This window comes from Pantoea sp. UBA5923, from assembly GCF_002431095.1.
GTDB lineage: Bacteria > Pseudomonadota > Gammaproteobacteria > Enterobacterales > Enterobacteriaceae > Pantoea > Pantoea piersonii.
Genome location: NZ_DJDN01000049.1, coordinates 1 through 43,452, shown reverse-complemented (window position 1 = coordinate 43,452; position 43,452 = coordinate 1). Strand labels below are relative to the sequence as shown.

Here is a 43,452-nt window from a genome sequence, read left to right as displayed (position 1 = left end):
CCGCCAGTGCCTGACAGCCCGCTCTTTTTCTCCTGCGACAGATGCTGTTCGCTGTTGCGCTCCGTGGCGCCCAGGATGTTGAGATCGTTGCCCGCCTGCAGGACGACGTCGTTGGTGCCCGTAACCTGGCTTCCCTGCACGCGCAGGTCGTTGCCCGCCGCGACCGTGACGCTGTCGCCGCTCAGCGCGCTGCCCTGCGCCGTCTGCTGCGAAATCTGATCGCGCGTTTTGAGGGTGCTTTTCGACAGCCAGCCGCTGCTGCCGGTCGCCTTGTAGCGCTCATCCAGATCCTTAGTGTTCTCGCCGTTGAGAAGCGTCACGTCGTGGCCGGCGGTAAGCGCCAGCGCGTCGTCCGCTGAGAGGGTGGCGGCGCTGGCGTTCAGATCGTTGCCCGCCAGCAGGCTAACATCGCCTTTGCCCACCACTTCGCTGCCGACCTGCTGCGTGTTGCCCTGTTTCAGGCTGTTGTCTGCATCCCAGACGATATCGTCGCGGCTTGCGGTAGTGACGGTGTTAAGACTGAGGTCGCGGCCCGCATGGATCACCGTCTGGCTCTCCTCGCCGCTGTTGACCACCTGTGCCGCCGTCAGGTTGATATCGCGCCCGGCCTGCAGGATCAGCCTGCCGTCGTCGCCCTGCACGTACATGCCCGCCACGCTGTCAACGCTGGTGCGCGCAAAGCTGTTATCGCCGTTCTGGCTCTCGACGCTGCGCGTAGTGCTGACGGCGTTGATATCCCGACCGGCGTTTGCCAGTAGCGCGTCGGTGCCCTGGATCGCGCCGCCGATGTTATTAATATCAGTGCGGGCGTTGAGATCCACGCTCGCGCCTTTAATGGTGCCCGCCAGGTTAGTGATGTTGTCGGCGCTCAGCTTCACTACTTCGCGTCCGGCCAGGGTGCCGCTGTTAAACAGCCCGCCGCCCAGGTTCAGGTTGAGGTTGCGGCCCGCAATCAGCGCGCCGCTGCCGTCCACATCGCCCGGCTGCACGCGCGCGTAAACCTGCGGCACCAGTACCGTCTGGCTGGAGCCGTCCGGCAGGCTGACCTGCGCGTTGACCAGCCAGACGATATCCTCGGTCAGCAGCGCCATCTGCTCCGGCGTCAGCGCCACGCCGAGCGTCAGGTTGTACTGCTTGCCAAAGGCGATGCCGTTGTTCATCAGCGCCTTATACTGCTCTTCGTCGTTGCTGTATCCCTCCAGATAGCGCTGGCCCGTCAGGTTGATCACCTGCTCACGGATCAGGCGCTGCTCGTAGAAACCGTCGCCGAGGCGCTTCAGGACGCTATCGCTGTTCTGCGTCAGCGCGTCCTGCATATAGTCGCTGCTCAGCCACTGCTTCTCCTGGGTGAAGCGCGGATCGGTCTCTACCAGATATTTGCCGTCGGGCGACGGGTTGGTCTTAAACAGGCTGTTATCCGGCAGGCGCGTATCCGGCCCGACGATGCGCACCACGCGCGCCGCTTCTCCCTGCTGCGGCGTAACGCTGCTGGCGACTTCGAAGCGCTGGCCCGGCTTGAGCGCTGCGGTGGCAATGCCTGGCAGCGCGCCGGTATCGACCTTCTGCAGGTCAGGCGAAAGCGTGCTGCCCGCCACGGCGGCGCTGACGCTGCCGGTATGGCCGATAACCGCGTTGGTACCCTGCGCGCTCTGCGGCGCAATCGTAACCGGGCTGCCGCTGATGTCGCCGTGATCGACCAATTGGCTCGGCTTCAGCGCAATCGTCTCAATCACATCCGGCGGCGTATAGGCCGAGGTTTTTTTGCCCTGACTGTCACCGCCTTTATGGCGGATGCGGTAGTAGCGGGTGGACTTACCAACGTCGGTCGTGATGCGCTGGCCCGCCACCTCGACGTTATCCAGCTCGCCCGCGTTTATCGTCAGCGTATTGCCCGCCACCATCTGGCTTTTATCGTTGAACACCTTATCGGCGTTCACCGTCATATTGCCGCCCGCGATGATCTTAGCCGGATCGCTTTCGGCAATCTGGGTCTCCTGCACCGTACGGGTGTAGTCATACTGGGTGAAGCGGTCGTGGTTGCTGCCGGTTTTGCCCGGCGTGTTGAGGTTGCGCAGCGAGTCAGCGGAGTTGCGATCGACAAAGACGCCCTCTTCACCCGCTTTCCAGCGCACCGTATCACCCGACTGCTGATACTCAGTGATCGCCTCCGTGGAAACGGTCGCCAGTTCGGTGCTGAAATGATCGTTGACGTTATTGATCTGTCCGGCGGTAAGGAGCATATCGCCCGCCGACTCGATGGTCGCGCTGTGGTTGTTGATGGTATCGGCCTTGCCGGTCGCCAGCCCGTCGGCATCCAGTTCGCCGCCCAGCGCCATATCCCCTGCGCTGTAGATCAGGCCGTGATCGCGGTTGTTCAGCGTCTGGACGCCGATATCGACCCGCTCGCGTCCGGCCAGCGTGGCGGCGGTGCCGTTTTCCGCCAGGTTATTGAAGACCCCAGCCTGCACGCCCACCGTATCGCCGTAGATACGGCCGCTGCCGATATTGGTTAAGGTGCCTGCCTTCAGCAGCGTCTGTTTGCCATCGATCAGGCCGTAGTTGGTTAGCTGGCCGTTCAGCGTCAGCCAGTCCTGCCCGGCGTTGATTTCGCCGCTGGCGGCGTTCAGCAGATTACTGGCGCGCAGATCCAGCTTGCCGCCCGCCAGCAGCTTGCCGCTGTTGGTGACGTCGCCTGGCGTGGTGAAGTTAAAATTACCGTTGGCGATCATCTCGCCGCTGTTGTTCAGGCTCTGCTGGCTGACCAGAGTGATATCGCCGAGGGAAAGCAGCTGACCGTCGCCGCCGATGCGATCGGCACGGATCGCCAGCGATCGGCCCGCTTTGACGACGCCCGCGCTGTTGGTCAGCGTCAGACCGTCGCCCTGAAGCGATAACGCCTCTCCGGCGCTTATCTGCCCGCTGCTGTTGTCGATCGGGCCGGTGCTGTTGATGGTCAGTTGCTTATCGGCCAGCAGCGCGCCGCGCTGGTTAGCCAGGCTGCCGCTGTTGATCTCGATATTCGCCGCTTCGATGCCCTGCTGCGCGCCCTGGGTGTCCTGATTGTTCAGCTGCAGCGCGTTAAGTACGGCGTTCGCGCCGCTGCGGATAAGCCCGGCGGCGTTATCTATCGCGCCCTGCGCGCTCGACAGCAGCAGATCGCCGATGCTCTGGATCTGCCCGCCGCGGTTATCCAGATGCGTGGCATTGAGGCTGGCTGCCTGTTCGCTGACCACGCGCCCGCCATTGCGGTTATCCAGCTCGCCGCTTTGCAGCGTAAGGTCGCCCTTCGCGCCCAGCGTACCGGCCTGATTGTCGAGATCGCCGCTTTGCAGGCGCAGATCGCCCAGGCTGTAGAGCGTGCCGTTTTCGTTGTTGATGTCCTGACCGTTGCTGTCAACAAGCACGCTACCGCCCTGCAGCAGGCCTGCCCGGTTATTGAGTGCGGATTGTGTGGCGAGGCGGAGCTGGTTTTGCGCTACCAGCGTACCAGCCGCATTATTTAACCCGCCTGCATCCAGCTGCAAGGCTTTTCCGCTCAGGGCCAGACCCTGCGCGTTATCCATTTTCTCTGCGGCGATAACCATATCGCCCTGGCTGGTCAGGCCGCCTTTGTCGCCGCTGTTTTGGTTGAGCAGCGCGTTTACCCCAATATCGAGGCGATCGCCGCTCTGGATCAGGCCGCCGTCGCTGTTGTTCAGCGTGCCGCCGCGCAGCGTCAGCGCCTGCTGCGCCGCCACCTGCCCGTCGCGGTTATCCAGCACGCCGAAATCCAGCTGGCCCGTCTCGCCGCTCGCCAGCGTGCCCTGGCCGTTAAGCAGCTCTCCGGCGGTCACGCGCAACGCCTTGCCCGCGCCGATAACGCCGCTCTGGTTATCCAGCAACTGTGTCGCGCTCAGGGTCAGCCCCTGGCCCGCTTTAATCGTCCCGCTCTGGTTGTTGATAGTCTTCGCAGCAGCGGCAAGCCCCGCCTGTGAGGCCAGGGTGCCGTGTTGATTCGCCAGCTCCGCGCCCTGGAAAAGAAGCTCGCCCTGGCTGGCGATAAAGCCCTGCTGGTTGTCGGTCGCGCCTGCGTTAAGGGTAAGCGCGCCCAGGCTGCTGATGCCGCCCTTGCTGCCGCTGTCGCGGTTGCTCAGCGCATAGCCGTGGGTGTCGATGCTGGCATCGCCGCCCGACTGCAGCAGGCCCGCGTCGTTGGTCAGCGCGCCGTCGCTGCTGATCTGCAGGCGCTGCTTGCCCACCAGCGTGCCGCCGCTGTTATTGAGCCCCTGGGTGGTCAGCTGCGTATCGCCGCCGCCCGCCAGCATCCCCTGGCGGTTATCCAGTTCGCCGCTGCGCAGCGTCAGCGCGCCGGAGCTGAGTATGCCGCCGCTGTCGCCGCTCAGCTGGTTGCTCAGGCGCGCGCCGTGTGTATCGAGCAGCAGATCGCCACCCGCCTGCAGCAGTCCGCCGTCGTTATTCAGCGCGCCGCTGTCGCTGCGCAGTGCGCCAGTGGCGGCGATTACGCCGTTCTGGTTATCCAGCGCGTTCTGGCCCAGCGCCAGCGTAAGGTTATTGCCGAGCAGCTTGCCGCCCTGATTCTCCAGCCCGGCGGCATTGAGGGTAAAGTCCTGCTGCGCTTCAAGGCGTCCAGCCTGATTCGCCAGCGCCTGCTGCGTCGTAATGCTGCCGCTGCCCGTCGTCGCCGTCACCTTGCCCTGGCTGTTGTCCAGCCGCTCGGCGTTTAGCGTGACGTTGCGGCTCGCCGCCACTTCGCCCTGGCGGTTATCCACCGCGCCGCTAACCTGCGCCGTCAGGCTGCCCTGCTGCGCAGCAACGAGGGTGCCGGAGCGGTTATTGAGCGCTGCCGCACTGAGATCGATATCGCCGTTGGCCGCCAGCTGGCCACCTTCATTGTCGAGCGCGCCGCGCGTATGCAAACGCATCGCGCCGCTGCCGCTCTGCACTATCTGGCCCTGGCGGTTCGACAGGCTGTCGGCGTCAGCATCGATCTGCTGAGCGGAAGTGGTACCGTTATCAAGGTTAAGCTCGCCGCCGCGCAGGCTGAGCTGGCCGTTCGAGATCAGCCTGCCGCCGCTGCCCTGCAGGCTGCGCGCGTTAACCGCCAGCGTGCCGCTGCCGGCATGGGTAATCTCGCCGGACTGATTATCCAGGGTGTCGGCGCTAAGGGTCAGGTTGCCGCTATTGGTCGCAATACGCCCGCCGCGGTTATTCAGGTCGCCCTGCAGCGTCAGCGAGAGATCGTCGCCGCCGGTTTGCGTAATCTGGCCCTGCTGGCTGGAGAGATCGTGAGCGTGCAGATCGAGCTTATTCGCCGTCAGCGTGCCGCCGTCGTTATCCAGCCGTTTGCCGGTGCTGGCGCTGAGCTGCTGCTGCGCGGCGATAGCGCCGTTGCGCGTAACCAGATCGCTGTCGCGGGCGTCGAGGGTGATATTTTTCCCCTGCGTCCGGTTGCCGCTGAGATCCAGCCCCTGCCCGCGCGCGGCCAGGTCGCCGCCCGCCAGGTTCTGCCCCTGCGCGGTCAGCTTGCCTGAGGTAGCGAGCGTCAGGTCGCCTGAGTCGCCGATCTTGCCGTCGCTCTGCACGCCAGCGGCGAGGATGCTCTCTTTGGTGCTGTTCAGGCTGGCTGCCTGAAGCGCGACGTTATTGCGTGCGGCAACAGAGCCACTGTTCGCTACGTCCGCCGCGCTGGAGAGCGTGGCGTTGCCGCCGGAGAAGATCGCGCCGCTGTTGCTGACGCCCTCGCTGGCGGCAACCTGTAGATCGCCGCTGCTCTGTATGCTGCCGCTGTTCTCAATGCGGCCGTCGGCGCTGATCACGACGGTGCCCGCCTGCGCGCCGATGCTGCCGGCGTTGCGCACACCGACGCCCGCTTCGGTGCCGATCAAACGAATTTTTCCGGCATACATGCCGCCAAGGCTGGAGACATCGAGCGCCATCTGCGGGCGCGAGGCGGGATCGTCGCTCTGTTTCGTTACCTGCTGATGCGCCGCATCCACCTGGTTGCGGCCGGTAGTCACCTTCAGGTCGTTAGCCCAGACGCTGGCGTTGATTTTTACCGAGCGGGCGATAATGTCGGTGTAGTCCTGGCGCGAGCTGTCCATCCCTGCGCCTTCGACCGCCACCTCTCCGCGCTCGACGTTAAAGCCGGTGAGGTTGCCGTTATTCATCTGCGCCTGGCCTGTGGTCAGCGTGGCGCGGTTGGCGTTGATAAAACCGCAGCCGTTGCAGGTGATGCCGGACGGGTTGGCGATCACCACCTCCGCTTTTTGTCCTGCCACCTCCACAAAACCGTTCAGGCGGCTGGGATCGCGCGAGTTGACCTCGTTGAGGATAACTTTAGCTTCGCCTCTTGCGAGCCAGGGGTTGCCGCTCACCATGCCGCCCAGTTCGGTCTGCACGTTTTTATGCGAGTTGTTCAGGATGGCGCCCTGCTGCCCGACATCGAACTGGCTGTAGCTGTTGCGCGAAACGCCGCCTGCGGAGGGGGTCTGGATATTGATCTGCGGCGTGCCGTTGGCGCTGTTGATAATGGTCGGCTGCTGTCCGCCAGGCGCCTGCGCGTCCGCCACGATCGCGGCGCTGGCGGGCTGTATCACGCCCATCGCCAGCCAGAGGCTAAAACTCAGCGCCCCGACTTTGCCGATCAGGCGGCTCAGGATATGGCCCACGCCTGAGGAGCGGGAACTGCCCGCGCGGCCCGAACGGGCAATATCGGCCACCACCATCAGCATGCCGCGCGCTTTGTTGAAAATGATTCGATACAGGTTTCTGTTCATCTAATGTCCTTATCAGATTTGTGGCAGCTCCACGGCGAGCGGATGCTGCTGCTGCCAGCGTTTTGCCGCCGCATGGCTGACGCTGCCGCCATGAAAGTTAAACACGCGCTTGCCACGCTGCTCTCCGCGATGATCCAGCGCCCGCCAGCAGGCGTGAGGAAAGAGGTCGCGGCGCACCAGACGGCTCATCGCCAGCGTATGGCCGAAGGGCGCGATCCAGTCGCAGCACCACATGCGATCGCCGCTGTTCCAGTCTTCAGGCGGAAAATGGATGGCGGGCAGCGTGAGATAGCGCGCTTCCGCCTCCCTGTTCAGCCAGGCCCAGCTAAAGAAAAACACCGGCTGGCCCGCCTCCGCCACCAGAACGTACTGCTGCTGTTTGATAATCGGCAGCAGCAGCGTCGGCAGCGCATGCAGCGGCGCGTCGCGGTGCAGCGGCGAATGCATCCACAGCCAGACGGCGGCACCGAGCACCTCCGCCTCGCTCTCTTCGCCACCGAGGATCAGCGGCGATTTAATCTCATATTGTCCTGCGCGCATGTCGGCCCTCAGTAGCTCCAGTTAAGGTTGAAGCCGAGCGTGACGTTGCTGGTGCGCAGGCCATCCGGTCTGGAGAACGGCGTGCCGATAAACAGGTCATAGCCGGTGTTGAACGCCTGCCCGCGCAGCCCCGCCACGCCGCCCGCCAGATGCTGGCCGGTTAACAGTTCACTGCCAGCGCCGCCGACTTCGCCGTAATCCGCGCCCAGGTAGAACTCCTGCGCGGGCAGCGGCGTGCTCCAGGCGATATCGTTGCGCACATACCAGCCGCGGCTGGCGTTAAGGGTGCGCTCGCCGTCGAAGCCGCGCACCGTCCAGCGGTTGCCGATAGCGAACTGCTCCTGCGGCGTAAGCGGCGTGTTGCTCATCTGGCGCAGATACTGCAGGTTGTAACGAAAGTGCTGATCGCCAAGCGTAAACGGCAGATTGAACTGCGCATTAAGCTGCACGATTTTGCTCAGCGCCGTCGCCTCGCCGAAATACTCCTCCGGCGCAGGCTGCGCGCCAAACCAGCGCGTGCCGCGTTGATAGCTGATGCCCGCATCCAGCGTGGCCTGCTGAATATAGTGGCGATGCTGCAGACCGATACGCCAGGCAGCGGTCTGTCGCCGCTGTACCTGCACCTCGGTGTCGTTGATGTAGTTGCGGCTTTCGCGCGTCAGCACGTCGTAGGTAAAGGAGGTTTTCTGCGTGCCGCTGCGGTGCAGCACGCGGCTGAGCTGGAAATCGAGGCTTTTGCTTTTGCCGCTGTAGCGATAATCCTGATTACGTCCGGCCACCGTCTGGTGATAGTCGTAATCGCTGCCCGTCGCGGAGAACATCCAGTAGCCGAACGGCACCGAATAGTGGCCGGTGAGGTTTTTGCTGCCCTTGCCGCCCTGGCCCTGCAGGTCGTGCGTCGCCGACAGATACAAGAGATCGCTCAGCGCAAAAGGGTTGTCGAGCGAAAGCGTCACGCCGCCCAGATAGCGGCCGGTGCTGCGGGTGCCGGAGTCATCCAGCGAGACGCCGACGCGCCACATCTTTTTCTGCTGCCAGCGCACCTGGATGTCGCTCTCGCCAGGCTGTTCGCCGGGAACCACCGACATATCCGCCTGCACAGTCGGCAGGCGCTGCAGATTTTCCAGCCCCTGTTCGATATCCCGCAAATCAAGCAGGTTGCCCGCATGAGCAGGAAAGGCGCTGTAGAGCCAGAGATAGTGGCCGCTTTCCGGCGTCAGTTTCGCCTCGCGCACGTAGCCCGGCACGATCACCAGACGCAGCACGCCGCTGTTGAGATCCTGCGACGGTGCCAGCACGCGCGTGGTGACATAGCCGTGATCCACCAGCCGGTTTTGCAGCGTGCTCATCAGCAGGTTGATGCCTTTCGCCCCCAGGCAGCGCCCCTGCGCCTGGCTGGCGATGCGGTTAAGCGGCAGCCAGCGGGGCAGCGCCTGCTGCCCCTGCAGCTCGACGCGCGCGATGGTGAAACAGGGACGTTCAGCGGGAAAATTGATGCTGCCGAAGCTGGAAGACGGCGGCGAAAGACGCACATCGGGCGCTTTCGGTTCAATCTGGCGCTCCAGCGCCTGCTGGCGCTGTTGCTGGAGGCGTAGCTGGTCGTTTCCGTCAGGCAGCGCCTCTGCGGCGGTGGCCTGTGCGGTAAAAAACGCGCCGTTCAGCAGAGCAATGGAGAAAAGAATACATTTATGCTGGAAAACCATCAGACAATCCCTGTCACGTAAAGTAATCGTAAATTATGTTAACTCAGGTAAAACTGGCTGCGTATTATCCATAATTTATTGTTAGCGACAACTTTCGTTTGCTGATTTTTTAAGCTGAATGTTTAAGGGATTTTAGGGGTTTTTGTAATAAAAACGGAACGGTGAGCGCGGATACAGAGGAGTTTGCAGAGGAAAAATTTAAGACCATTCTTAACCACAGAAACGGGTTAAAAAATGGAAAAGCGGCGAGTCGCCTCGCCGCCGATGATTTAGCGCACTATGACCGTCAGTAATATCAGCGCAATGGCGATAACAGCCACGCCGATAAACGCCCGGTCGAGCCTTACTCTTCTCATTGCTGCCCTCCTAGAACCACTGACCGAAGCGGCGGATATAGATCCGTTTCATTCCCTGAGCCACCAGGCAGTAGCCGAACAGCGTCGCCACCAGCCAGGGGAAATAGGCAAGCGGCAACGGCGCCAGTCCAACCATCGCGCCGAGCGGCGAGAACGGGATGCCGATGCCGAGCGCCATAATGCCGAACGTGGTTAACAGTACCGGCAGCGCCGCGCGGCTCTGAATAAAGGGGATTTTCTGCGTGCGCAGCATATGCACTACCAGCGTCTGCGACAGCAACCCTTCAACAAACCAGCCGGACTGAAACAGCGACTGCGCGCCCGCATGATTTGCGCCGAAAACGTGCCACATCAGCGCAAAGGTGGTGATATCAAACAGCGACGAGGTTGGCCCCATCCACAGCATAAAGCGCCGGATATTGCTGGCGTCCCATTTGCGCGGCTTGCGCAGGAACTCCGCATCCATCTTGTCCCAGGGCAGCGCCAGCTGGGAGATGTCATACATCAGGTTCTGCAGCAGCAGCTGAATCGACAGCATCGGCAGAAACGGAATAAAGGCGCTGGCGATCAATACGGAAAAGACGTTGCCGTAGTTAGAGCTGGCGGTCATGTTCAGGTACTTGATGATATTGCCGAAGGTTTCGCGCCCTTTCAGCACGCCCTCTTCCAGCACGCGCAGATCTTTCTCCAGCAGGATAATATCGGAGGACTCTTTGGCGATATCCGCCGCGCTGTCAACCGAAATCCCGACGTCGGCGTCGCGCAGCGCCGGGGCGTCGTTAATGCCGTCGCCGAGGAAGCCTACCGTATGGCCGTTCTGCTGAAACAGACGCACCAGTCGCGCTTTCTGCGGCGGCGTCAGCCTGGCGAACAGGCTGCTCCGCTCTGCGGCCTGCGCCAGCTCGCCGTCGCTCATCGCCTCGATTTCATCGCCGGTCAGCATCGCGCTGGCGTCCAGTCCCACCTCCTGGCAGATACGCGCCGTGACCACCGGGTTGTCGCCGGTCAGCACTTTGACCGCCACGCCGTTGTCGCGCAGCGCCTGAATCGCCTGGCCTGCGCTCGCTTTTGGCGGATCGAGGAAAGTCAGCATCCCTTCCAGCGTCAGCTCGCGCTCATCTGCCTGCGCCAGCGGCGGCGCGATGTCGCCTGCGCGCGTTGCCACCAGCAGCACGCGGAAGCCCTGCTGGTTATACTCTTCAGCCAGCGCCTGCAGCATTGCCCGGCGGTCGTCACAGAGCGGGACGCACTCACCGTAAAGGCGAATCGTCGTCGACACGGCAAGCATCTCTTCGACAGCGCCTTTACAGACCAGCAGCGACTCGCCCTGCTGCAGATCTTCCAGCAGCACCGACAGGCGACGCCGCGCGAAATCAAAAGGCAGTTCATCCTGTTTGTGGTAGCGGCTGCGCTGCGTCTCGCTGACCTGCATCGCGCCTGCGCGCATCACCGCGCGATCCATCGGATTTTTGCTTCCCGTCTGGCTGTTGCTGTTCAGCCAGCCAAGCAGCAGCACGCGCGCATCCTCGTCGCCGGCGCAGTTAAGCGCGTGCGACAGCTGGATCTCATCCTGCGTCAGGGTGCCGGTTTTATCGGTGCAGAGCAGATCCATCGCGCCGAGGTTCTGAATCGCGTTCAGGCGCTTAACGATAACTTTGCGCCGCGCCATCGCCATCGCTCCCTTCGCCAGATTAGAGCTGACGATCATCGGCAGCATTTCCGGCGTCAGCCCCACGGCGACGGCCAGCGCGAACAGCGTGGCGTCGGTCCAGTCTCCTTTGCTGAAGCCATTAATAAACAGCACCACCGGTACCATAATCAGCATAAAGCGGATCAGCAGCATGCTGACGCTATTGACGCCGCGATCGAAAGCAGTCTGGGCGCGGCTGCCGACCAGCGACTTCGCCAGCGACCCGAACCAGGTCAGGCTGCCGGTCGCGACGACAACGGCGCACGCGCTGCCGCTGGATACGCTGGCGCCCATCAGGCAGATGTTATCCAGCTCCAGCAGGCTCTTGCCGCTCGCTGGCGCGCTGCTGCTTTTTACCGCCACGTCGGCGCTGAGGTCCACTTTCTCAACCGGCAGCGACTCGCCGGTCAGCACTGCCTGGCTGACGGAAAGATCGCGCGAGCTGATAAGGCGTACATCGGCAGGCACCAGATCGCCCGCGCTGAGCAGAACGATATCGCCGGGCACCAGCTCGCGCATGGCGACCTCCTGCGGCGCGCCGTCGCGCATCGCGGTCGCCGTCGTGCGTACCAGCGACTTCAGCGCCTGCGCGGCGCGGTTGGTGCGAAACTCCTGCCAGAAACGCAGCAAGGCGCTCAGCGTTACCATGGTGCAGATAATAGTGACGCCGGTGAGATCGCCCTTATCGCCCGCGCGCAGCGGCAGCCAGTAGTCGGTGAAAAAACTCACCAGCGCCAGCGCCAGCAGCACGTAGATAAAGGGGTTATGAAACGCCATCAGCAGCTGCAACAGCGCGGGCGGCGCTTTTTCCTGCGCCACTTCGTTTGGGCCGAACTGCGCCAGGCGGCGCTCCGCCTCCTGCTGGCTCAGGCCTGCGGTCTGGCTATGCAAGCTGGCCAGCGTCGCCTCAACGGAGCGGCTCGCTTCCTGCTCGATTAAATATTTTTTTTCGCCGTTTCGCGCAGCGCCGCGGCTATTTTTCGCCAGCGTTTGGCTTTCCAGTTTTAATTCAGACATAGTGAATTCTCCCTGCAACAGGCAAAGCAATCCCGACATGCGAAAATACGCATGCGTAAAAAGTTAAATATTAAAAAGGATGCGTAGCGTGAGGGCCGAATAAGCCGCAGGCGTAAGCGTCTCGCCGCGTATGGATAGCGACGCGGCGAAAAAGCGCAGGCGCAGGGCGCAGCCAGTCAGCTACGCGCAGCGAGGAGGAGGAAACAGAGCGTGCGAAAAAAGCAGCATAGCGATCGCCTCGTAATGAATAATGTTATTCAGGAAGCAATCGTTATTTAACAGGATTGCTGCCCGCCGGGTGGCAAGCAGCATGGAAATTCAGCTTGCCAGTATCAGTGAAAATATCGAATGACTGTCCAAGTGAATTCTCCAGTAGAAAGTTGCCGCCATTATAAGCGCGTCGCGTTAAGGGTAAAGATTAAAATAACCCTAAATAGCCTTTGTTGAGGTTCTGTTTCTCTATACTTAGTTCACGCGGGTTTTCGCCGCTTATAACCATAGCGCAAGCCTTATAACTTTAATGCATAAGGTTAGCCCATAATAGACTATTCTTCCTTTAAGCCCTTCCGTACACTCGCGTTACTACTTTATAAGGCAAGGAATTACCATGAAAAAAACTGTCGCTTCCCTGTTGGCGATGTCGCTGACAGCCGCCTTTGCCGCGCATGCCGTCACGCCGAAAGATACGCTGGTTATCGCTCAGTCTATTGATGACGCCGACAGCTTCGATCCTGCCAAAGGCTTTGAGCTGACCAGCGTACAGGCCTTTACCAATATTTATCAGCGTCTGGTTCAGTCCGATCCGCAAAATCCGACGGATCTGAAACCGACGCTCGCCGCCAGCTGGCAGCCGGGCAGCGACAACCGCAGCCTGACCTTTGAACTGCGCAAAGATGCCCGCTTCGCCAGCGGCAACCCGCTGCGCCCGGAAGATGTCATCTTCTCGCTGGGCCGCGTGGTGAAGCTTAACCTCGATCCCTCTTTTATTCTGACGCAGCTCGGCTGGACCAAAGAGAACGTTGACGGCTTTCTGAAGAAGGTCGACGACAACCACGTTCAGATTAGCTGGACCGCCAACGTCAGCCCAACCTACGTACTGAGCCTGCTGTCAGCGCCGGTCTCCTCTATTGTCGATGAAAAAACCGTGAAGGCGAATGAGAAAAACGGTGACCTGGGCAACGGCTGGCTGGCGACCAACTCGGCGGGCAGCGGCCCCTATCAGATCCGCAAAGTGGTGCTGCACCAGGTTGTGCTGCTGACCGCGAATCCCACTTCGCCTGCGGGCGCGCCGAAGCTGAAAAACGTACTGATTAAAAACGTGCCGGAACCGGCGGCGCGCCGCCTGCTGCTGGAGCAGGGCGATGCGGATATCGCGCGTAACCTCGGCGCCGATCAGATCGCCGCGCTGCAAGGCAAAGCGGGCGTGAAAACCGAAGCGATTCCAATGGCGTCGCTCTACTATATTCAGTTCAACGTCGGCGCCAACGATACCCTGAAAAACCCGGCGCTGTGGGAAGCGGCGCGCTACCTGTTCGACTACAAAGGCATCGCCAGCGAGCTGCTGAAAGGCCAGTTCGACGTGCACCAGACCTTCCTGCCGAAAGGCTTCCTCGGCGCGGTCAACGACACGCCTTACAGCTACGATCCTGAGAAGGCGAAAGCGATTCTGCAGAAAGCGGGCCTGACCAACGTCAGCTTCAATCTCTCTACCAGCAACCAGCCGCCCTATCTCGATATCGCGCAGGCGCTGCAGGGCAGCTTCGCCAAAGGCGGCGTGAAGATCAACGTGCAGCCGGGCCTGAGTTCGGAAGTCTCCACTAGCGTGAAGGCGCATAAGTATCAGGCGACGCTGAACGCCTGGGGCGCGGACTATTTCGATCCCAACACCAACGCCGCCTCTTTCGCCTATAACCCGGAAGATGGCAGCAAAACCATCGCTTACCGTTCAGACTGGCATATCCCTGAGCTGAATAAGCAGGTGCTGGCGGCGACGGCGGAAAGCGATCCGCAGAAGCGCGTGGCGCTCTATGAGGCGATGCAGAAATCGGTGCTGAAAAGCTCGCCGTACGTTATCGGCCTGCAGGCGCGCAACCTGATCGCAATGCGCGACAACCTGAAAGGCTACGTGCAGGGCATCAACCCTGACATGGTTTACTACTCGCAGGTCAGCAAATAATGGCGCAGTCAGCCTCCGATGCCGGGTTCGCCCGGCATATCTGGCCGCGCCTGTCGCGGTTCGTCACCAGCCTGCTGTCGCTGCTGGTGACGCTGCTCGGGCTGCTGGCCTTTACCTTTATGTTGTCCCACCTTTCGCCAGTGGATCCGGTACAGCAGATCGCTGGCGATCACGCCAGTGAAGCGACCTACGCGCAGGTGCGTCACGAGCTGGGGCTGGATCAGCCGGTGCTGGTGCAGTTCTGGCGCTACCTGGAGCACCTGGCCCGCGGCGACCTTGGCCTTTCCCGTCTCACTAATCAGCCGGTAGCGAACGATCTGATGCAGACCTTTCCGGCGACGATTGAGCTGGCGACCTGCGCCATGCTATTCGCCGCCCTGTTCGGTATTAGCCTGGCGCTGCTCGCCGCCTGGAAGCCGGGCAGCCTGCTCGACAATGTGGCGCGCTTTATCTCCCTGCTCGGCTATTCGGTGCCGGTATTCTGGCTCGGCCTGCTCGGGCTGCTGCTGTTTTACGCCGTACTGCACTGGTCGGCCGGGCCTGGACGGCTCGATGACCTCTATGTCTATACGCTGGAGCCAAAAACCGGCTTCGTGCTGATCGACAGCTGGCTCTCCGGCGACCGCGAGATGTTCCGCAACGCTATCGCTCATCTCTGGCTGCCGGTGGTGATCCTCGGCCTGCTGGCGATGGCGGGCATTACCCGTCTGCTGCGCGCCGCGCTGCTGGAAGAGAGCAGCAAAGAGTATGTGACGCTGGCGCGCGCCAAAGGCGCCGGCCGCGGCCGCATTCTGCTGCGCCATATTTTTCCCAACGTGCTGGGCACGCTGGTGACGGTCATCGCCCTCTCCTACGCTACGCTGCTGGAAGGCTCGGTGCTGACCGAGACCGTTTTCGCCTGGCCGGGCGTCGGGCGCTATATGACCAATGCGCTCTTCTCGGCCGATGTACCGGCCATCCTCGGCTCCACGCTGCTGATCGGCGCCTGCTTCATACTGCTTAACGCCCTGGCGGACGCCTTAACCTGGTTAACCGATCCGAGAACCCGATGACGCAACAACTCTCTGAACTCGAAACCGTACGGCCGCGCCGCCGTCGCCGTCGCGTCACCTCGCTGACCATCGGCCTGACGCTGGTGGCGATCCTGGTGCTGACCGCCCTGCTCGCGCCGCTGCTGGCGCCTTTCGATCCCAATATGCAGACGATTTCGGCGCGCCTGCTGCCGCCGTCGGCGCAGCACTGGTTCGGCACCGACGGCTTCGGCCGCGATCTGCTCTCGCGCGTCATTTACGGTGCGCGGCCGACCCTGCTGCTGGTGTCGCTGATTCTGGTGCTGACCATTCCGGTCGGCCTGCTGGTCGGCATTACCGCGGGCTACCTCGGCGGCTGGACGGAGCGCGTGCTGATGCGTATTACCGATATCTTTCTCTCGCTGCCTAATCTGGTTATTGCGCTGGCGCTGGTGGCGATGCTCGGCCCAGGCCTGATGAACGGCGCGCTGGCGCTGGCGCTCACCAGCTGGCCGCCCTTCGCCCGCCAGGCGCGCGCCGAAACGCTGGCGCTGCGCCGCAGCGACTATCTGGCCGCCGCGCGTATGCAGGGCATCACCGGGCTGCGCCTGATGTTCGGCCATATTCTGCCGCTCTGCCTGCCGACCGCCGTGGTGCGCGCCGCGCTCAGCCTCGGCGGCATTATTCTTTCCGCCGCCGGTCTCGGCTTCCTCGGCATGGGCGTACAGCCGCCGACCGCCGAATGGGGCTCGATGGTCGCGGAAGGCAGCAAAGTGATTTTCGACCAGTGGTGGGTTGCCGCCGCGCCGGGCGCGGCGATTCTGTTCGGCAGCCTGGCTTTTAACCTGACAGGCGACGGCCTGCGCGACCGACTGGATACTCGCCATGCCAAATGATCTGTTACTTTACGCCGAATCGCTGAGCATCCGCAGCGACGACGCGCTGCTGGTGGACAACATCAGCTTTCGCATTGGCCGCGAGCGCGTGGCGCTGGTGGGCGAATCGGGCTCCGGCAAGTCGCTGACCGCGCGCGCGCTGATGGGACTACTCTCGCCCGCGCTGCGCCTTCACGCGCAGAAGCTTGAGGTGGCTGGCCACGACGCGCAGCGCCTGAGCGAAAAAGCCTGGAGCGCGCTGCGCGGCGATACGGTGGCGATGGTGATGCAGGACCCGAAATATGCCCTTAACCCGACGCGCACCATCGGCTGGCAGGTGGAGGAACCGCTGCTGCTGCACCGTCGCCTGAGCCGCAGCGAGCGGAAAGAGAAAGTGTGCGAGATGCTCGACGCCGTGGGCCTGCCGCAGCCGCGCCAGCTGATGCAGCGCTATCCACATCAGCTCTCCGGCGGCATGGGCCAGCGCGTGATGCTGGCGATCGCGCTGATTGCCGATCCCGCCTTTTTAATCGCCGACGAGCCGACCTCGGCGCTCGATCACGCCATGCGCGATCAGGTGCTGGCGTTGATCCGCCGTCTGGTCGAGGCGCGCAATATGGGGCTACTGCTGATCAGCCACGATCTGCAACAGGTCTCTGAACACTGCGAGCGCGTGATGGTGATGTACAAAGGCCGCGTGCTCGATACCCTGCCCGCCGCCGATCTGCCGCGCGCCACCCATCCCTATACGCGCACGCTCTGGTCGTGCCGTCCGAGCAAAGCGACACACGGCGAGGCGCTGCCGGTGCTGGACCGCGCCGCGCTGGAGGCGAATCATGATTAATCTTCAGCAGCTCAGCGTCTCGCATAAGCAGGGCTATGAACTCCGCACCGTGGTGCATGAGGTCGATCTGCAGGTCAACGCCGGCGAGTGTTTCGGTCTGGTCGGCCCGTCCGGCTGCGGCAAATCATCGCTGCTGTGGGTGATGGCCGGACTGAACCCGCACTGGCAGGGAAAAATGGCGCTGGCGGGCTGCGACGTCGCGCCGGGCAAGCCCTTTACCGGCCAGCTGCGCCGCGATGTGCAGATGGTATTTCAGGATCCCTACGCCTCGCTGCATCCGCGTCATCGCCTGCGCCGCACCCTGGCGGAGCCGCTGAAGCTGCTGCGCCGCGACAATATCGACGATCGTATTAATCAGGGCTTCCGTCACGTCGGGCTGGATCCGGCGCTGGCGGAGCGCTATCCGCATCAGCTTTCGGGCGGTCAGCGCCAGCGCGTGGCGATCGTGCGCGCGCTGCTGCTGGAGCCAAAGATCCTGCTGCTGGATGAGCCGACCTCGGCGCTGGATATGTCGGTGCAGGCGGAGATCCTCAATCTGCTGAACGATCTCAAGCGCGACGACGGCCTGACGATGGTGCTGGTCAGCCACGATCCCGACGTGATTGACCACATGTGCGATCGCGCCGCGCGCATGGCGCAGGGCCGCATCGTCGAGCAGATCACCGCCTGACGGATCGCGCGAGCTGGCGCGCCTTGTGCGCTATACTCGCGCGAAATCTGTCAACAAAGAGGTCACCATGACGGTTAAGCTACGCCCGCTGGAGCGGGAAGATCTGCACTTCGTACACCAGCTGGATAACAACGCCAGCGTAATGCGCTACTGGTTTGAAGAGCCCTATGAGGCGTTTGTTGAACTCTCCGATCTCTATAACAAGCATATTCACGATCAGAGCGAGCGCCGCTTCGTCGTAGAGCACGACGGTCAGAAAGCGGGGCTGGTAGAGCTGGTGGAGATCAATCATGTCCACCGCCGCGCCGAGTTTCAGATCATTATCGATCCGGCGCATCAGGGCAAAGGGCTGGCGAGCCAGGCGGCGAAGCTGGCGATGGAGTACGGTTTCTCCGTACTGAATCTCTACAAGCTCTATCTGATTGTCGATCAGGAGAATGAGAAAGCGATCCACATCTACAGCAAGCTGGGATTTGAAACGGAAGGCGTGCTGAAGCACGAATTTTTTATCAACGGCGAGTATCGCAATACCATCCGCATGTGCATTTTCCAGCACCAGTTCCTGGAAAGGTTCCGCTCAGGCGGCGCGATGGTGAAGCCCACCGCGCAGTAATCGCACTCAGCTACGCGCGCCAACCGGATTGAGGTAGGGGCGCGGATGTTCCGGCTGGAGGTTGTACATGCCGCCGTTAAAGGGATCGACCAGCAGCCAGCCGGGAAAGCCGCCCAGCGGAATATTGCCGAGCAGATACCAGAGGTTGGCTTTGCCTTCGATTGGCAGCGTTACCGGCACGTAGCCCGGACTCTCCAGCATCACCTGATAGTGCTTCTTGCCGAAATAGCGGCCGGTCGACTTCGCCAGCTCGACGGTTTGCGGCGTGTAGCCCTCTGCCACCGGGCGCCCATCCTCATCCTGTACGGTAAAGCGCGCGCCCTGCGGCAGAGAGTCGATACGCACCGCCTGGGTCGGTGAGCCGACAATCGAGGCGCAGCCGCTAAGCAGCAGCGCGGCGGCAAGGATAAGAAGTCGCTGTTTCATGAGTGGATCCGCTAAAGAGTCTGAAAGGGCAGTGTAAACCGCCCTTGCGCCGTTAATCGCCTTAGCATCGACTGTTTTCTGCGCTTTATTGCGGTTGACACCGCTGCGCAATCGCCGCGATATCCTGCGGCGTGGTGCGGCAGCAGCCGCCGATCAGCCTTGCGCCAGCGGCGCGCCACTCGGCCAGCCGGTCATGCAGCGTGCAGCCCGACGGCGCGGAATGCCAGGTTTTCGTCGTCGCATCGTACTGCTCGCCGGAATTGGGATAGACCACCAGCGGTTTGCTGGTCAGCCTCTGCAGCGCCGTCAGTGCAGGCGTCACCTGCTCCAGCGCAACGCAGTTGAGGCCCAGCGCCACAATCTGCGGCTGCGCCTGCACGAAAGCGGCGACCTCGCACAGCGGCGTGCCGTCGCTGATATGCTCCGCATCGCGCAGCGTAAAGGAGAACCACGCCTGCGCGCCGGGGAATTCCGTCAGCAGCGCGGCCAGCGCCTGCGCTTCGGCAAAAGAAGGCAGCGTTTCGCACGCCAGCAGATCCGCCCCCGCCGCCAGCAGCGCCTGTACGCGCGGACGGTGGAACGCCTTCATCTCTTCGTCCGGCAGCGCGTAGTCGCCGCGATATTCCGCGCCGTTGGCAAGAAAGGCGCCGTATGGCCCAACCGATCCCGCCACCAGCAGCGTGGCCCGGCTGCCGCTGGCAGCGCGGTAGTCGTCGCGCGCGCGCCGCGCCAGTTCAACGCTGCGGGCGATAAGCTGAAGCGACCGCGCCTCATCCAGCCCGCGCGCGGCGAAGCCCTGCGGCGTCGCCTGATAGCTGGCGGTAATGGCAACGCGCGCGCCGGCGGCGAAATAGTCGCGGTGTACCTGGTAGATCAGCTCAGGATTTTCCATTAACACCTTCGCGGACCAGAGCGCGTCTGCCAGATTGCAGCCGCGCGCCTCCAGCTCGGTCGCCAGCGCGCCGTCCAGGATAAGAATGTCACTTTCAGCCAGCGCCTGCGCCACGGAATTATGCTGCATTTCTGGCCTCCTCAGCCTGCGATTTTTTATGAGTCACAGCGTAAACTCCATAGCAGAGCAGCACAAAGGGAATGCCGCACCAGAGCGCGATGCGCTGCGAGGGATCAAACGCCAGCCCGACGCACGCCAGCAGGCAAAGGGCAAAGCCCAGGATCGGCGTCAGCGGATAGAGCGGCGCGCGGTAGGTTAGCTCGCTCAGCGCCCTGCCCTGCGCCAGATGGCGGCGGCGGAACATATAGTGCGAGGCGCAGATGCTGAGCCAGACCACCACCACCGCAAAGCCGGAGATGGCCGACAGCGCGACAAATACCGTATCCGGCGCGATAACGCTGGAAAGCAGCGCCAGCACGCCGCCCAGCATACTGACGGTGATCGCCAGCTGCGGCACGCCGCGCTTATTGACGCGGGCGAAGCAGCGCGGCAGCGTCTTCTCGTTCGCCAGCGACCAGAGCATACGGCCCGAGGCGTAAAGCCCGGAGTTAGCCGCGGAGAGGATTGCCGTGAGGATAACGAAATTCACGATATCCGCTGCATAAGGAAGGCCGATCTTTTCAAACACCAGCACAAAGGGGCTTTTGACGATGCCCGCCTGATCCATCGGGATCAGCGCCGCCAGCACCAGCACCGTACCGACAAAGAAGATGATCAGCCGCGCTACCGTGGTGCGGATCGCCAGCGGCAGCACTTTTTGCGGGTTTTCCGTTTCGCCCGCGGCGATGCCGATAAGCTCAGTGCCGGAAAAAGCGAAGTTCACCGCCACCATGGTCATGATAATCGGCAGCACGCCGTGGGGCAGCCAGCCGTGTTGGGTAAGGTTGCTCAGACCCGGCGCGGCGCTGCCATCTTTCAGCGGGATAAAGCCGAACATCGCCGCCGCGCCCAGCACGATAAAGGCGATAATGGTGACAACTTTGACAAGCGAGAACCAGAACTCCCCTTCGGCGAAGAAGCGCGTGGAGATAATATTCAGCAGGTAGATGGCGACGCAAAACAGCAGACACCAGATCCACACCGGCACCTGCGGAAACCAGTACTGCATGCAGAAGCCTGTGGCGGTAAAGCTGGAGCCGAGCGCCACCGTCCAGGTCAGCCAGTAGAGCCAGGCGACGGTGTAACCGGTAGCAGGGCTGAGATAGCGCGCCGCATAGACGTGGAACGCGCCGGTTTCCGGCATCGCCACCGACAGCTCCCCCAGACAGACCATCACCAGCCACACCACCAGCGCGCCGATCAGGTAGGCGAGCAGCGTGCCCGCCGCGCCGGTGGTGGAAATGATATAGCCGGTATTAAAAAACAGCCCGGTGCCGATTACGCCGCCCAGCGATAACATCACCAGATGGCGCGTTTTCATGGTGCGTTTAAAGTGTTCCCGTGACGGGTTTTCCTGCTCGCTCATCTTTTATCCGTATGGACGTCTAAACATCTATATGGCAGGGTTATACGCGTCGCCGGCGGAAATTGCAACGTGATAAAAGATAAGGGTTTGATAAAAAACAGCGCTGTGCCCCGCGCTGACGGGGCTGGCCGCTATTAGCCGAAAACGCTTTGCAGGTAGCGTTCCAGGGCGATACGTGAACTGAAACCGTGGGGAATGCCGTAGTGCTCCTGCGACTCGCCCGCCAGATAGAGTGGAAACCGCGTGTAGTGATCGCAGGTTTTCATCTCTGACGCCGGTTCGGCAAACGGCTGACTCTTCTCTTTTAACGTGGGGTGGATCACCAGCGCAGTGCGTCCCATACGGGCTTCGCGGTTAACATAGACATAGCTATCGCCACGGCGGTAGCCGTAAGCTTTTGGCGTGACTTCGTCAACTTCAAATCCCGCCTTTTCCAGAACGCGCGCTACCTCATCGGGTCGTAAATACATGCTCTTTCCTCTCCTCTTTCAAGCCTCGCAACCTTACAACAGCACGCCGCCGTGCGGCTTTCGGAATTTCCCTAAACCCCCGTCCTGCCGATGCGTTTATCCGCGTATCGTCTACACTCAGTATTACTTTCAAAATCAAAGGGAGCGAAAAAATGTTTAATCGAACCACAAAAAACGATGACATTGATGTTAACCAGGATGTAAACGAGCTCGCTGATTCGCTGGAAGCGCTGCTGAAATCCTACGGCAGCGAGGCAAAAGATGAAGTGGATTCTGCGCGCAGCCAGGCGCAGGCGCTGCTGAAGCAGACGCGCGCGAAGCTGAATGGCGGTCATAACCGCGTTTCCCAGGCAGCGCGCGACGCGAGCTACCAGGTTGACGCCTACGTGCATGATAAACCCTGGCACGGCGTGGGCATCGGCGCCGCAGTAGGCCTGGTGTTAGGCGCGCTGCTGGTTGGCCGCCGTTAATCTCCATCAAAATACGTAAGCCTCGCGTAAGCGGGGCTTTTTTTCGCCTTTTTTCTGCCCCGCCATCTTTACAAATTTTTTTACGCTGCGCCGAACCGCATGTCGCCTGGCTTTAGCCACTCCTTGCCGCTTTATTGTCCAGATATCTATATATGGTGCGCTTGAATTTAAACACCACTATATCTAGTATTCTCTCTATCAACCAGACACAAGATGTGAGCGGCGACGAAGCCTGAAATGCGGGCGTCCGCTTACGTATCACAGATACCTTGTCCATGACAGAAGGGAAATACGAATCATGCGCATTATTATTTACACAAAAGATAACTGTGTCCAGTGCAGCGCCACCAAAAACGCTATGGATCGTCATGGCATCGACTATCAGCTGATCAATCTCGACGCGCAGCCTGACGCCGTTGACGGCCTGAAATCGCTCGGTTACCGCCAGGTGCCGGTGGTGATGGCGGATGGCGAGCACTGGAGCGGCTTTCGCCCGGACAAAATCGCCGGTCTGCGTCAGCTTGCGGCGGCAGGAGAGTAGCGCCATGTTTCCACTGGTCTATTTTTCCAGCCAGTCGGAAAACACCCACCGGTTTATTGCCCGTCTGGGGCTGCCGGCGCGCCGCATTCCTCTCGACCTCTCCGCGCGTCTGCAGCACCACCAGCCCTATATCCTGGTGGTGCCGAGCTATGGCGGCGGCGGCAGTCGCGGCGCTGTCCCCAGACAGGTTATTCACTTTCTTAATGATGAATCGAACCGGCGCGGCATTCGCGGCGTGATCGCAGCGGGCAACCGCAATTTCGGCGAGGCTTACTGCCTGGCCGGCGACATTATCGCGCAAAAATGCCAGGTTCCTGTGCTCTACCGCTTTGAGCTGATGGGAACGCCGGAAGACATCGCCACGGTTAAAGCGGGAGTAACCCAATTTTGGCAACAACAGACACCCTCAATGGCGTAACGCTCGACTATCATGCGCTGAACGCCATGCTGAACCTCTATGATGCCGATGGCCGCATCCAGTTCAGCAAAGACCGCGAAGCGACGCGCCAGTTCTTTCTGCAGCATGTCGCGCCTAATACGCTCTCTTTCGCCAGCGCGGCGGAGCGTCTGCGCTACCTGGTCGCGGAAGGCTATTACGAAGCGGACGTGCTGAACCAGTACGACTTCGACTTCCTGTGCCGTTTCCACGACGAGGCGGCGGCCTGGGGCTTTGAATTCAAGACGTTTCTCGGCGCGTGGAAGTTCTACACCAGCTATACGCTGAAAAGCTTCGACGGCAAACGCTATCTGGAAACCTTCGAGCAGCGCGCCTGCATGGTGGCGCTGACCCTGGCGCAGGGCAGCGAGACGCTGGCGCGATCCCTGCTGGAAGAGATGCTGAGCGGCCGCTTCCAGCCTGCGACGCCCACCTTCCTCAACTGCGGAAAACAGCAGCGCGGCGAGCTGGTCTCCTGTTTCCTGCTGCGCATCGAAGACAATATGGAATCGATCGGCCGCGCGGTGAATTCAGCGCTGCAGCTCTCCAAGCGCGGCGGCGGCGTGGCCTTTCTGCTCTCCAACCTGCGGGAAAACGGCGCGCCGATTAAGCGTATCGAGAACCAGTCGTCGGGCGTTATTCCGGTGATGAAGATGCTGGAGGACGCCTTCTCCTACGCCAACCAGCTTGGCGCGCGTCAGGGCGCGGGCGCGGTCTGGCTCAACGCGCATCACCCCGATATCCTGCGCTTTCTCGATACCAAGCGGGAAAACGCCGACGAGAAGATCCGTATCAAAACGCTCTCGCTCGGCGTCGTCATCCCCGATATTACCTTTCAGCTGGCGAAGGAGAATCGCCAGATGGCGCTCTTTTCGCCCTACGACGTTGAACGGATTTATGGCCAGGCGTTTGGCGATATCAGCATCAGCGAGAAGTATGACGAGATGGTGGCGGACGACCGCATCCGTAAAAGCTGGATCCAGCCGCGCGACTTCTTCCAGACGCTGGCGGAGATCCAGTTCGAGTCCGGCTATCCCTACATCATGTATGAGGACAGCGTTAACCGCAGCAACCCGATTGCCGGTCGTATCAATATGAGCAACCTCTGCTCGGAGATTTTGCAGGTCAACAGCCCCAGCGAGTTCAATGAGGATCTGAGCTATCGCCGCGTCGGCAAAGATATCTCCTGCAACCTCGGCTCGCTGAATATCGCGCACGCCATGGACTCGCGCGACCTGGCGCGTACCGTAGAGGTCGCGGTGCGCGCGCTGACGGCGGTTTCCGATATGAGTCATATCGGCTCGGTGCCGTCGGTGGCAGAGGGCAACCAGCGTTCGCACGCCATCGGCCTGGGGCAGATGAACCTGCACGGCTATCTGGCGCGCGAGGGAATGGCCTATGGTTCGCCGGAAGCGCTCGACTTCACCAACCTCTATTTCTACTGCGTCACCTTCTATGCGCTGCGCATCTCTAACCAGCTGGCGCGCGAGCGCGGGCAGCGCTTCGACGGCTTTGAGCACTCCGCCTACGCCAGCGGCGCGTACTTCGATAAATATGTAGAGCGCGACTGGCTGCCGCGCACCGGGCGCGTGGCGCGCCTGTTTGCCGAGGCCGGAATTACACTGCCGACGCGCGCCGACTGGCAGGCGCTGCGCGAGGCGGTGATGACGCACGGTTTATATAACCAGAACCTGCAGGCGATTCCGCCGACCGGCTCTATCTCCTATATCAACCATGCGACCTCAAGCATCCACCCGATCGTGTCGCGCATCGAAATCCGTAAAGAGGGAAAAACCGGACGCGTTTACTACCCTGCGCCCTTTATGACCAACGAGAACCTGGATCTCTATCAGGATGCCTATCAGATCGGGCCGGAAGCGATTATCGACACCTATGCCGAAGCGACGCAGCATGTCGATCAGGGGCTGTCGCTGACGCTCTTTTTCCGTGACGATGTGACGACGCGCGACATCAACAAAGCGCAGATTTACGCCTGGAAGAAAGGCATCAAAACGCTTTACTACATTCGACTGCGCCAGATGGCGCTACAGGGCACGGAGGTGCAGGGCTGCGTTTCCTGCGCGTTGTGATGAAAACTATGCAACTACAACAGATTCAGGCGATTAACTGGAACCGTCTTCAGGACGAGAAAGATCTCGAAGTGTGGAACCGTCTGACCAGCAACTTCTGGCTGCCGGAAAAGGTGCCGCTCTCGAACGATCTGCCCGCCTGGCAGACGCTGGACAGCCAGCAGCAGCAGCTTACTATCCGCGTCTTTACCGGACTGACGCTGCTCGACACTATTCAGAACGTTATCGGCGCGCCGGGCCTGATGCCGGATGCGCTGACGCCGCACGAAGAGGCAGTGCTCTCCAATATCAGCTTTATGGAGGCGGTGCATGCGCGATCTTACAGCTCTATTTTCTCGACGCTCTGCAATACCAGCGACGTAGACGCCGCCTATCAGTGGAGCGAAGAGAACGAGGCGCTGCAGAACAAGGCGCGCATCATTCTGGCGCACTACCGCGCCGACGATCCGCTGAAGAAAAAGATCGCCAGCGTCTTCCTGGAGTCGTTCCTCTTCTACTCCGGGTTCTGGCTGCCGATGTACTGGTCAAGCCGCGGCAAGCTGACCAATACCGCCGATCTGATCCGCCTTATTATTCGCGACGAAGCGGTGCATGGCTACTACATCGGCTATAAGTACCAGAAAGCGCTGGAGCAGGCTGACGACGCGCGCAAAGAGGAGCTACAGCAGTTCGCCTACGATCTGCTGCTGGCGCTGTATGAAAATGAGGTCATCTACACCGAGGCGCTCTACGCCGATGTGGGCTGGGCGGAAGAGGTAAAAACCTTTCTGCACTATAACGCCAACAAGGCGCTGATGAATCTGGGCTATGAAGCGCTGTTCCCGGCGGAACTCACCACGGTTAACCCGGCTATTCTTGCCGCGCTTTCGCCTAATGCCGATGAAAACCACGATTTTTTCTCCGGCTCTGGCTCCTCCTATGTGATGGGCAAAGCGGTCGAAACCGAAGACGAAGACTGGGATTTTTAATCCGCTGCTGTCGGGCCCGTTGCGGCCCGATATTTTTATTTTATCGCTCTCTTTCCCGCCCGCTATTTCGCCAGCAATCACCTTTTTATTTCGCAAATATGACGCGCTGATGACGCGCTAATTACGCCATTTCGGCTCGCTCTTTTCTGGCAATTTTGCCGTTTACGGCGTCAAATCGCCATAATTCCCGATCGTCCCGGCAAAAAATTAGCGGCCCTTCATCCCTTGTGAGCACTGGAAATTCTGCCGTTTGCGCCCCTCTCATCACCACGAATATTGCCATTCAGGGTTGTCAGATAATGTCAGTATGGTACGGTATGAGCCGCTTAAATTTAACCAGGAAAGCTGAACGTCAAAATAAATTAAACAGGATTCTATCACTGCATGGCAATTAAACTTGAAGTAAAAAACCTGTATAAAATATTCGGGGAAAACCCCGATCGCGCATTTAAATATATTGAGAAAGGGGAAAGCAAAGAGACTATTCTGGCGAAAACCGGTCTGTCTCTGGGCGTCAAAAACGCCAGTCTGGCCATTGAAGAAGGCGAGATATTCGTCATCATGGGACTCTCCGGCTCCGGAAAATCGACCATGGTTCGCCTTCTCAATCGTCTGATAGAACCCACCCGCGGTCAGGTAATCATTGACGGCGTCGATATTGCAAAAATATCTGACAGCGAACTGCGCGAGGTGCGCAGAAATAAAATCAGCATGGTATTCCAGTCGTTTGCGCTGATGCCGCATATGAACGTGCTAAATAATACCGCCTTCGGCATGGAATTAGCTGGCGTCCCGCTGGCAGAACGTCAGGAAAAAGCGCTGGACGCGCTGCGTCAGGTCGGCCTGGAAAATTATGCGCATGCTTATCCCGATGAACTTTCCGGCGGCATGCGCCAGCGCGTTGGATTAGCCCGCGCGCTGGCGATTAATCCCGATATTTTGCTGATGGATGAGGCGTTTTCAGCGCTCGATCCGCTGATCCGTACCGAAATGCAGGATGAGCTGGTTAAGCTGCAGGCGAAACATCAGCGCACCATTATTTTTATTTCCCACGATCTCGACGAAGCGATGCGCATCGGCGACCGCATCGCCATTATGCAGGGCGGCGAAGTGGTGCAGGTCGGCACGCCGGATGAAATTCTCAATAATCCGGCCAACGACTATGTGCGCACCTTCTTCCGCGGCGTCGATATCAGCCACGTCTTTAGCGCGAAAGATATCGCCCGCCGCAGCGCTGGCGCGCTGATTCGCAAGGCGCCCGGCTTTGGCCCGCGCTCCGCCATCAAACTGCTGCAGGACGAGGATCGCGAATTCGGCTATGTGCTGGAGAAGCAAAAATTTATCGGCGTGGTCTCCACCGACTCGCTGAAGGCGGCGCTGGCGGCAGGCGAAGGGCTGGAGAGCGCCCTGCTCGACGCGCCAGCCGCCGTTCCCTCAGATACCTCGCTGAACGAACTGCTCGGCCACGTCGCGCACGCGCCCTGCGCGGTGCCGGTGGTGGGCGAAGAGAATCAGTACGTCGGTATCATTTCCAAAGGCATGTTGTTACGCGCTTTAGATCGTGAGGGAGCTTCGTCATGAGTGAACAAAACAGTCAACCCTGGGATAGCGCCGCGCCTCACGCCGCCGATGCCGCGCAGGCGAGCAGCGATCCCTGGTCAGGCGCGGGTGATGCCGCAACGCAGAGCGCCGCGCCCGCTGGCAACGGCGCCGACGCCTGGGGAACGCCCGACGGCAGCGCCGCACATAGCGCCGCCAGCAGCGGCAGCGACTGGCTGAGCAGCGCACCTGCGCCGCAGCCGGAACATTTTAATCTGCTCGATCCCTTCCATAAAACCTGGATCCCGCTCGATCGCTGGGTGACCGAAGGCATCGACTGGGTGGTCAATCACTTCCGTCCAGTGTTTCAGGGCATTCGCGTGCCGGTGGACTATATCCTGAGCGCCTTTCAGCATCTGCTGCAGAGCCTGCCCGCGCCGATAGCGATTCTGGTGTTTGCTCTGATCGCCTGGCAGATCGCCAGCCCGGCGATGGGCGTCGCTACGCTGATCTCGCTGGTGCTGATCGGTGCTATCGGCGCCTGGTCACAGGCGATGGTGACGCTGGCGCTGGTGCTTACCGCGCTGCTGTTCTGTATCGTTATTGGGCTGCCGCTGGGTATCTGGCTGGCGCGCAGCGAACGCGCGGGTCGCATCATACAACCGCTGCTGGACGCCATGCAGACGACGCCGGCCTTTGTCTACCTGGTGCCGATCGTCATGCTGTTCGGCATCGGCAACGTGCCTGGCGTGGTGGTCACCATTATTTTCGCCCTGCCGCCGATGGTGCGCCTGACCATTCTCGGCATCAAGCAGGTGCCCGCCGATCTGATCGAAGCCAGCGAGTCCTTTGGCGCCAGCCCGCGCCAGATGCTGTTTAAGGTGCAGCTGCCGCTGGCGATGCCGACCATTATGGCGGGCGTAAACCAGACGCTGATGCTGGCGCTGTCGATGGTGGTGATCGCCTCGATGATCGCCGTCGGTGGGCTGGGACAGATGGTGCTGCGCGGCATCGGCCGTCTTGATATGGGACTGGCCACCGTGGGCGGCGTCGGTATCGTTATCCTCGCCATTATTCTCGATCGTCTGACCCAGTCAGTGGGTCGCGACGGCCGCAGCCGCGGCAGCCGCCACTGGAGCCATAGCGGGCCGGTTGGCCTGCTGACGCGCCCTTTCCGTAAATCCTGATTTTCGGGCGGTCCTTCGCGGCCGCCCGCCTCGCAACGTCGAAAATAAGGAATAACTATGCGCAAGACCGCACCTCTCCTCGCCGCCGTGCTGACCACGCTCGCCCTCTCCCAGGCTTCCGCTGCCGATCTGCCCGGCACAGGCATTACCGTTAAGCCTGCGCAAAGCACCATTGCTGAAGAGGGCTTTCAGACCCTGCTGGTAAGCCGCGCGCTGGAAAAACTGGGCTATAGCGTCGAGAAGCCGAGCGAAATCGACTACAACGTCGCCTACACCTCTATGGCCTCTGGCGACATTACCTTTATCGCCACCAACTGGCAGCCGCTGCACGACGATATGTATAACGCCGCCGGCGGCGACAAAAAGTTCTACCGCGCAGGCACCTATGTCTCTGGCGCAGCGCAGGGCTACCTGATTGACAAGAAAACCGCCGAGCAGTACCACATCACCAATATCGCCCAGCTGAAAGATCCGAAAATCGCTAAGCTGTTCGACAGCAACGGCGACGGCAAAGCGGATATGACCGGCTGCACGCCGGGCTGGGGCTGCGAAGCGGTTATCAATCATCAGAACACCGCGTTTGGCCTGAGCGATACCGTCACCGCCAATATGGGCAACTACTCGGCGATGATCGCTGATACCCTGGCGCGCTTTAAGCAGGGCAAACCGATTCTTTACTATACCTGGACGCCATACTGGCTGAGCGACGTGCTGAAGCCGGGCCGCGATGTGGTGTGGCTACAGGTGCCGTTCTCGTCGCTGCCTGGGGCGCAGAGCAAGGTCGATACCAAACTGGCTAACGGCGCGAATTACGGTTTCCCGGTTAACACCATGCATATCGTAGCGAACAAAGCCTGGGCTGAAAAAAACCCGGCGGCGGCAAAACTGTTCGCCGAGATGAAGCTGCCGATTACCGATATCAATGCGGAAAACGCGGCGATGCATGCAGGCCAGGCGTCTGAAGCGGATATTAACCGCCACGTCGATGGCTGGATAAAAGCCCACCAGCAGCAGTTCGACCAGTGGATTAAAGATGCCCTTGCGGCCGCAAAATAAGTAAATACTCACTTCAGGGGCGGAACTCTCTGCCCCTTCGCTTTCTGCTGTACCGACTGGTACGTCCTGTCAATTTACACATTAATGAAATAGTTTTTTGGGTTACTATTAACCTATTATGATTATTACTACCTGCCTAATATATAAATGAATACTCATCGCCATACGCTGACGCCTGCGCTGGTCGTGCTGATGTCCATCGCCACCGGGCTCTCCGTAGCAAGCAACTACTACGTGCAGCCGTTGCTCAATACCGTCGCCAGCAATTTCGGCCTCTCCGTCAGCATGGCGGGGTTTATCGTCACCACGGCGCAGCTCGGCTACGCCTGCGGCCTTCTGCTGCTGGTGCCGCTTGGTGATATGCTTGAGCGCCGCGCGCTGATCGTCGGTATGAGCCTGCTGGCCGCAGGCGGCATGGTGATTACCGCTACCTCCTCCTCTTTTTCCCTGCTGCTGCTGGGCACCGTACTGACCGGGCTGTTTTCAGTTGTGGCGCAGATCCTGGTGCCGCTCGCCGCGACGCTGGCGCCGCCGGAGAAGCGCGGCAAGATTGTCGGTACGGTGATGAGCGGGCTGCTGCTCGGCATTCTGCTGGCGCGTACCGTTGCGGGCGCGCTGGCGCAGCTGGGCGGCTGGCGTACCGTTTACTGGACCGCCAGCCTGTTGATGGCGCTGATGGCGCTGGCGCTGTGGCGTTTTCTGCCGCAGGTGAAACCTACGGTGTCGCTTAACTACCCGCAGCTGCTGAAATCAATTTTCCAGCTCTATAAAGCGAATCGCGTTATCCGCACCCGCGCCCTGACCGGCTGTCTCTCTTTCGCCAACTTTAGCGTGCTCTGGACATCAATGGCGTTTCTGCTCGCCTCTCCGCCTTACAGCTACTCTGAAGGCGAAATCGGCCTGCTGGGTCTGGTCGGCGCGGCGGGCGCGCTGGCTGCGCGTCAGGCCGGGTCGCTGGCGGATAAAGGCAAAGCCAGGCTCACCACGACGCTCGGCCTGCTGATTATGCTCGCCTCCTGGGGAATGACGGCGCTGGGCGCGCACTCGCTGGCGGCGCTGATTGTCGGCATTCTGCTGCTCGACCTGGCGGTTCAGGGCGTGCATATCACTAACCAGAGCGTGATCTACAGCCAGATGCCTGAAGCGCGTAATCGCCTCACGTCGGGTTATATGACCAGCTATTTTATCGGCGGCGCTTTTGGCTCCCTTCTTTCTGCCAACGCTTTTCATGCTGCTGGCTGGTACGGCGTTTGTGCCGCAGGCGTGATCATGACGCTGCTCAACCTGCTGATTTGGTGGCGCGGCTATCGCTTCGAAACCCAGTTAAGTAAGTAAATAAAATGCCAAAGATGTGATTGAGTCTGGTCACGAATGGTTAGTTTTGTTATGGTTAGCATCAAATCTATTCACAGAAGTTATTTTTTCTTGCGAAATTATTTAGCAAACAAAAAGTTTCTTCCCGTATTGATATCGACGCCTGCCGCAGCCAGCGGCGGTGAGCGAGGGTTTCGTGCCCAGGGTCAGGGAGTGGCCTGGAAACACCTGATGACGACAGTGTGACCTTCTGAACAATTGCGCGGAGTAAAAATGACTACGCTTAATCTGTCACCATCGTTACTATATTAGTTGAAACTAGTGAGGTTTTTTTATAATGGAAAGTTCGTTTACTCCCATTGAACAGATGCTTAACATCCGCGCAAATCGTCACAAAGATTTCCCGCTGCACGAAATCATTCTGACGCGTCTGTGCATGCACATGCAGGGAAAGCTGCTGGAAAATCGCAATAAGATGTTAAAGGCGCAGGGAATTAACGAAACCTTATTCATGGCGCTGATCACGCTGGACGCGCAGGAAAACCAGAGCATTCAGCCGTCCGAGCTGAGCGCCGCGCTGGGTTCTTCGCGTACCAATGCGACGCGCATCGCAGATGAGCTGGAGAAACGCGGCTGGATCGAGCGTCGCGAGAGCGATAACGATCGTCGCTGCCTCCATCTGCATCTGACTGAAAAAGGTAATGAGTTTCTGCGTCAGCTGCTGCCGCCTCAGCATCAGAGTCTGCAGTATCTCTGGTCTTCCCTGTCGACTGATGAAAAATCGCAGCTGGAAGGCATTACGCGTAAGTTACTCAATCGTCTCGATAAAATGGACGAAGATCAGGTCATCGCTTCCCTCTCTCGCTAATAGCAAGAACTGCGACACAATCACCTGTCGAAACCGTTATTTTAATCCCCTTTTATCCGGCCAGCGCCTTGTCGCTGGCTTTTTTCGACTCGGGCTCCGTGAAAAGGGACGATCGCGCCCCGACATATGAAACAGTTGGAGATTGACATGAGTGCAACGGCGGAGGCGCAAAGCCCGCAACAGCCAGCCAATAAAAAGAAGACGCGTAAAAAAGTGCTGCTTCTGCTGGCGCTGCTTTTTGTGCTGGCGGGTATCGCATGGGGCGTTTACTGGTTCCTGGTGCTGCGGCACTTTCAGGAAACGGACGATGCTTACGTGGCCGGAAACCAGGTACAGGTGATGGCGCAGGTGTCGGGCAGCGTCAATAAGGTCTGGTTTGACGACACCGATTACGTCAAGAAAGGCGACGTGCTGGTTTCGCTGGATAAAACTGACGCCGAACAGGCGTTTGAAAAAGCGCAGACCGCGCTGGCCACCAGCGTGCGTCAGACGCATCAGCTGATGATCAACGCTAAGCAGTATCAGGCGAGCATCGCGCTGCAGCAAACCGCGCTGGCGCAGGCGGAAGCCGATCTGAAACGTCGCGAGCCGCTGGGTGCCTCTAACCTGATCGGCCGCGAAGAGCTGCAGCACTCGCGCGACGCGGTTGCCACCGCTAAAGCGCAGCTTGATGTGGCGGTGCAGCAGTACAACGCGAATCAGGCGATGATCCTCAACACTTCGCTGGAGGATCAGCCTGCGGTGAAACAGGCCGCCGCTGAACTGCGCGACGCCTGGCTGGCGCTGCAGCGTACCGATATTCGCAGCCCGATGGACGGTTATGTCTCGCGCCGCAGCGTGCAGGTCGGTTCGCAAATCGATACCAGCACAGCGCTGATGGCCGTGGTTCCCGCCACCAACCTGTGGATCGACGCCAACTTTAAAGAGACGCAGCTGGCAGGCGTACGCATCGGACAGGACGCGACGGTTGTAGCTGATATCTACGGCGACGACGTGACCTATCACGGCAAAGTGGTCGGCCTGGATATGGGCACCGGCAGCGCTTTTTCGCTGCTGCCTGCGCAGAACGCCACCGGCAACTGGATCAAAGTGGTGCAGCGTCTGCCGGTGCGTATCGAGCTTAACCAGGATGATATCGTGAAGCATCCGCTGCGCATTGGTCTCTCGACGCTGGTGAAAGTCGATACCACGAATAAAGATGGCAGCATGCTCGCCACCAGCGTTCGTCAGCAGGCTGCCTACAGCACTAATGCGCTGGCGATCGACCTGGCGCCGGTGAATCAGCTGATCACAGATATTGTCCGCGCCAACGCCGGATGATGACGCGGAGGCTGTCATGGCACAAAAACCGCTAGAAGGCGCGCCGCTGGTCCTGATGACCATTGCGCTGTCGTTGGCGACCTTTATGCAGGTGCTGGATTCGACCATCGCTAACGTGGCGATCCCCACCATTGCAGGCAATCTGGGCGCGTCCAACTCACAGGGCACCTGGGTCATTACCTCGTTTGGGGTGGCGAACGCCATCTCCATTCCCATTACGGGCTGGCTGGCGAAGCGCGTCGGCGAGGTAAAGCTCTTTACCTGGGCGACGATTCTGTTCGCCCTCGCCTCCTGGGCGTGCGGTATGTCGGAAAGTCTGGAGATGCTGATTTTCTTCCGCATCCTGCAGGGCGTGGTAGCCGGTCCGCTGATCCCACTGTCGCAGAGTCTGCTGCTCAGCAACTATCCCCCCGCCAAACGCAGCATCGCCCTCTCGTTGTGGGCGATGACGGTGATTGTCGCGCCGATCTGCGGCCCAATTCTCGGCGGCTGGATCAGCGATAACTACCACTGGGGCTGGATCTTCTTTATCAACGTGCCGATCGGCGCCGTGGTGGTGATGCTGACGTTGCAGACCCTGCGCGGCCGCGAGACACGCACCGAAGTACGTCCTATCGACGTGGTGGGCCTGGTGCTGCTGGTCGTGGGTATCGGCTGTCTGCAGGTAATGCTGGACCGCGGTAAAGAGCTTGACTGGTTTAACTCCACCGAGATTATCATTCTGACGGTCGTCGCCGTGATATCTCTGGCGGTGCTGCTGGTGTGGGAGCTGACCGACGACCACCCTATTGTCGATCTGGCGCTGTTTAAGTCGCGCAACTTCACTATCGGCTGCCTCTCAATCAGCCTGGCCTATATGCTCTACTTCGGCTCGATTGTATTGCTGCCGCAGCTGTTGCAGGAGGTATATGGCTACACCGCCACCTGGGCCGGTCTGGCGTCCGCGCCGGTAGGCATTATTCCGGTGATCCTGTCGCCGATTATCGGCCGCTTCGCCCACAAGCTGGATATGCGCAAGCTGGTGACCTTCAGCTTTATTATGTATGCCGTCTGCTTCTACTGGCGCGCCTACACCTTCGAACCCTCGATGGACTTCGGCGCATCGGCCTGGCCGCAGTTTATCCAGGGATTCGCCGTCGCCTGCTTCTTTATGCCGCTCACCACCATTACCCTTTCCGGGCTGTCGCCGGATCGGCTGGCGGCGGCGTCGAGCCTGTCGAACTTCGTGCGTACCCTGGCGGGCTCGATTGGCACCTCGATTACCACCACCATGTGGACCGACCGGGAATCGATGCATCACAGCACCTTCAGCGAGTCGGTTACGCCCTATAACCCCAATGCGCAGCAGATGTATCACCAGCTGGAAGGAATGGGCATGTCGCATCAGCAGGCATCAGCCTATATCGCGCAGCAGATCACCAACCAGGGATTGATTATCTCTGCCAATGAGATCTTCTGGGCGTCGGCGGGAGTGTTCTTGGTTCTGCTGGTGCTGATCTGGTTCGCCCGACCGCCCTTTGGGTCAGGCAGCGGCGGCGGCGGCGCGCACTAGCGTCTGTTTCGCCATCCCTGACAGCCCCCTGTCCGCTTTGGCATCTTCCCTAAACAAAAACGGGCCTTTCGGCCCGTTTTTTTATGCGTTCTGACGCCACCATTCGGCAAGCAAAATGCCGGTCGCCACCGAGACGTTAAGGCTCTCGACGTTGCCGGTCCCGCCGATCGACAGGCTGATATCGCCCTGCTGGAACGCGCTGTCAGACAGGCCTTCGCTCTCCTGACCCAGCACCAGCACCATCTTCGCCGGCAGCTCAGCTTTCGCCAGCGGCGTCCCCTCATGGCTTGAGGTCGTTACGATGGTGTAACCCGCTTTACGGAACGCTTCCAGACCGCCAGCAAAGCTTTCGCCGCTGATCGCCTGTACGTGTTCGGCGCCGCCTTCAGCGGTACGCACCGCCGCGCCGGACTCCAGCAGCGAAGCGTCATTCACCAGCAGGCCTTTAACGCCGAAGTGCGCGCAGCTGCGCATAATGCCGCCCAGGTTATGCGGGTTGCTGACATCTTCCAGCGCCAGTACGCAATCTTTCTCACCGGCCTGGCTCAGCCACTCGCTGACCGCCATGCCCATGCGTTTTTTAATAATGAAGCAGACGCCGCCGTGATGCTCGGTGCCGGACGCTTTCGCCAGCTCAGCATCTTCTACGACGTGATAGGCTTTGCGATTCGCCGCCAGCCAGCGCAGCGCTTCGCGGAAACGCGGCGTCACGCTCTGCACAAACCAGGCGCGCACGATCGCTTCCGGACGGCTCTGAAACAGCGCCTGGCAGGCGTTTTCACCATACACGCGCGTCTCTTCCTGACGCTGACGACGGATCACTTCCGGATCGATAGCGACCTTGCCGCCCTGCTCCGGCTGCTTCTCTTCAACGGACGCGCGCTCGCTCGGCGGACGCGACACGGTACGCCACGGCGAGAATGACTCGTCGTTACGCGGTTTGCGGCCAGCCTCATCGCTGCGAGGCCTGCGGCTGCCTTCATCGCTGCGGGGTTTGCGGCTGGCGCCCTCTTCGCTACGGCGGCCAGAGGAACGACGCGAATCTTCCTGACGGGCTGGGCGGCCACCACCTTTACCGGTACGCGGGTTCGGCGCGCGTGAGCCATTCTCGCCCTCATCTCGCACGTACATCACTTTTACCTTGCCACTTTTGCCTTTAAATTCGTCGTTCATCTGTTCCTCCTGCATTGAGAGCGCGAAGATTACCTGATGTATTGGCGCTTAGCTATCAACTATTGAACCTATTGGACAATCCAGTTTGAGGGCTGTTCGCAACCTTCTCATAATGGACAATATTTACAAAACTGACACCTGCAAACCCCTTGAGGTCTATATGAATACGGTATGCGCTTCCTGTCAGGCAACCAATCGCGTTCCCCTGGATCGCGTTGCCGATGGAGCTAAATGCGGCCGCTGCGGCAGCGAACTCTTTAATGGCGAAGTGGCTAACGCGACCGCCGAAACGCTGGATAAATATTTACAGGACGATCTGCCGGTCGTGGTGGATTTCTGGGCGCCCTGGTGTGGCCCCTGCGTCAACTTCGCGCCGGTCTTTAAAGAGGTGGCGCAGGAGCGCAGCGGCCAGGTGCGTTTCGTTAAGGTCAATACCGAAGCGGAACCTTCACTGAGTACGCGTTTCCGCATTCGCAGCATTCCCACCATTATGATCTTTAAAAAAGGCGAGCTGGTGGACATGCTGAACGGCGCGATGCCGAAAGCGCCTTTCAACGAATGGCTTGATGAGTCGCTATAAACCCTGACCCGGCAAACGGAAGATCTGGCCCAAAAGCCAGGCTTCCCGCGGCCACGATCAAAAACGCGGAAATCTCTCCCGCATTAGCCTTTTATCAGCCCACACAGGCCAGCCGCGCTGGCCTTTTTCTTTTCCGGCGCGCTTCGATTACACTAGCGTTTTACTTTGCTCACTAAGCCATGACTGATAACGCCGTTCTCCGCCTGCGTGCGCAACGCCTTGCCCGCGCCACTCGCCCTTTTCTCGCCCGTGGCAATCGCGTGGTGCGCTGTCAGCGCTGTCTGCTGCCGCAAAAAAATTGCCTGTGCGCCACTATCCAGCCGCAGAGCGCGCGTAGCCGCTTTTGCCTGGTGATGTTCGATACCGAGCCGATGAAGCCCAGCAATACCGGGCGACTGATCGCCGATATTTTGCCGCAGACCGAAGCGTTCGGCTGGTCGCGTACCGAACCCGATCCCGCGCTGCTGAGCGCGGTTGCGCATCCCGACTATCAGCCGATGGTGGTGTTTCCCGCCTCTTACGCCGATCCCGGCCGCGAAGTGCTGACCGCGCCGCCGCTCAGCGGCAAGCCGCCGCTCTTTATTATGCTCGACGGCACCTGGACCGAGGCGCGCAAAATGTTTCGTAAAAGTCCCTGGCTCGATGCGCTGCCGGTCATGTCGCTAAACGTCACCGCGCCCTCGCGCTATACGCTGCGCGAAGCCCATGGCGAAGGCCAGCACTGCACCGCCGAAGTCGCCGCCGCGCTGCTGGAGCAGGCAGGCGATGGGGCCGCGGCGCACGCTCTGCTTCACCACTTTGAACGGTTTCGTCATGCCTATCTGGCAGGTAAACCGCACCATCCCGCGTATCAAAGCGCCATCGCTGAGAGTCTTTAGCGCTTACGTGCGGCGGTCCGCTGCCGGATTGCCGCCTCCCCTCTGCGCGAGCAAAATTTTGTCGCGGTTCTCAGCCTGCGATCGCCGAACCGGCAAATCCGGGAAAAAACGATTACAATCACGCCAGTCGACTTCAGGAGGGCGGGATGAGCCAACGCGGGCTGGAAGCGCTGTTACGACCTAAATCTATTGCGGTGATTGGCGCCTCGGACAGGCCGGGACGCGCCGGGCACTTTATGATGCGCAATCTGCTGGCTGGTGGCTTCAGCGGCCCGGTGCTGCCGGTCACGCCAAAGTACAGAGCCGTCAGCGGCGTGCTCGCCTGGCCTACCATCGACAGCCTGCCTTTCGCGCCTGACCTGGCGGTGATCTGTACCCATGCGAAGCGCAATCTCGAACTGCTGCAGCAGCTGGGCGAAAAAGGGTGCAAAGCCTGCATTATTCTCTCCGCGCCCGCCAGCCAGCTGGAGGCGCTAAAAAGCTGCGCCGCGCAGTGGCAGATCCGCCTGCTCGGCCCCAACAGTCTCGGGCTGCTCGCGCCCTGGCAAGGACTTAACGCCAGCTTCTCGCCGGTGCCGATTGAGAAAGGCCGCATCGCCTTTATCTCGCAGTCGGCGGCGGTCTCCAATACCATTCTCGACTGGGCGCAGCAGCGCAATCTGGGCTTCTCCTGGTTTATTGCGCTGGGCGACAGCCTGGATACCGACGTTGACGATCTGCTCGATTTTCTGGCGCGCGACGGCAAAACCAGCGCCATTCTGCTCTACCTTGAGCACCTGAGCGATGCGCGACGCTTTGTGTCGGCCTCGCGCAGCGCCTCGCGCAATAAACCTATTCTGGTGATCAAAAGCGGCCGCAGTCATCAGGCTCAGGCCCTGCTCGGCACCCATAGCGGGCTGGACGCCGCCTGGGATGCGGCTATTCAGCGCGCAGGCCTGCTGCGCGTGCAGGATACCCATGAGCTTTTCACCGCCGTGGAGTCGCTCAGCCATATGCGTCCGCTGCGCGGCGACAGGCTAATGATTATCAGCAACGGCGCCGCCCCTGCCGCACTGGCATTAGATGAACTCTATGCGCGCAACGGCAAGCTTGCCGCCCTGGGCGACGAAACGCTTTCGGCGCTGGCCGCACTGCTGCCGGAAGGGGTCGGGCGCGGCAATCCGCTCGACCTGAAAGATGACGCCACGCCGCAGCGCTATGTTGACTGCATTAATGTGCTGCTGAACAGCCATGAACTGGATGCGTTGATGATCATCCATGCGCCCAGCGCGGTAGCGCCCGCAACCGAATCGGCGCAGCAAATCATTGACGCCATCGCCGCTCATCCGCGCGGCAAGCAGGTGACGCTCCTGACCAACTGGTGCGGCGAATTCTCATCGCTGGCGGCGCGGCGCGCCTTTACCCAGGCGGGCATCCCCACATGGCGCACGCCGGAAGGCACAGTAACCGCCTTTATGCACCAGGTAGAGTATCGCCGTAACCAGAAACAGCTGCGCGAAACGCCGGCGCTGCCCGCCAGCCTGACCCAGGACAGCGCTCAGGCGCATCAGCTGCTGTCGCAGGCGCTGGCGAAAGGCGTCACCACGCTTGATACCCATGAGGTGCAGCCGATCCTGCAGGCGTACGGGATGGCAACGCTGCCGACCTGGATCGCCCACGACAGCGGGGAAGCGGCCGCTATCGCCGAGCGTATCGGCTATCCTGTGGCGCTCAAGCTGCGCTCGCCCGATATCGCCCATAAATCTGAAGTTCAGGGCGTTATGCTCTATCTGCGCAACACTGCAGAAGTCGAGCAGGCGGCCGAAGCCATTATCGACCGGGTTAAACAGACGCTGCCTCAGGCGCGCATCGAAGGTTTGCTGGTTCAGAGCATGGCTAATCGCGCCGGCGCCCAGGAACTGCGCGTAGTGGTGCAACAGGATGCGCTGTTCGGGCCGGTTATTTTGCTGGGCGAAGGCGGTGTTGAATGGCAGGCGGACAAACAGGCGGCGGTCGCGCTGCCGCCGCTTAATATGACGCTGGCGCGCTATCTGGTCATTCAGGCGATCAAAAGCGGCAAGATCCGCAGTCGCGGCGGTCTGGGTACGCTGGATATTCCGGCGCTCAGTCAGCTGCTGGTGCAGGTTTCTAACCTGGTGGTGGACTGCCCGGAGATCCAGCGGCTCGATATTCATCCGCTGCTGGCGGCGGGCAGCGAATTTACCCTGCTTGATGTTACTCTGGATCTGGCGCCTTTTAGCGGCGACAGCGAAGCGCGACTGGCGATTCGCCCCTATCCGCAGCAGCTTGAAGAGCGGGTCATGCTGAAAGATGGGCAGAGCTGCCTGTTCCGCCCTATCCTGCCGGAGGACGAACCGCTGCTGCGCGCCTTTATCGCACAGGTCACCAAAGAAGACCTCTATTACCGCTACTTCAGCGAAATTAACGAATTTACCCATGACGATCTCGCCAATATGACGCAGATCGATTATGACCGCGAGATGGCTTTCGTCGCGGTGCGCCAGCAGCAGGAGATGAGCGAGATTATTGGCGTCACGCGCGCGATCTCCGATGCCGACAATATCGACGCCGAATTTTCCGTACTGGTGCGCTCCGACTTAAAAGGGCTGGGCATGGGACGACGGCTGCTGGAAAAAATGATCCGCTATACGCGCGATCACGGGCTGCAGCAGCTCAACGGTATCACCATGCCGCACAACCGCGGCATGATTACCCTGGCGCGCAAGCTGGGTTTCGGCGTGGATGTTCAGCTTGATGAGGGTATCGTCAGCCTGAATTTACCCTTACACAGGGACATCGGCTAACCTTGTAGAGAAAGGTAAAAAATGGCCGACTACATAAGGTTGGTGTTATTATTTACCGTTATGACCCTGATTTGATGGCAAAAGGCCATGCAATGAACCGAGAAGAAGCGCACTGCGATGCTGACTAAATTTAAACGCAATAAGCATCAACAACACCTCGCACAGTTGCCGAAACTGTCACAGTCCGCTGCGGATGTGTCAACACTCTACTCGCCTGCTGATTTCCGTCGCACGCTGCTGGAAAAAATCGCGGCGGCGCAGCATCGCATCTGCATTGTCGCCCTCTATATGGAGAACGACGACGCCGGACGTGCCGTTATGGATGCGCTCTATGCGGCGAAACGCGCGCGTCCAGAGCTGGATGTCAGCATTCTGGTTGACTGGCATCGCGCTCAGCGCGGCCGCATCGGTGCGGCGCGTGGCGTAACGAATGCAGACTGGTATTGCGAAATGGCGACGCAGCATGCGGATATCGCTATTCCGGTTTACGGCATTCCGGTCAATACGCGCGAAGCGCTGGGCGTACTGCACCTTAAAGGCTTTATTATCGACGATACGCTGCTCTACAGCGGCGCCAGTATTAACGACGTTTATCTGCACCAGCACGATAAGTACCGTTACGATCGCTACCAGCTGATTCGTAATCCGCAGCTGGCCGACACCATGTATGAGTGGATCAACGTCAATCTCAAGCAGTCGGAAGCGGTCAATCGTCTCGACCAGCAGGAACGCCCCTCCAGCCCGGAAATCAAAAATGAAACGCGCCAGTTCCGCCAGGATCTGCGCGGATTCAATTATCAGTTCGCTGGCGATGGCCATAACGAAGAGCTGACCGTTACGCCGCTGGTCGGCCTGGGCAAACGCAGCCTGCTGAACAAAACTATCTTCCACCTGATGCCCTGCACCGAGCGGAAGTTGACTATCTGCACGCCTTATTTCAACCTGCCGGCGATTCTGGTGCGCAGCATTATCCATTTGCTGCGCGAGGGCAAAGAGGTAGAGATCATCGTCGGCGATAAGACCGCCAACGATTTCTATATTCCGCCCGAGCAGCCATTCAAAATCATCGGCGCGCTGCCCTATCTTTATGAAATTAACCTGCGCCGTTTCCTTAGCCGCCTGCAGTATTATGTGGATAACGGTCAGCTGGCGGTACGTCTGTGGAAGGATGGCGAGAACAGCTATCACCTGAAAGGCATATGGGTAGATGACGAGTGGACGCTCATTACCGGCAATAACCTTAATCCGCGCGCCTGGCGCCTCGATCTGGAAAACGCAGTGCTTATCCACGATCCGCTGCAGCAGCTGGCCGAGCAGCGTGAAAAAGAGCTGTCGCTGATTCGTACCCACACTCACGTGGTGAAGCACTTCCGCGAGCTGGAAAGCATCTCCGACTATCCGGCTAAGGTGCGCAAGCTGATCCGCCGCCTGCGCCGTATTCGTATCGACCGTCTTATTAGCCGCATTCTCTGATGCGTTGCCTGGCGCGTCTCTGCGCGCCAGGCAAAAAGCCTTCAACAGCCGCTTTTCGGGCGGGAACAGTGAAGGCTTCGCCAGAAAGAGCTACAGCCTGATGCCTTTGCCGCGTTTATGTAGCAACAGCGACACCACAAACGCCAGCGCGCCCATCGCCGATACATACCAGAAGAATGTTGTTTCGATGCCCTGCTGTTTCATCAGCAGCGCGACATATTCCGCCGACCCGCCGAAAATAGCATTCGCCACGGCATAGGATAAGCCGACGCCAAGCGCACGCACCTCCGGCGGGAACATCTCCGCCTTAAGGATGCCGCTGATCGCGGTATAGAAACTGGTAATCAGCAGCGCCAGCATGATCAGGCAGAAAGCGATGGCAGGACTCTGCACGCTTTGCAGCGCAGTCAGGATCGGAACGGTACATATGGCCGCACCCGCGCCGAAGATCAGCATTGATCCCCGACGACCGATTTTATCTGAGAGCGCGCCGATAAGGGGCTGTATCAGCATAAACACCAGCAGCGCGCCGGTCATCAGTCCGCTGGCGCTTTTCGCATTCATGCCCGCCGTGTTCACCAGATACTTCTGCATATAGGTAGTAAAGGTGTAGAAGCTCAGCGAGCCGCCTGCGGTAAAACCAAGCACCATCAGAAAGGCACGCGGATGGTTGCGCAGCAGGCCGGTAATACTGCCAGCGTCTTTATGCCGACGGCTCTGTTTATCGGAGGTTTCATGCAGTGAACGCCGCAGCCAGAGAGCCACCACGGCAAGGAGAGCGCCGAGGAAAAAAGGAATGCGCCAGCCCCAGCTGCGCAGATCCTCTTCGCTGAGAATAAACTGCAGTACGACAACAGTCAGCACCGCCAGTAGCTGGCCCCCGATCAGCGTGACATACTGAAAAGAGGCGTAGAACCCTTTGCGTCCCTCCAGCGCCACTTCGCTCATGTAGGTCGCGCTGGTGCCATACTCCCCGCCGACCGACAGCCCCTGAAACATGCGCGCCAGCAGCAGGATCGCCGGAGCGGCAATGCCAATGCTGCTATAGCCTGGCAGACAGGCGATGACCAGCGAGCCAAAACACATCATGCATACCGAAATAAGCATCGACTTCTTACGTCCGTGACGATCGCCGATATATCCAAACAGCCAGCCGCCAATGGGACGCATTAAAAAGCCTGCGGCGAATACCCCGGCAGTTTGCAGCAGCTGCGTGGTGGTATCACCTTTGGGGAAGAAGATGTGTGCGAAATAGAGTGAGAAGAAGGAGTAGACATAAAAGTCGAACCACTCCACCAGGTTGCCTGATGATGCGCCGACGATTGCCCAGACGCGTTTTTTGCTGATCCCCTGCTCTTCTGCTGCATGCTGGGATGCGCGCGTATTAATTTCTGCCATGCGTAACCTCATGTTCCTTGCTGATAAACAGCGCCAAAACAGTGAGTAAACCACTTCATTAATGACAACGAAACGTTATCGCCGATATGCTGTGGTAAATGTGATGCGGAAGAGGTTTGGTTGTAACGCGTGTAGAGAGGAGCAGGATTTTTTCTGACGTATAACGCAAAAAACCCTGACCGTCAGGTCAGGGTTATCGCGTTTGGATGCCTGGCAGTTCCC

At 60.0% G+C, this 43,452-nt stretch carries 33 protein-coding genes; 22 read left to right on the top strand and 11 right to left on the bottom strand.

Annotation, left to right across the window (positions count from 1 at the left end; translation table 11 throughout):
* From B3797_RS12130 to mgtA, 5 genes are all read right to left on the bottom strand, one after another.
* Positions 1-6,776: filamentous hemagglutinin N-terminal domain-containing protein (locus tag B3797_RS12130; protein ID WP_311791195.1), on the bottom strand; the 6,776-nt coding region annotated here is incomplete at its 3' end.
* A 12-nt stretch (positions 6,777-6,788) separates the two neighbouring features.
* A complete protein-coding gene (locus B3797_RS12125) occupies positions 6,789-7,316 on the bottom strand; it encodes a toxin-activating lysine-acyltransferase (RefSeq protein WP_311791194.1) in 528 nt (175 codons plus the stop codon).
* Positions 7,317-7,324: 8 nt separating this feature from the next.
* The gene (locus tag B3797_RS12120; RefSeq protein ID WP_311791193.1) at positions 7,325-9,019 is read right to left on the bottom strand and encodes a ShlB/FhaC/HecB family hemolysin secretion/activation protein; all 1,695 of its coding nucleotides are present in this window, start codon (positions 9,017-9,019) and stop codon (positions 7,325-7,327) included.
* Positions 9,020-9,288: 269 nt separating this feature from the next.
* Positions 9,289-9,375 carry a magnesium transporter protection protein MgtU gene (mgtU, locus tag B3797_RS19615; protein WP_371315545.1) on the bottom strand — a complete coding sequence of 29 codons (87 nt, stop codon included), beginning with the start codon at positions 9,373-9,375 and terminating at the stop codon, positions 9,289-9,291.
* A gap of 10 nt (positions 9,376-9,385) precedes the next feature.
* The gene (mgtA, locus tag B3797_RS12115; protein ID WP_311791192.1) at positions 9,386-12,082 is read right to left on the bottom strand and encodes a magnesium-translocating P-type ATPase; all 2,697 of its coding nucleotides are present in this window, start codon (positions 12,080-12,082) and stop codon (positions 9,386-9,388) included.
* 607 nt (positions 12,083-12,689) lie between these two features.
* Between mgtA and B3797_RS12110 the strand changes: the two genes are divergently transcribed.
* From B3797_RS12110 to speG, 6 genes are all read left to right on the top strand, one after another.
* On the top strand, positions 12,690-14,258 hold the full coding sequence (locus B3797_RS12110) for an ABC transporter substrate-binding protein (RefSeq protein ID WP_311791191.1): 1,569 nt from the start codon (positions 12,690-12,692) through the stop codon (positions 14,256-14,258).
* Positions 14,258-15,310, top strand: a complete 1,053-nt coding sequence (locus B3797_RS12105; protein WP_120457434.1) for an ABC transporter permease — start codon at positions 14,258-14,260, stop codon at positions 15,308-15,310. Before B3797_RS12110 ends, B3797_RS12105 begins: the two co-directional genes overlap by 1 nt.
* A complete protein-coding gene (locus B3797_RS12100) occupies positions 15,307-16,164 on the top strand; it encodes an ABC transporter permease (RefSeq protein WP_120457433.1) in 858 nt (285 codons plus the stop codon). Before B3797_RS12105 ends, B3797_RS12100 begins: the two co-directional genes overlap by 4 nt.
* Positions 16,154-16,987 carry an ABC transporter ATP-binding protein gene (locus B3797_RS12095; RefSeq protein ID WP_311791190.1) on the top strand — a complete coding sequence of 278 codons (834 nt, stop codon included), beginning with the start codon at positions 16,154-16,156 and terminating at the stop codon, positions 16,985-16,987. Before B3797_RS12100 ends, B3797_RS12095 begins: the two co-directional genes overlap by 11 nt.
* Positions 16,980-17,657: an ABC transporter ATP-binding protein gene (locus tag B3797_RS12090; RefSeq protein ID WP_120457429.1), complete on the top strand. Its 678-nt coding sequence runs from the start codon at positions 16,980-16,982 to the stop codon at positions 17,655-17,657. The genes B3797_RS12095 and B3797_RS12090 overlap by 8 nt, the downstream gene beginning before the upstream one ends.
* Positions 17,658-17,724: 67 nt before the next feature.
* Positions 17,725-18,270: a spermidine N1-acetyltransferase gene (gene speG, locus B3797_RS12085; RefSeq protein ID WP_033791956.1), complete on the top strand. Its 546-nt coding sequence runs from the start codon at positions 17,725-17,727 to the stop codon at positions 18,268-18,270.
* Between the two features lie 6 nt (positions 18,271-18,276).
* Here speG and B3797_RS12080 read toward each other — a convergent pair whose 3' ends face one another.
* The 4 genes from B3797_RS12080 to B3797_RS12065 form a co-directional block, all read right to left on the bottom strand.
* Entirely contained in the window at positions 18,277-18,696 is a 420-nt protein-coding gene (locus tag B3797_RS12080; RefSeq protein ID WP_311782984.1) for a hypothetical protein, read from the bottom strand.
* A gap of 85 nt (positions 18,697-18,781) precedes the next feature.
* A complete protein-coding gene (gene mmuM, locus B3797_RS12075; protein ID WP_311791189.1) occupies positions 18,782-19,717 on the bottom strand; it encodes a homocysteine S-methyltransferase in 936 nt (311 codons plus the stop codon).
* On the bottom strand, positions 19,707-21,113 hold the full coding sequence (gene mmuP, locus B3797_RS12070; RefSeq protein WP_311791188.1) for an S-methylmethionine permease: 1,407 nt from the start codon (positions 21,111-21,113) through the stop codon (positions 19,707-19,709). Before mmuP ends, mmuM begins: the two co-directional genes overlap by 11 nt.
* Positions 21,114-21,247: 134 nt before the next feature.
* Positions 21,248-21,583 carry a DUF2002 family protein gene (locus tag B3797_RS12065; RefSeq protein ID WP_033754097.1) on the bottom strand — a complete coding sequence of 112 codons (336 nt, stop codon included), beginning with the start codon at positions 21,581-21,583 and terminating at the stop codon, positions 21,248-21,250.
* A 152-nt stretch (positions 21,584-21,735) separates the two neighbouring features.
* Between B3797_RS12065 and B3797_RS12060 the strand changes: the two genes are divergently transcribed.
* The 12 genes from B3797_RS12060 (at position 21,736) to emrB (ending at position 34,924) form a co-directional block, all read left to right on the top strand.
* Entirely contained in the window at positions 21,736-22,053 is a 318-nt protein-coding gene (locus B3797_RS12060) for a DUF883 family protein (protein WP_311782988.1), read from the top strand.
* A 298-nt stretch (positions 22,054-22,351) separates the two neighbouring features.
* Complete coding sequence (locus B3797_RS12055) at positions 22,352-22,594, top strand: redoxin NrdH (RefSeq protein WP_120457420.1); 243 nt, start codon at positions 22,352-22,354, stop codon at positions 22,592-22,594.
* Between the two features lie 4 nt (positions 22,595-22,598).
* Positions 22,599-23,012 carry a class Ib ribonucleoside-diphosphate reductase assembly flavoprotein NrdI gene (nrdI, locus tag B3797_RS12050; protein WP_120457418.1) on the top strand — a complete coding sequence of 138 codons (414 nt, stop codon included), beginning with the start codon at positions 22,599-22,601 and terminating at the stop codon, positions 23,010-23,012.
* Positions 22,982-25,120 carry a class 1b ribonucleoside-diphosphate reductase subunit alpha gene (gene nrdE / locus B3797_RS12045; protein WP_311791187.1) on the top strand — a complete coding sequence of 713 codons (2,139 nt, stop codon included), beginning with the start codon at positions 22,982-22,984 and terminating at the stop codon, positions 25,118-25,120. Before nrdI ends, nrdE begins: the two co-directional genes overlap by 31 nt.
* Before the next feature lie 8 nt (positions 25,121-25,128).
* Entirely contained in the window at positions 25,129-26,088 is a 960-nt protein-coding gene (gene nrdF, locus B3797_RS12040; protein WP_126690593.1) for a class 1b ribonucleoside-diphosphate reductase subunit beta, read from the top strand.
* 384 nt (positions 26,089-26,472) lie between these two features.
* Positions 26,473-27,669: a glycine betaine/L-proline ABC transporter ATP-binding protein ProV gene (gene proV, locus B3797_RS12035; protein ID WP_120457414.1), complete on the top strand. Its 1,197-nt coding sequence runs from the start codon at positions 26,473-26,475 to the stop codon at positions 27,667-27,669.
* The gene (gene proW / locus B3797_RS12030) at positions 27,666-28,814 is read left to right on the top strand and encodes a glycine betaine/L-proline ABC transporter permease ProW (protein ID WP_311791186.1); all 1,149 of its coding nucleotides are present in this window, start codon (positions 27,666-27,668) and stop codon (positions 28,812-28,814) included. The genes proV and proW overlap by 4 nt, the downstream gene beginning before the upstream one ends.
* 57 nt (positions 28,815-28,871) lie before the next feature.
* Positions 28,872-29,870 (top strand): glycine betaine/L-proline ABC transporter substrate-binding protein ProX, encoded by a 999-nt coding sequence (gene proX / locus B3797_RS12025; RefSeq protein WP_120457410.1) that lies wholly within the window; start codon positions 28,872-28,874, stop codon positions 29,868-29,870.
* 147 nt (positions 29,871-30,017) lie between these two features.
* Complete coding sequence (locus B3797_RS12020; protein WP_311791185.1) at positions 30,018-31,205, top strand: MFS transporter; 1,188 nt, start codon at positions 30,018-30,020, stop codon at positions 31,203-31,205.
* Positions 31,206-31,521: 316 nt separating this feature from the next.
* A complete protein-coding gene (gene mprA, locus B3797_RS12015; RefSeq protein WP_081142432.1) occupies positions 31,522-32,052 on the top strand; it encodes a transcriptional repressor MprA in 531 nt (176 codons plus the stop codon).
* Positions 32,053-32,199: 147 nt separating this feature from the next.
* On the top strand, positions 32,200-33,372 hold the full coding sequence (gene emrA, locus B3797_RS12010) for a multidrug efflux MFS transporter periplasmic adaptor subunit EmrA (RefSeq protein ID WP_120457649.1): 1,173 nt from the start codon (positions 32,200-32,202) through the stop codon (positions 33,370-33,372).
* Positions 33,373-33,388: 16 nt separating this feature from the next.
* Positions 33,389-34,924 (top strand): multidrug efflux MFS transporter permease subunit EmrB, encoded by a 1,536-nt coding sequence (emrB, locus tag B3797_RS12005; RefSeq protein WP_120457405.1) that lies wholly within the window; start codon positions 33,389-33,391, stop codon positions 34,922-34,924.
* Between the two features lie 81 nt (positions 34,925-35,005).
* Here emrB and B3797_RS12000 read toward each other — a convergent pair whose 3' ends face one another.
* Positions 35,006-36,097, bottom strand: a complete 1,092-nt coding sequence (locus B3797_RS12000) for a tRNA/rRNA methyltransferase (protein WP_311782993.1) — start codon at positions 36,095-36,097, stop codon at positions 35,006-35,008.
* Positions 36,098-36,257: 160 nt separating this feature from the next.
* Here B3797_RS12000 and trxC point away from each other — a divergent pair, with 160 nt between their 5' ends.
* From trxC to pssA, 4 genes are all read left to right on the top strand, one after another.
* Entirely contained in the window at positions 36,258-36,677 is a 420-nt protein-coding gene (trxC, locus tag B3797_RS11995; protein ID WP_311782994.1) for a thioredoxin TrxC, read from the top strand.
* A 179-nt stretch (positions 36,678-36,856) separates the two neighbouring features.
* Positions 36,857-37,555: a tRNA-uridine aminocarboxypropyltransferase gene (locus B3797_RS11990; RefSeq protein ID WP_311782995.1), complete on the top strand. Its 699-nt coding sequence runs from the start codon at positions 36,857-36,859 to the stop codon at positions 37,553-37,555.
* A gap of 146 nt (positions 37,556-37,701) precedes the next feature.
* The gene (locus tag B3797_RS11985; RefSeq protein ID WP_311791184.1) at positions 37,702-40,359 is read left to right on the top strand and encodes a bifunctional acetate--CoA ligase family protein/GNAT family N-acetyltransferase; all 2,658 of its coding nucleotides are present in this window, start codon (positions 37,702-37,704) and stop codon (positions 40,357-40,359) included.
* A 117-nt stretch (positions 40,360-40,476) separates the two neighbouring features.
* On the top strand, positions 40,477-41,832 hold the full coding sequence (pssA, locus tag B3797_RS11980) for a CDP-diacylglycerol--serine O-phosphatidyltransferase (protein ID WP_311782997.1): 1,356 nt from the start codon (positions 40,477-40,479) through the stop codon (positions 41,830-41,832).
* A gap of 90 nt (positions 41,833-41,922) precedes the next feature.
* Here pssA and B3797_RS11975 read toward each other — a convergent pair whose 3' ends face one another.
* Positions 41,923-43,230: an MFS family transporter gene (locus tag B3797_RS11975; protein WP_311791183.1), complete on the bottom strand. Its 1,308-nt coding sequence runs from the start codon at positions 43,228-43,230 to the stop codon at positions 41,923-41,925.
* Between the last annotated feature and the right edge of the window lie 222 nt (positions 43,231-43,452).

Excerpts from the sequence above, each read along its gene's own strand:
- B3797_RS12125 (WP_311791194.1), bottom strand. The coding sequence starts at position 7,316 with ATGCGCGCAGGACAATATGAGATTAAATCGCCGCTGATCCTCGGTGGC.
- B3797_RS12120 (WP_311791193.1), bottom strand. The coding sequence starts at position 9,019 with ATGGTTTTCCAGCATAAATGTATTCTTTTCTCCATTGCTCTGCTGAAC.
- mgtU (WP_371315545.1), bottom strand. The coding sequence starts at position 9,375 with ATGAGAAGAGTAAGGCTCGACCGGGCGTTTATCGGCGTGGCTGTTATC.
- mgtA (WP_311791192.1), bottom strand. The coding sequence starts at position 12,082 with ATGTCTGAATTAAAACTGGAAAGCCAAACGCTGGCGAAAAATAGCCGC.
- B3797_RS12110 (WP_311791191.1), top strand. The coding sequence starts at position 12,690 with ATGAAAAAAACTGTCGCTTCCCTGTTGGCGATGTCGCTGACAGCCGCC.
- B3797_RS12105 (WP_120457434.1), top strand. The coding sequence starts at position 14,258 with ATGGCGCAGTCAGCCTCCGATGCCGGGTTCGCCCGGCATATCTGGCCG.
- B3797_RS12100 (WP_120457433.1), top strand. The coding sequence starts at position 15,307 with ATGACGCAACAACTCTCTGAACTCGAAACCGTACGGCCGCGCCGCCGT.
- B3797_RS12095 (WP_311791190.1), top strand. The coding sequence starts at position 16,154 with ATGCCAAATGATCTGTTACTTTACGCCGAATCGCTGAGCATCCGCAGC.
- B3797_RS12090 (WP_120457429.1), top strand. The coding sequence starts at position 16,980 with ATGATTAATCTTCAGCAGCTCAGCGTCTCGCATAAGCAGGGCTATGAA.
- speG (WP_033791956.1), top strand. The coding sequence starts at position 17,725 with ATGACGGTTAAGCTACGCCCGCTGGAGCGGGAAGATCTGCACTTCGTA.
- B3797_RS12080 (WP_311782984.1), bottom strand. The coding sequence starts at position 18,696 with ATGAAACAGCGACTTCTTATCCTTGCCGCCGCGCTGCTGCTTAGCGGC.
- mmuM (WP_311791189.1), bottom strand. The coding sequence starts at position 19,717 with ATGCAGCATAATTCCGTGGCGCAGGCGCTGGCTGAAAGTGACATTCTT.
- mmuP (WP_311791188.1), bottom strand. The coding sequence starts at position 21,113 with ATGAGCGAGCAGGAAAACCCGTCACGGGAACACTTTAAACGCACCATG.
- B3797_RS12065 (WP_033754097.1), bottom strand. The coding sequence starts at position 21,583 with ATGTATTTACGACCCGATGAGGTAGCGCGCGTTCTGGAAAAGGCGGGA.
- B3797_RS12060 (WP_311782988.1), top strand. The coding sequence starts at position 21,736 with ATGTTTAATCGAACCACAAAAAACGATGACATTGATGTTAACCAGGAT.
- B3797_RS12055 (WP_120457420.1), top strand. The coding sequence starts at position 22,352 with ATGCGCATTATTATTTACACAAAAGATAACTGTGTCCAGTGCAGCGCC.
- nrdI (WP_120457418.1), top strand. The coding sequence starts at position 22,599 with ATGTTTCCACTGGTCTATTTTTCCAGCCAGTCGGAAAACACCCACCGG.
- nrdF (WP_126690593.1), top strand. The coding sequence starts at position 25,129 with ATGCAACTACAACAGATTCAGGCGATTAACTGGAACCGTCTTCAGGAC.
- proV (WP_120457414.1), top strand. The coding sequence starts at position 26,473 with ATGGCAATTAAACTTGAAGTAAAAAACCTGTATAAAATATTCGGGGAA.
- proW (WP_311791186.1), top strand. The coding sequence starts at position 27,666 with ATGAGTGAACAAAACAGTCAACCCTGGGATAGCGCCGCGCCTCACGCC.
- proX (WP_120457410.1), top strand. The coding sequence starts at position 28,872 with ATGCGCAAGACCGCACCTCTCCTCGCCGCCGTGCTGACCACGCTCGCC.
- B3797_RS12020 (WP_311791185.1), top strand. The coding sequence starts at position 30,018 with ATGAATACTCATCGCCATACGCTGACGCCTGCGCTGGTCGTGCTGATG.
- mprA (WP_081142432.1), top strand. The coding sequence starts at position 31,522 with ATGGAAAGTTCGTTTACTCCCATTGAACAGATGCTTAACATCCGCGCA.
- emrA (WP_120457649.1), top strand. The coding sequence starts at position 32,200 with ATGAGTGCAACGGCGGAGGCGCAAAGCCCGCAACAGCCAGCCAATAAA.
- emrB (WP_120457405.1), top strand. The coding sequence starts at position 33,389 with ATGGCACAAAAACCGCTAGAAGGCGCGCCGCTGGTCCTGATGACCATT.
- B3797_RS12000 (WP_311782993.1), bottom strand. The coding sequence starts at position 36,097 with ATGAACGACGAATTTAAAGGCAAAAGTGGCAAGGTAAAAGTGATGTAC.
- trxC (WP_311782994.1), top strand. The coding sequence starts at position 36,258 with ATGAATACGGTATGCGCTTCCTGTCAGGCAACCAATCGCGTTCCCCTG.
- B3797_RS11990 (WP_311782995.1), top strand. The coding sequence starts at position 36,857 with ATGACTGATAACGCCGTTCTCCGCCTGCGTGCGCAACGCCTTGCCCGC.
- B3797_RS11985 (WP_311791184.1), top strand. The coding sequence starts at position 37,702 with ATGAGCCAACGCGGGCTGGAAGCGCTGTTACGACCTAAATCTATTGCG.
- pssA (WP_311782997.1), top strand. The coding sequence starts at position 40,477 with ATGCTGACTAAATTTAAACGCAATAAGCATCAACAACACCTCGCACAG.
- B3797_RS11975 (WP_311791183.1), bottom strand. The coding sequence starts at position 43,230 with ATGGCAGAAATTAATACGCGCGCATCCCAGCATGCAGCAGAAGAGCAG.